The organism is Falsiroseomonas stagni DSM 19981, assembly GCF_900114315.1.
Taxonomy (GTDB): Bacteria; Pseudomonadota; Alphaproteobacteria; order Acetobacterales; family Acetobacteraceae; genus Falsiroseomonas; species Falsiroseomonas stagni.
The window spans coordinates 1,032,592-1,088,829 of sequence record NZ_FOSQ01000001.1 but is presented as its reverse complement, the minus strand read 5'-3'; the positions used below and the strand labels follow the sequence as shown (position 1 = coordinate 1,088,829).

Genomic DNA, 56,238 nt, shown 5'->3' with positions numbered 1-56,238 from the left:
ATCCTCGGCGACCTGGTGCGGGAGGTCGCGGGCAGCCAGGTGCGGCTGCGCACCATCGCGGGGCCGAATGTGGACGCGCACAGCTTCCAGCCCCGGCCGAGCGATGCGGAGGCGCTGCGCGGCGCGGCGCTGGTGGTGCGCAACGGCCTGGGCTTCGATGGCTGGATGGACCGCATGGTCCGCGCGGCGGGCTATCGCGGCGCGGTGGCGACGGCGACGGATGGCATCACGCCGCGGATGATGGCGGGCCATGCCCATAACCACAGCCATGGCGGCGGCGCGGAGCGGCGGCAGAACCACTCGGTGGGGTCTCGGCAGGTGCCGGACCCCCATGCCTGGCAGGACCTCCGGCACGGCATCCATTATGTCCGCGGCATCGCCGCCGCCCTGGCCGCCGCGCTGCCGGCGCAATCCGGCGCCATCCAGGCCGCGGCCGGCAGCTACGCCACGAGGCTGGAGGCGCTGGACGGCTGGGTGCGGGCGCAGATCGCCGCCGTGCCGGAAGCCCGGCGCAAGGTCATCACCAGCCATGACGCCTTCGGCTATTTCGGCGCGGCCTATGGCATCACCTTCCTGGCGCCGCAGGGCGTGTCCACCGAGGCGGAGCCGAGCGCCGGCGATGTGGCGCGGCTGATCCGCCAGGTGCGGTCCGAGGGCATCACCGCCGTCTTCCTGGAGAACATGGGCAACCCCGCCACGCTGGAACGCCTGGCGCGGGAGGCGGGGGTCACGGTGCGGGGCAGGCTCTATGCCGATGCGCTGAGCGAGCCGGGCGGACCGGCCGCAAGCTACGAGGCGATGTTCCGGCACAATGTCGGGCAGCTGGTGCCCGCGATGCGGGGTGGCGCGGCATGAGGGCGCTGCTGCTGGCGGCCACCGCCGCCCTGCTGCCTGGCATCGCGGCCGCGCAGGCGCCCGCCACGGGCTTCACGCCGCATGTCTCGACCGAGATCGACATCGGCTTCTACGGCGTCGGCACCACCAGCGCGACGGATCGCGCGCGGGGCGGCACCAGCGTCTACAGCTTCGGGGAGATCGCGGCGGGGCTGCACCTGACGCCGAACTTCTCCCTGCAAGGCGTGCTGACCTTCGAGCCGATCGGCGAGGGCGACAGCACCGGCGGATCGCCGGGCGGCAGCACCACCTTCTTCCGCCGGCAATCGGCCTTCCTCGAGGCGCTCTACGCCGAATGGAAGCCGGATGCCGACACCACGCTGCAGGCCGGGCGCTTCGTGGCGCCCTTCGGGCGCGGGCATCACGACTTCCCCGGCATCCTCGCCAGCGTCCGGGCGCATGAGGTCTATGCGATCACGGACAGCCTGGGCCTGGCCGCGACGCGTACCGCCTTCGTCGATCCCTGGTGGGGGGAACACGACATTTCCGCCGCCGTCTTCACGCTGGACCGGACGTTCCTGTCCTCCACGCTGATGACGCGGCGATCCTGCTGCGACGAACGGTATGAGCGCTTCAACCGGAACACGCGCCAGCAGGGCGGGCCGGGCAATACGGGCCAGTTCGACAACGCGACCATCGCGCTGGATGGCGACCGCTTCGGCCTGCTGCCAGGCTTCTCCTACCACCTCGGCGTGCTGACGCGCGGCGCGGGGGATGACGGGACGGCGCGCGAATGGGGCTATGCCGCCGCCGCGCGCTACCAGCTGGACTGGTCAGCCGACCAATCCACCCTGTTCTTCGCGGAAGGCGTGCAGTTCCGCAACGCCGCCGCGCGGCCGCGCACGGAGATCACGCTGCTCGGCGTCGATCCCGACACGGGCGACGAGGTCGAGACGGCGCTGGAGACGAGCATCCGCGAACGCCGCACCTTCACCACACTCGGCCTGCGGCACCGGATCGGCGAGTGGCGCGGCACCATCGCCTGGCAGCGGGACCAGCGGAAGCGCAGCGTGGAGGCGGTGCCGACCGAGAACTATGTGGAAGCCTCCGTCGGGCGGGACATCCTGCCGAACGTCTCCTTGGATGCCGGCTACCAGTATGCGCGCTATGCGCGGGAGGAGGCGGGCGGCCTCGGCACCGCCCATGCCGTGCTGTTCCGGCTGGGCTGGCGGGGGTTCTGAACGGGGCCTCGCCGCAACCATCCGTTCGCCAGGCTGTGCGATCCTGCCCCGTCGTGAGACGTTCAGCTATCCTGGACGTCACGCACGGGAAGGATTGGCTGGATGCGGCAACGGATGACCCGGCTGGCGATGGGGCTGCTGGCCCTCGGCGGGATGGCCCCGGTGGCTTGGACCCAGGCGGCCTGGGCGCAGGAGGCGCCGGCCCCGGAGGTCCGGCTTGGGGCCGGCTTCGTGCCGCATGTCAGCGGCGAGCTGGCGGTGGACCTCTACGGGGTCTCCACCTATCGCGCGCCGTCGCGGAATGATCGCTTCCGCGACCTCTACGCCAAGGCGGCGCTCAGCGCCGGGCTTCACCTGGCGGAGAACGTCGTCATCCAGGGCGTGCTGAAATTCGAACCGGTGGCGGGCGGCCCGACCGGGGGGCAGGACCGCGCCTTCCAGGACCAGGGCGCCTGGATCGATGCGCTGTATGCGGAATGGCGGGCCGATCCGCGCCTGACGCTGACGGCCGGGAAGTTCACCGCCCCCTTCGGCCGAGGCTGGGACAATCTGCCGGGCATCCGCCTGACCGACCAGGTCTCGATGTACGAGATCACGGAGAGCATCGGCGTCATGGCGCGGGCAACGGTGGTCGACGATGCCGATGGCTGGGGGGAACACCGGCTGTCGGCGGCGGTCTTCACCTTCGACACCACCTCCCTCTCCTCCACGGCGGTGACCCGCAAGCGCTTCGGGCGGGACGAGGCCGATCGCTATCGCCGCAACAGCCGCGGGCTGGGCGGGGCGGGCAATACCGGGAACCTCGACAATGCCGCGCTGGCGCTGGAGGGGGAGCGGATCGGCGCCCTGCCCGGCTTCACCTACCAGGTGGCGGTGCTGTCGCGCGGCGCCGGTTCGGATGGGCGCGCGCGGGAATGGGGCACGGCGATCGGCGCCAGCTGGGAGATCCCCTGGACGGAGGAGATCTCCACCACGCTCTTCGCGGAAGCCGTGCGCTTCCGCAACGCCGGCGGCCGGCCGGTGGAGGATGTGGATGGCGTGCCCACGCCGATCGCCGAACGCCGCACCGTCACGACGCTCGCGGCACAGACCACCTATGGCCCCTGGCGGGGATCGATCGGCTGGCAGGTGGAGGACCGGAACCGCAGCGCCAACGGGGTGGCGCGGTCCAGCTACCTGGAGGCGACGGTCGGGCGGGAACTCGGGCTGGGCTTCACCGCGGACATCGGCTGGTCCCGCACCCGCGCGGGCACGGAGGAAGGCGGGCGCGGCAGCACGGATGCCGCGCTGGTGCTGCTGGGGTGGCGGCAGGGCTTCTGACGCGCGCCAAGTAAGGGCGGGCTGGCGCGGGGACGCGGAAGGAATAGGCTCCGTCCACGTCCCGGAAGGAATCGCTGGCATGCCGCGCCGGATCATCGACCTGTCCCTCGCGCTCGAGAATGACGTGGCGGCGGACCCGCCGGGCCTCGGCCCGCAGATCGAATATCGGACGCACAAGGAGACGGTGAGCCAGCTGCTGGGCTTCTTCCCCGGCATCCGGCCGGACCAGTTGCCGGATGGGGAGGGCTGGGCGATCGAGATGATCCAGCTGACCACCCATAACGGCACCCACCTGGATGCACCCTGGCACTACGCCAGCACGATGGATGGCGGCGCGCCCGCGCTGACGATCGACCAGGTGCCCCTGGACTGGTGCATCGGCCCTGGCGTGAAGCTCGATTTCCGCGACATGCCGGATGGCCATGTGGTGAGTGCGGCGGAGGTGCAGGCCGCGCTGGCCGGGATCGGCCATGTGCTGCGGCCCGGCGACATCGTGCTGGCCAACACCGCGGCCGGCGCCTGCTATGGCCGCCCGGACTATGTCGCGCGGGGCTGCGGCTTCGGTCGGGAGGCGACGCTGTGGCTGACCGGCCAGGGCGTTCGGGTGGTCGGCACCGATGGCTGGTCCTGGGACGCGCCCTTCATCCACACCAAGGCGCGCGTGGCGGAGACCGGCGATGCCAGCCTGATCTGGGAAGGCCACAAGGCCGGGCGGGAAGCCGGCTACTGCCAGATCGAGAAGCTGACCAACCTCGACCTCTTGCCGGCCACGGGCTTCACCGTCTCCTGCCTCCCGGTGAAGATCAGGGCGGCCTCGGGCGGCTGGTGCCGGGCGGTCGCCATACTGGACGAGTGACGCGCGCAGGCCCGCCGGACCGGAGCGGCGGGCGGACGACCCGTGAACCGCGAGTGGCGCGGACCCGCCGGGCCCAAGATCCGGCGAAGCCCGCGCCCTTCGCCTATGCGCGGGGGCGGTGCAGGGGGCGGTCTTCGCGGGTCAAGCCGGGATCAGCCCCAGGCGCTTCGCGGCGACCACGCGGTACAGGCGGTCGCCGCGGAATTCCTCCTCGCACCGCGCGGAATAGGCCAGGGAGACGTCGTGTTCGTCATCCGACGCGCGGGCGGCGGCGGCGATCTCCTCCCACCCCGGCGCGGGCAGGGCGCGCATGGCCTCCGCCTCCGCGGCTGTCAGGGGGCGGGGGAAGCCCATCTTGGGACGGACGGAGGCGATGGCCTGCCAGAAGAAGCGGATGGCGCGCTTCTGGTCTTCCGTCTTCAGCAGGGGCAGCACCAGGCGCAGCCAATGCGTGCCGGTCACGGCGTGGATAGCGCAGAATTCCATGGTATGCGCCAGCACCAGCAGCGAATCGCGGGCGATGAGGTCGAGCGTGTCGTCCCGCACCTCCAGCCAGTCATGCACCGGGGAGAAGGCGGGCATCCGGGCCACCTTGCGCATGGCGTGCCAGAGCAGGCCGTCATCGAAAGTCAGGGCGGCGAGGGTCGGTTCCGCCGCCACGCGCGCCAGCACGCCGAGCGGTTCAGCCGTGACCGGCTTCTGGCCCACGCCCTCGCCCAGCGGCAGGTAGGTGGCGGCCCAGTAGCCGAGGCTTTCCGCCACTTCCTCCGCATCCCCGGCATCCCGCGCGTAGGCGAGCCGCATCAGCGCGTGCAGCGCGCTGGCGGCGAGGCCCGGCAGAAGGCGCGGCAGGTAGCGGCTGGCCAGGGCTTCGGCCGTGCCGAGGCGGGCGAGTTCGGCGCGGAAGAAGGCGCGGTAGGCGGCCTGGGCCGGGCGTTCACCGAGGCGGAGCGTCCAGTTGAGCTGGGTGATCGTGACGTCGGAGGGGGGCGTGGGGGCCAGGTGGTTCTGGCGCAGATACGCGTCGAGGAAGCGGCGGGCATCGGCTTCCGTGCCGCCGAGGCGCTTCTGGGCGTGCAGCACCATGGGGGTGTGGTTGGCGAAGGCCTCCCCGTATTCCGCGCTGAGGGATCGGGCCTCGGTCAGCGCGTCGCTCATCCCTGGCCTTCCGTGCTCGTCATGATGCAAGCATAGACTACCGGCGCGTGTAGGGGGAGGCGGCTGGCGATTGCCCTTGGGGGAAGACGGTTTCTCCAGGCCGCCCTGGTTCCGGCGCCGTGGCCCGCTGCGACCAGGCGGTTTCATAGCGGAATCAAGCGGATGGGCCCTGGCGGATGGGGTATGGGGAAGGCAGCGCCTTCCCCATGGCAGAAATCCCGCTCCGGCGGATTTTCGCCTCGCGGGGCAGTGCCCCGCGCCGCTACGCGGGCGGCGAAAATGGGCCCGGCAGGACTCGAACCTGCAACCAAGCCGTTATGAGCGGCCCGCTCTGACCATTGAGCTACGGGCCCGGAACCGCGGGCCTCCCCTGCATCGCAAGGGCGGCGCCCTCATGCAAGCCCGGCGAGGACCTTGGCCGTGGCACCGCTGATGTCGCCCAGCTTCTCGCCGGCCGCGCAGCGCGCCTGGACGGTCAGGCCGCGTTCCTGGCGGGCGATGGCCGCGCGGGCCTCGGCCTCGGCCTCCCCCGGCGGCAGGATCAGCACGCCGGATTCGTCGGCCAGCACGGCATCGCCGGGCATGACGACGACGCCGCCGATGGAGACGGGCACGTTCATCCGCCCGCCCAGGTCGTAGATGCGGGTCGTGATGGGGGCCAGGCCGCGGCACCACAGGGGGAAGTCGCTGGCCTCCACTTCCTCGATATCCGTGCAGGCGCCGTCCACGATGCCGGCCTTGGCGCCGGCGGCCTTGGCGGCGACCGTCACGCCGCCGCCCCAGCAGGCGTGGCGGTCATCGCCGAGCCGGTCCACCACCAGGATGTCCCCCGGCCGCAGCAGGCCGAGCGCGTGGTGCAGGATGGTCGAGTCGGGGCCGGGGATCTGGACCGTCACCGCCGTGCCGGCGACGCGGCGGCGCAGCAGGCCCTGGATCTTGCGGTCGCAGAAGCCCCAGTGGCGCCAATGGCCGACGGTCGCGGTCTCCGTCTTCTCCAGGAGTTCGACGACCTCCGCGCTGAGTTGCCCGGGCATGGGTTCGACGACGTAGCGGGCCATGGGTTCAGTTCCTTCCAACGGCGCGGGTGAAGCCGACCAGGCGTTCCACCAGCAGGACAACGGCAAGAGCGACGACGATCAGCGTCATCGCCAGCGCGGCGACGAGGGGATCGGTGCGGTTCTCCGCATAGCGGAACATCTCGACCGGCAGGGTGGAGAGGCGCGGGCCGACCAGGAACAGGCTGATCACCGTCTCGTCGAAGGAGACCAGGAAGCACAGCGCCCCGGCCGCGATGGCCCCGGGGGCGGCGAGCGGGAGGGTGACGCGCAGCGCGGCCTGGAAGGGCGTGGCGCCGAGCGTCCAGGCGGCTTCCTCCAGGTCCTGCGGCACGGCGCCGAAGGCGGTGGTCATGATGCGGACGGCGAAGGGGATCGCGACCATGGCATGGGCCAGCACCAGGCCGGGCCAGGTGGCGGCGAGTTTCACCGGTTGCAGCGCCAGCAGCAGCGCGAGGCCCAGCACCAGCGTCGGCAGCAGCAGCGGCGCCGCCAGGAAGGCGGCCATGGCGCTGCGCCCCGGGAATTCGAGCCGCGCGATGGCATAGGCCGCCGGCCCGCCAGCCAGCAGGGCTATGACGGCGACGAGCGCGGCGAGCACGGCGGAATTGCGCAAGGCCGCCATCAACTCGGCATTGGAGACCAGCGCGGCATACCAGCGGAAGGACAGGCCCGGCGGTGGGAAATTGAGAAAATCGCCGGCGGAGAAGGAAATGGCGCAGACCAGCACCGCCGGCGCCAGCAGCAGCCCGTAGCCGCAGATCGCAGCCAGGCGCAGCACCCAGCCCGGCCTCATCGCGGCACCCTCGCGACCACGGCGCGCAGTGCCATGGCCAGCGCCAGCGATCCCAGCAGCAGCATCGCCATGGCGGCCGCCGCGGGCCAGTCCACCGTCTCCAGCGCCAGGTCGAAGATTTCCGTCGCCACGACGAAGACGCGCCCGCCCCCCATCAGCCGCGGCGTGACGAAGGCGGAGACGCCGAGCACGAAGACGAGCAAGAAGGCCGCGGCCAGCGCAGGCGCCGCCAGGGGCAGCGTGACGCGCAGGAAGGTTCTTGTGCGAGTCGCCCCCAACGTCGCCGCGGCCTCCTCCAGCCGCGAATCCAGCCGCCCGAGGCCCGCGATCAGCACCAGGCAGGCATAGGGCATCAGGCTTTCCGTCAGCCCGATCCGCACGCCGGTCCAGTTGTTGATGAGCCTGACGGGATCGTCGGTGAGGCCGGCGAAGGCGAGCATCGCATTGATCATCCCCCGGTCGCCGAGGATCGCCATCCACCCCACGACGCGGGCGGTGGAGGAGACGAGCAGCGGCGCCACGGCCATCAAGGACAGCAGCCCCCTCCATTGCGGCGGCGCGCTGCGGATCAGCAGCGCGACGGGCAGCGCGAGCGCCACGGCGATGGCCCCACAGGTGGCCGACAGCGTCGCGGTGTTCCAGGCGAGTTCCCAGGTGAAGTCATCCTCCACCAGCTTCGCCATGGTCTCGAGGCTGAGTGCCTCCTCCATCGCGCCCATGTCGGTGGTGCGGTTCAGGCTGATGCGCGCCAGCAGCGCGACGGGCCAGACGAAGCCCACCCCCAGCACCAGCGCCGCCGGCAGGCAGAGCAGCAGCCCGATCACGCCGCGAAGACCCGGACATCGGCCGCCCGGAAGCCGAGGCGGAGCGTGTCCCCCACGCGCAGATCGGAACCCTGCGACCCGCCCGGCAGGTCCGCGATCAGGCGGCCGGCGGGGGTGGTGAAATCGAGCGTCACCAGATCCCCCGTATAGGTTCGGCGGGACAGCGTCGCGGGCAGCGTGTTCTCCGCGCTCTCCCCATCCCGCAGCGGGCGGACATGGTGGGGACGGATGAAGACCTCCGCGGCACCGGCGGCGGGCGTCTCGGCCGCGTGGAGTTCGGCATCGCCCACGCGCAGCAGGCCCGGCCGCACGACGGTCGCGGGCAGGCGCGCGGCGCGGCCGACGAAGGTGGCGACGAAGCGCGTCGCGGGACGTTCGAAAATCGCCTCCGGCGTGGCGAGTTGCTCGATCCGGCCTTCGTTCATCACGGCAACCAGGTCCGCCATGGCCAGCGCCTCCGTCTGGTCATGCGTGACGAAGACGGCGGTGGTGCCGAGGCGCTGCTGCAGGCCGCGGATCTCGTCCCGCACCTCCTCCCGCAGCTTGGCATCGAGGGCGCTGAGCGGTTCGTCCAGCAGCAGCAAATCGGGGCGCGGGGCCAGCGCGCGGGCCAGGGCGACGCGCTGCTGCTGGCCGCCGGAGAGCTGCCGCGGCTTCCGGGCCGCGAGCTTGCCGAGGCCGACGAGGTCCAGCGCCTCCTGCACCCGGGCTGGGCGGTCGGTGCGCGGGGTGCCGCGCATCTCCAGCCCGAAGGCCACGTTCTGCGCGGCGGTCATGTGCGGGAACAGCGCGTAGGACTGGAACACCACGCCCATGTTCCGCCGGTGCGGCGGCAGCGCCGTGACGTCGCGGCCCGCGACCCGGATGCGCCCGGCATCCGGCACCTCCAGCCCCGCAATCATGCGCAGCGTGGTGGTCTTGCCGCAGCCGGAGGGGCCAAGCAGCGCCAGCAGCGCGCCCTGCCCGAGTTCGAGGGAGACGCCATCCACGGCGGGGTGCGGCGCGCCGGGGAAGCGGCGCGTCAGGGCTTCGAGCGTGAGGTGGCTCATGCGACAGCGGGCGCCGGGCTCAGCGGCCGGACGCCGCGATCACCTCTCGCCGCCAGCGCTGGTTCCAGCCATCGCGCAACCGCACCATCTCGTTCCAGTCCAGCGGGATGACGCGGTTGCGGAATTCGGGGGCCAGCGCCGTGCGGGCCATGGCTTCCGGGGAGACCTGGGCGCGGCTGTTGGTGGGGCCGTAGAACATGCGTTCCGTGAAGGCCTTCTGGGCGTCGGCGGACAGCGCATGGGCGGCGAGTGCCAGCGCCTGGGCGCGGTTCCTGCTGTTGGCGACGATGTTGATGGTGTTGATCTGGAACACCGTCCCTTCCTCCGGCAGCACCACGCCGATGCGGCCCTGGGACTGGTCGCGGTAGAGCTGCGCGCGGGCGTTCCAGCCGGTGGCGAAGCGGACCTGGTCGTTCAGGATCAGCGTGTAGCCATCGGGGTTGGGATCGAAGGTCTGCACCGCCGGCGCGATCTCCCGCAGCCGCGGCATGGCGGCGTTGAGGTTCTGCCAGGACCCGCCATTGGCATGGGCGAGGATCGCCGTGATGGCCAGGCCCTGGATGTTGGGGGGGGAGGAAAGCGCGATGCGGCCGCGATGCGCGGGGTCCCACATCGCTGCCCAGCGCGTCGGCGCCGGCGTGACCGCGCGGGTGTCATAGACCATGACCAGGTGGTCATAGGTGACGGCCGGGCCGCAGGCGCCGCCGGAACTGCGGGCCTGGTCGTCCAGTTCCGCGATCACGGGCAGGGTCGCGGCGTCGATGCGCTCCACCAAGCCTTCCGCGCAGGCGATGGCGGCCGTGGTGACATCCATGATGACGACGTCGATCTGCGGATCGGCGCGCTGGGCGCGGAGCGTGCCGAGCATCTGCGCGCTGGTGCCGCCCTCGAAATACTGCACCGCCGTGCCGCTGGCGGTGGTGAAGGGGGCGAGCACGGTCTGGGTGTAGTTGTCCTTGAAGATGCCTGCATAGGCCTGGAGCGTCACGCGCCCCCCGCCCTGCGCCAGGGCGGGGCTGGCGGCAAGGAAGGCCGCGGCGGCGTAGGCGAGGATGCGCATCAGGGGGCTCCCGGCAGGTGGGTGCCGGGAGCATCGCCCCGAAGCGCGGGCGCTGCCAAGGGCAAAGCCCTGGCGCCCGCTGGATGGAAGAAAGCCTGCCGCCGCGCCGCCGCCCTTCCGTCCGGCGGAAGAAATCGGAACAACGCGGCCGGCCGCCGAAAATCAGTTCTGGAGAAAAGCCCGGATGCGGTCGGCCAGCGGCGCCATGCCGACCACGCCGTTGAGGTGGCCAAGCGGGCCCGTCACCTCCGCGAAATCGACCGGGCGGCCGAGGCGGCGGAGCAGGGCCACCATCTCCGTATTGTAGTCCAGCATGAAGACGCGGTCGGTGGGCGATGCCACGACGAACCAGCGCGCCTGGCTGCGGGACAGGGCGGCCTCGCTGCTGGCGTATTCATGCAGGAACAGCTGGTTGGCGCGGACGAGGTAGAGGAAGTGGTTGGCGTCGGAAACCCGGGCACGGGCCAGGGCGGCCTCGTCCAGGAAGCGTTCCACCTCGAACCGGTCGCCGATGCGGCGCAGCGGGTCCTGCCCTTCCGCGGCACGGCGGCCGAAGCGCGCCAGGGCGGGGCGGTCCTGCGCCTGGACCGTGACGATCTTCAGCGCCTCCGCCAGGCCGCGCGTGGGCGGTTCGCGGCCCTGCGCGTAGTAGTCGCCATTGTTGAAATTGGGGTCGAGCCGGATGGGGCTTTCCCAGATGTCGAGCCAGGCGATGGCCCAGGGATCGAACTCGGAACTGCCGATCACCGGCATCACGCGGTCGATCATCTGCGGATAGGCGGCGGCCCATTCGATGGCCTGCAGCGCGCCCATCGACGCCCCCGTCACCAGCGCCAGGCGCCGCACGCCCAGGCTGTCCAGCAGCCGCTTCTGCACCTCGATGAAGTCGCGCATGGCGATGACGGGGAAGTCGAGCGCCCAGGGCCGGCCGGTGGCGGGGTTCATGGAGACCGGGCCGGTGGTGACCGTGCGGCCATCCCGGACATTCAGGTTCACGAGGGTGTCGGAGGAGATGACGAAGTAGCGGTTGGTATCGATCGCCCGGCCGGGGCCGATGATGGCGTCCCAGTAGCCGGCGGGCTGGCCTTCCGCGTAGCGGCCGAAGGCATGGCTGTTGCCGGAGAAGAAATGCGTGACGATGACGGCATTGTCGCCGGCGGCGTTCAGCGTGCCGGCGGTCTGGTAGCCGATGCGGATGGTGGGGATCGTGGCGCCGCCGCGCGTCACATAGCCCGTGGTCTCGAAGACCTTCTTCTCCACGATCTCCGTCGCGGCGGGCTGGGCGATGGCCGGCGCCTGTGACAGGGCGGCCAGGGCCAGGGTGGCGGCAAGCAGCAGGCGACGCTTCATCGGACGGGTCCCTCCCCAAGGGTTGCCGGCATGGTGATCCCGCCCCGCGGGGTCGTGCAAGCGCCCGCTGCCGCGGAAGGGGCAAGGGTCCGCTACCGCGCCGGTTGGCCTTGCGCTACAAGGCCGGCACCAACAGCTCCCCGAAGGTCCCAGCCCCATGAACCTGGCCAAGATCCCGACCGGCAAGGCCCCGCCGCACGACGTGAATGTGGTGGTGGAGATCCCCCAGGGCAGCCAGGTGAAGTACGAGCTGGACAAGGACAGCGGCGCGGTGGTGGTGGACCGCTTCCTGTTCACCCCCATGGCCTATCCGGCTGCCTATGGCTTCATCCCCGGCACGCTGGCCGATGATGGCGACCCCGCCGATGCCCTGGTGCTGACCCCGGCCCCGGTCGTGCCGGGCTGCGTCATCCGCGCCCGCCCGATCGGCGTCCTGCACATGGAGGACGAGGCCGGGTCGGATGAGAAGCTGGTCTGTGTGCCGCACGACAAGGTGCACCCGATGTATTCGGGCATCACCAGCGCCGAGGAACTGCCCCAGATCACGCGCGCGACGATCGAGCACTTCTTCGCCACCTACAAGGACCTGGAGTCCGACAAGTGGGTGAAGGTGCGCGGCTGGGGCCCGGCCAGCGAGGCGGCGGAGATCATCCTGAAGTCCATGGCCGCCTACAAGGACGATTCGAAGGAATAAGACTCCTCCGCCCCTCCGGGGGCGTCCCCTTCCGGCTGGAATGACACCAACGGCTCGATGGAGTGACCTGCGGTCGGCGCAGTCGGCCGAGGCCGCGAACGCGGCCCGCCGCCAGTGCGGCGAGCCAAGCGCGCGGAGCGCGCGCCCGGCACCTGAGGGCACGAAAAAGATACCAACGAGTCGCTGAAAGCGGCCGTTGGAATGACGCCGTGGCGCGGCCGTGCGACTTTTTCTGTCGCGCGGCAACCATGCGGCGTTGCCAGGGCCCTGCGCCCCCGGCAAGCTTTCCCCAGCCCGGCTCCCGGGCCAAGGCAAGGGGCTTTCGCGCCCCCGCCCCGGCCCCCGGCCAGGCCATTCAGCAAACCCAGGAAACCTGGGAGCAGAGGGGGAGAGGCTGCCTTGATGACGCTATCGTTGTTGCTGATCATCGCGCTGGGCGGGTTAGCCATCGCCTACAGCGTGGTGACGGCAAAGGATATCCTGGGCCGGGATGCCGGCAATGCGCGGATGCAGGAGATCGCGGCGGCGATCAGCGAAGGCGCATCCGCCTACCTCAAGCGGCAATACACCACCATCGGCATCGTCGGCGCGGTGCTGTTCTTCGTCATCCTGGCGGCCTTCGGCTTCGGCGGGCACGCCTTCGCGGTGGGCATCGGCTTCCTGATCGGCGCGGTGCTGTCCGGCGCCGCAGGCTTCATCGGCATGAACGTGTCGGTGCGCGCCAATGTCCGCACGGCGCAGGCGGCGACGCAGTCCCTCGCCTCCGGCCTCGATGTCGCGTTCAAGTCGGGCGCCATCACCGGCATGCTGGTGGCGGGCCTCGCGCTGCTGGGTGTCGCCGTCTACTTCATGATCCTGGTGCCGATCGGCGGGCTCGCGGCCAATTCGCGCGTCGTCATCGATGCGCTGGTGGCGCTGGGCTTCGGCGCCTCCCTCATCTCCATCTTCGCCCGCCTCGGCGGCGGCATCTTCACCAAGGGCGCCGATGTGGGCGGCGACATGGTGGGGAAGGTCGAGGCCGGCATTCCCGAGGATGACCCCCGCAACCCCGCCACCATCGCGGACAATGTGGGCGACAATGTCGGCGACTGCGCCGGCATGGCGGCCGACCTGTTCGAGACCTATGCGGTGACCATGGTCGCCACCATGGTGCTGGCCGCCATCTCCTTCTCCGCCGAAGGCCGCATCGCGGCGATGGTCTTCCCGCTGGCGATCGGCGCGGTCTGCGTCGTCACCTCCATCATCGGCACCTACTTCGTGAAGCTGCCGGCGAACAACAACATCATGGGCGCGATGTACCGGGGCTTCATCGTCACCGGCATCCTGTCGCTGATCGTGCTGCTGCCGCTCTGCTACATCGCCTTCGGCACCGGGACGGTGACGGCGGGCGGAGTCAGCTTCGGCGCCTTCAGCCTGTTCCTCTGCGGCGCGGTCGGCCTGGCGGTGACGGCGGCGATCGTGGTGGTAACGGAATACTACACGGGCACGGATTTCCGCCCCGTGCGGTCCATCGCGGAGGCCAGCCAGACCGGCCACGGCACCAACGTGATCCGCGGCCTCGCGGTCTCGATGGAATCCACCGCGCTGCCGGCGCTGATCATCATCGCGGGCGTGCTCTCGGCCTATGGGCTCGCGGGCCTGTATGGCATCGCCATCGCGACGACGACGATGCTGGCCCTGGCCGGCATGGTGGTGGCGCTGGATGCCTTCGGCCCCGTGACGGACAATGCCGGCGGCATCGCGGAAATGGCGGGCCTGCCGAAGGAGGTCCGCGTCTCCACCGATGCGCTGGACGCCGTCGGCAACACGACCAAGGCGGTGACCAAGGGCTATGCGATCGGCTCCGCGGGCCTCGGCGCGCTGGTGCTCTTCGCGGCCTACACGCAGGATCTGAACTACTTCATCGCCAACCCCGCGACCTATCCCTACTTCGCGGGGATCGGGGCGATGACCTTCAGCCTGTCGGACCCCTATGTCGTGGTCGGGCTGCTGTTCGGCGGCCTGCTGCCGTACCTGTTTGGCGGCATGTCCATGACCGCCGTCGGCCGCGCCGCGACCGCGGTGGTGGAGGAAGTGCGCCGGCAGTTCCGCGAACACCCCGGCATCATGACGGGGGCGGAGAAGCCGGATTACGGCCGCGCGGTCGACATGCTCACCAAGGCCGCGATCAAGGAGATGATCATCCCCTCGCTCCTGCCGGTGCTGAGCCCGATCGTCGTCTTCGTGGTGATCCTGGCGATCGGCGGCAAGGCGGCAGCGTTCTCGGCACTCGGCGCCATGCTGCTCGGCGTCATCGTCACGGGCTTCTTCGTCGCGGTCAGCATGACCACGGGCGGCGGCGCCTGGGACAACGCCAAGAAGTACATCGAGGAAGGCCATTACGGCGGCAAGGGCAGCGACGCCCACAAGGCGGCCGTGACGGGCGACACCGTGGGCGATCCCTACAAGGATACCTCCGGCCCCGCGGTGAACCCGATGATCAAGATCACCAACATCGTGGCGCTGCTGCTGCTGGCGATCCTGGCGCATAGCTGAGCCACGACCGCTGAAACGAGGAAGGCCGGCGGAGCGATCCGCCGGCCTTCTTCATGCGGCCTGGCGAAGGGGCCAGGGCCGCCAAGGCTCACGCTTCGGCGGCATCCACGACTTTCTTGAGAGCCTTGAGCGCACCGACAACGGCGGCGGGATTCGGTGCGGCGACCGCCGCTGCCACGCTGGCGGCAAGGCCGAAGAGCGCCGTCGCGACCTTGATGGCTTTGCGGATATCATCAAGCGTGGCCATGAGTGCCGCGGCCCTGCGAGTGACGTCCTCAACAGCCTCCAGGCTCGTCCTCGCTTCGATCAGCAGCGCATCCACGGACGCTGTTCTGATCCGCATTGCATTGCCCATGGTATCCCAGAATGCGTCCTCAAGCGCCTTCCGCTGCACCGGTGAAAGACTATCCCAGTCCCGGTAGAGTCGCGCCTTGATTGCATCGGCGGCCGCATCCAATGCTTTCGCCAACTGGAATCCACTGTGGCTCGCGCTCATGCCTTATCTCCGGATCTGCGAACGGGTGCCGTCATGCGTTGCCAGCGCGATGCGCTGGGTTACAGCGCTCGGGCGACGAGGGGCTCGAGCACCTTGCCGAGCTCGCGCAGCGCCGCTTCCGCCGCGCGCAACTGGCGGATGGTGTCGCCCAGCGAAAGATCGTTCCGGCGGTCGAACAGGATCTGGTGGCCGTCCCTGACCTTGGCGAGCGCCGAGAGATACGCGGTGCGGGCGGCTTCCCGGCTCCGCACAGCCTCCTCCCTGACGATGCGCCATTCACCGAGCGCCGCCATGCCAGCCGGATCCCGCGACCGGCGGATCAGCAGGCTGTAGTGCGCGTCAATCGCGGATAGCGCCTGCGCGTCATCGGCCGCAGCGGCTTCGGTCACGAACTGGCGCAGCGCATCGGTCATTCGCACGAGATGCGGATGGACGTCGCCGATCAAGCGGCTTGTCTCCCGCTGACGCCAGGCCGATGACGCGGCACGCAGCAACAGGTCGCCCGCAGCCGTGACGACTCCAACTAGGTCAGGCGCGATGACGCCAACCTTGCTCGCCTGGCTGACAAGCGGATTCGTATTGAAGGACACGGTCTCGTCGGCAGCGAGCGAGCCCAGGGTTGTCATGTAGGTCCCGATCGCCTGCTGAAGGCCCTCCAGACCTGCCTTCTGATTCTGGCGAAGCCGCGACTGTTCTTCGAGCAGTGCCAGCCTGTCCGGCGGAAAGAACGCACGCATGCGGCTTGGATGCGCAACGTAGCCATCAATGACCGCCCGTGATTCAACGACCGCCGACGATGTCTTCGCGAAGTCGCGAACCGCGCTGAGATCCGTACAGGCGGCGATGAATAGCGGGAATGCGATCGCTGCAACGATGCTGGACAGCCGCTGCGACACCATGATCCACAACTCCCACCCTGCCATTCGCGGACCGGAAAAGCGGGATCCGCGCATCGGGTCGGTATTGCATCGTTCTTTTCGGGCAACCGTCAAGAAAATTTCTTGGCCGTTTCGTAGCCGCCCCTCGGGTCGATATCATTCGTCCTGAAGGCGACCGCTGTCGTGGGCTTTCAGGCGTCCGGCCACAACCGCGGGGCTGCCCAACGATGAGGCCTGGCGCGCCGGATCGACGACCGGGCGTGCCACCCCCGAGGACAGTCGGGGGGGCCTCCCTCAGACCTTCAGCCGGTCCGGGATCGCCAACCCCAGTCGCAGCGGCACCGGCCATACCTCCCGCACCGTGCGGATCACGCGGAAGCCGGCGGACTTGTAGTTGGGCAGGGCGCGGGGGTGGTCGGCGGTGCAGGTGTTCACCGTCAGTGCGCGGGCATGTTCGCCCCAGGCCTCGTCGATCGCGTGGCGCAGCAGCGCGCGGCCGGCGCCGAAGCCGATGGCATGCGGCATCAGGCCGAAATACGCCAGGTTCGTGCCATGCTCGCCGCGGCGTTCCAGCTCGTAGAACCCCGCGGGTTCGCCGCCGTGATACAGCACATGGATGCTGATCTCCGGCCGCGCCAGCAGGGACGCGATCTCGCTGTCCGGCACGGTGCGGCGCAGCCACCAGACATAGTCGTGCCCGACCGTGTCGTAGAGGTAGCGGTAGAAGGGCACGGAGCATTGCGCCACGCGCTGGACCACGCTGCCCCGCGGCAGGGCCGGGGGCGCATCCTCCGGCGGGCTGTCCATGCGCAGGAAGGTCACATCCACCGCGATGCGCTGGACCGGTTCGCGCGCCACGGCGATGGTGGACACGTCAGTTGTCCAGGAAGCTGCGCAGCTTGCGGCTGCGGCTGGGGTGCTTCAGCTTGCGGAGCGCCTTGGCCTCGATCTGGCGGATGCGTTCGCGCGTCACGTTGAACTGCTGGCCCACTTCTTCCAGCGTGTGGTCGGTGTTCATGCCGATGCCGAAGCGCATCCGCAGCACGCGTTCCTCGCGCGGCGTCAGCGACGACAGCACGCGGGTCGTGGCCTCACGCAGGTTGGACTGGATCGCGGCATCCAGCGGGATGATGGCGTTCTTGTCCTCGATGAAATCGCCGAGGTGGCTGTCCTCCTCGTCGCCGATCGGCGTCTCGAGGCTGATCGGCTCCTTCGCGATCTTGAGCACCTTCCGGACTTTCTCGAGTGGCATGCCGAGCTTCTCGGCAAGCTCCTCGGGCGTCGGCTCCCGGCCGATCTCGTGCAGCATCTGGCGGGACGTGCGGACCAGCTTGTTGATGGTCTCGATCATGTGGACCGGGATGCGGATGGTCCGCGCCTGGTCGGCGATGCTGCGGGTGATCGCCTGCCGGATCCACCACGTCGCATAGGTGCTGAACTTGTAGCCGCGGCGGTATTCGAACTTATCGACCGCCTTCATCAGGCCGATATTGCCTTCCTGGATCAGGTCCAGGAACTGCAGGCCGCGATTGGTGTATTTCTTGGCGATGGAGATGACGAGGCGAAGGTTCGCCTCGATCATCTCCTTCTTCGCCTGGGTCATGTCGCGTTCGCCGCGCGACACGGTGGCATAGACGCGCTTGAAGTCCGGCACCGGCAGGCCGGTATCGGCGGCGACCTTGGCGATCTCCGCGCGCACCGCTTCCGCGTCGTCCTTGGACCGCGCGACGAAGGCCTTCCAGCCCTTGCCTGGCAGCTTGGAGATGCGATCGAACCAGGCCGGGTCCAGCTCGCTGCCGCGCCACTGCTCGATGAACTCGTCGCGCTTGACCTTCTGCGCTTCCGCCAGGCGCAGCACCTGGCCTTCCAGCATGGTCTGGCGGCGGTTCAGGCCCTTGAGCTGGTCGACCAGCTCCTCGATCCGGTTGTTGTGGAGCTGCACCTTCTCCACCAGCGCCACCAGTTCCTGGCGCTGCTTCTCATAGGTCTTCTCGCTGCGGGCCGACTGCTCACCGCCCGAGGTGTAGGCGTCCATCCGCTTGGAGGTGAGCTTGTGGAGCTTGCTGTAGGCGGCCTCGATCTCCTCGAACGCCTTCAGCGCTTCCGGCTTCAGCTTCTCCTCCAGCGCGGAGAGGGAGAGGCCGACGCCTTCCGCGGCCTCGTCACCCTCCTCGTACTCCTCCTCCGGCGGGGGCGTGCCTTCAGGGGTGTTCGCGCCGGCGGTGGCTTCCAGGTCGATGACGTCGCGCAGCAGCATGCGGCCATTGTTGACGGCGTCATGCCAGGCAACGATGGCCTTGAAGGTCAGCGGGCTTTCGCACAGCCCGCCGATCATCATGTCCCGGCCGGCCTCGATCCGCTTGGCGATGGCGATCTCGCCCTCGCGCGACAGCAGCTCGACCGAGCCCATTTCCCGGAGGTACATGCGGACGGGGTCGTCGGTGCGGCCAAGATTGGCCTCATCGACATTGCCACCGCTCTCTTCCTCATCCTTGTCGTCGTCGTCGGCCTTGGCGGCGGGCTTGTCGACCGCGGCCTCGCCATCCTCCGATTCCTCGGATTCCACCACGTTGATGCCGATCTCGCTCAGCATCGCCATGGTGTCCTCGATCATCTCGGAGGACACTTGTTCGGAGGGCAGCGCCGCATTCAGCTCGTCATAGGTGACGTAGCCGCGTTCCTTGCCGCGGGCGACCAGCTTCTTGACCGCGGCGGTCAGGGTATCGAGCAGCACGCCCTCAACCGCCTCGTCACGGCCTTCTGCCGTTTCGGCGCCACCTGCGACCTTGCTCGCCATGCCTTCATCCGCTCCGTCAACGGCGCAACGACAGGCCGCGGGGTTTTGCCCGTGGCAGGCGGAAGCGCGTTAAGACCCTCAATGCCTACTGCCGGCGGCCGCGTCGCCCGCGGCCTCGGCTCCATCCATTTCCGCCCACTCGCCGCGCCGTATGGCAGCCAGGGTTTGCGACAGCCGGATCAGGCGCTGCTGCGCCCTGGCCTGCACCGCTGGATCGCTGGCCGCGTCCCAGTCGCGCTGTGCCGCCACCCGGTCCTCCTCCAGCTCCGCCTCGCCCCGCAGCAACCCGAAGAAGTGCCACCAGGCGTCGAGCGCGTCCTTCGGCTGGGCGTCGGGGCTGGCTGCCTCCGGCAGGCCCGGGTCCCGCAGCAAGGCCGATACCAGCTCCCCCCACCCGTCCCGGGCGAGTTGGTCCATCAGGCCGATGGAGTCAAGTTCATGGCCGCCGGCGAACCACCGCAGCGTGCAGGCCCGGCAATCCGCCAGCTGCGGGTCCCCCAGGTCGAGCCCCGCGAAGACCTCCTCCACCTCCGGCAGCAGCCAGGGGTGGCGGAGCGTGATGGCCAGCAGGGCGCGGGACTGGGCGATGCGGGCGCGGCCCGGCGTGATGGCGGGGCGCGTCCGCGCCACCGCCACCTTGCGGACCCCGGGGCGCCCGCCTCCGCCGCCGCCGCCGCCGAAGGCGGGCTTCTGCGCCCGGGTGCTTTCGAAGAACCGGTCCAGCAGGGCGCGGCGATATTCGGCGGCCAGCGACTTGTCGGCGATCTGGTTCGCCACCTCGACCAGCCGGTTGCGCAGCCCCGCGCGCTGTTCGGGGGTCGCCGCCGGCCGGCCTTCCGTCAGCAGGCCATAGAGCGCTTCCGACAGCGGCCGCGCGCCATCCAGCACCGCCTGGAAACCGGCCTGCCCGCGGCGGGAGACGAGGGTGTCCGGGTCCTCCCCCGCCGGCAGGGTCGCCAGCCGCAGGCTGCGCTCCGTGGTCAGCAGCGGCAGCGCGGCTTCCGCCGCCCGGGCCGCCGCGCGGGCGCCGGCGCCATCGCCATCGAAGCACAGCACGGGTTCGGGGCTGAGGCGCCACAGCTCCTCCATCTGTTCCGGCGTCAGGGCCGTGCCGAGCGGCGCCACCGCACCGCCGAAGCCCGCCTGGTGCAGGGCGATCACGTCCATGTAGCCCTCCACCGCCACCACCGCCGCGCCCCGGAAGGCGGCTTCCCGCGCCATGTCCACGCCATACAGGTTGCGGCGCTTGGAAAAGACCGCCGTTTCCGGCCCGTTCACGTATTTCGGCTGGCCATCCCCCAGGATGCGCCCGCCGAAGGACACGACGCGCCCGCGCCGGTCCCGGATGGGGAAGATGACCCGGTTGAAGTAAAGGTCTGAATAACCCTCGCCGCTTTCGCGTTCGCGGATCAGCCCGGCTTCCGCCAGCTGTTCCTGGGTGATGCCGTCCGACTTCAGGTCGGCGGCGATGGCGCCGCGGCCGCCACCGGACCAGCCGAGGCCGAAGCGCGCGATCGTCTCCTCGGTCAGCCCGCGGCGGCGGAGATAGGCCAGGCCCTCCGCCCCTTCCGGCAGGCGCAGCCGCCGCTGGAAGGCCTGGGCGGCGGCTTCCAGCACGCCATAGAGGTCCCGCGCCGCGCGTTCCCGCGCCGCGGCTTCGGGGGTGGCTTTCGGAACTTCCAGCCCCGCTTCCTGCGCCAGGCGTTCCACCGCCTCCGGGAAGCCCTGGCCTTCCGCCTTCATGACGAAGGTGATGGCATCCCCATGCGCGCCGCAGCCGAAGCAGTGGAAATGGTCGTCATAGACGTAGAAGCTTGGCGTCTTCTCCCCGTGGAAGGGGCAGCAGCCCTTCCAGTTCCGGCCTGACTTGGTCAGCCTGGTCTTGCGCTGGATCAGCGGCGCCAGCGGCGTCCGGGCGCGAAGCTCGTCCAGGAATTGCGGGGGCAGGGCCATGGCCCTGGCCCCTTAGCACGCCGCGCGCGGGGACGAGGAAGGGCGTAGCGAATTCTTCAGGGCTTCTGGCCCATGCAGGGGGCGCGTGACCCATGCCCCCTCCCCACCCCCGCCCCGCCATGGCAGCAGTTGGCGAGAGGCCTTGGCGATCGACTACCACCCCGTTTCCCCGGCGGAGATCGCGGCCGCGCTGGCCCTTCATGCCCGCCACCTGCGTGGGGAACGCGGCGGCAAGCGGGCTGCCTTCAAGTTTGCCGACCTCGCCCATGCCGATCTCCGCGGCGCGGTGCTCGCCGGCGCGGACCTGACCGGCGCCAGGCTGGAGGGCGCGATGCTGGCGGAGGCGGATCTGCGCGACGCCTGCCTGTTCGGCGCCAATCTCCGCAAGGCGGAGTTGACGCGGGCGAGGTTGAACAAGGCGGATTTGCGCGGCGCCTCGCTGCTCGGCGCCCGGCTGGTGCGCGCCGACATGACGGGCGCCGATTTGCGGGACGGCCATCTGGTGCGCAGCAAGGGCGGCGAACTGGTGCCGGCCACCGCCATGGGCGGGCGCGGCGAATTGTCGGAGGCATCGGCCGCCAATGCGAATCTGACCCGCGCCAAGCTCTCCAACGCCTTCATCGTGCAGACCGACCTGCGTGATTCCAACCTGCGGGAGGCGGTCTTCGTGCGGGCCGATCTCAGCCGCACCGACCTCAGCGGCTGCAACCTGGAAGGGGCCGACCTGTCGGAGGCGAATCTGGAAGGCGCGGTGCTGGAGGGGGCGATCCTCAGCCGGGTGCTGCTGCGCGCCACCAACCTGTCCGGCGCCAACCTGCTGGGCGCGCTGCTGGACGAGGTGGATCTGGGCTCCGCCATCCTGGATGGCGCGGCGATGACGCGCCGGCTGGAGAATCTGGAGGATGCGGTGAGCCAGGCCGTGGCGCTCCACCAGGACTGGATCCGCACGAATGGGCGGGCGGGGCAGCGCGCCGACCTCTCGGCCTGCGACCTGACCGGGCTGGACCTGTCCGGGGTGAATCTGGCGGCGGCGGTGCTGAAGCATGCCGTGCTGCGCGGCTGCGACCTGACCGGCACGGTGCTGGCCATGGCGGATCTGAACACCGCCGACCTCCGCGGGGCGAAGATGGCGCGGGTCAACCTGCGCGGCGCGAGCCTGGTCAGGGCATCGCTGAACGAGGCCGACCTGACGCGGGCCGCAGCCGGCCCGATGGCGCTGAAGCACGGCCAGACCTGGCCCACCAACCTGACCAGCGCCCGGCTGGTGCGGGCGAAGCTGGTGGGAGCGGAACTGGCCGAGGCCCGCCTGGCCGATGCCGACCTGACGCAGGCCGATCTGCGGGAAGCGGGGCTGGCGGGCGCCGACCTGACCGACGCCACGCTGACCATGGCGGATTTGCGCCGCGCCGACCTGCGCGGCGCCGTGCTGGTGGGCGCCGAGGGCCTGGTGCTGCCGGGGCGGGAGGGCTAGCCCCACCAGCGTGCTGGTGGGCGCCGAGGGCCTGGTGCTGCCGGGGCGGGAGGGCTAGCCCCCCAGCTTGGCCTTCACCAGCGGCCCGGCCTTGGCCATGTCCAGCACCGCGCCGTGCTTCGCGCGCAGCACTGCCATGACCTTGCCCATCTCCTTCACCGAGGTCGCGCCGGATTCCGCAACGGCATCGGCGACGGCCGCCTCCATGGCGGCGGCGTCCATCTGCGACGGGAGGAAGGATTCGATCGTCGCGATCTCGAACTCCTCCTTCTCCGCCAGTTCCGGGCGGCCGCCCTGGCGATACATGGTGGCGCTCTCCGCCCGGGACTTCACCATGCCGCGCAGCATGGCGACGATCTGGTCGTCCGGCACCTTGTCCACGCCCGATGGGCGGGCGGCGATGTCGATGTCCTTGAGCTTGGCCGTGATCATGCGGATGGCAGAGGTCTTCGGCGCATCCTTGCCGATCATGGCGGCCTTGAGAGCCTCGGTGAAACGGCTGCGGAGATCGTCGGCCATGGGAAATCCTCCTTGATCGGATGGCTGTAGCATGGGGGAGCGATTGGGAAAAATCTTCCCAGAGGCAGACTCAGGTTGCGGGCGGAAGTTTTTTCCCACATAGGACGGCCCATGCGCACGGTCGATGACGTCATCACCCTGCTGGGCGGCGCGGAAGCGGCGGCCCAGCGCCTCGGCATCGGGACGGAGGCCGTGCGCAAGTGGCGCCAGGCCCGCGCCATCCCGGCCAAGCATTGGTCCGCCATCCTGGGCGCCACGGGATTGTCCCTGGCCGACCTGCCGCAACCCACCGATGCAACCGCCGCCCGCAAACCCCGCATGGAGACCGCCCCGGTGACCCAGACGACCACGACCCCCGAGGGCGCCACTGCGGCGCTGGTGCTGGCCGACGGGTCCGTCTTCTGGGGCCGCGGCTTCGGCGCCCATGCGACGACCGTGGCGGAGATCTGCTTCAACACCTCCATGACCGGGTACCAGGAGGTGCTGACCGATCCCTCCTATGCCGGGCAGACCATCTGCTTCACCTTCCCCCATATCGGCAATGTCGGCGCCAATGCCGAGGATATCGAGGCCGTGACGCCGGCCGCGCGCGGCCTGATCGTGAAGCAGGAATTGACGGAGGCGTCCAACTACCGCGCCACCAGGCACCTGGATGACTGGCTGAAGTCGCACGGCATCCCCGGGATCGCGGGCATCGACACCCGCGCGCTGACCGCCCGCATCCGCGATGGCGGCGCGCCGAATGGGGTGCTGGCCCACCCGGCCGATGGCGTCTTCGATATTCCCGTGCTGGTGGCGCAGGCCAAGGCCTGGCCGGGGCTGGAGGGGATGGACCTGGCGAAGCAGGTGTCCACCCGCCAGACCTATGGCTGGGACGAGGCCGAATGGGCCTGGGGCCAGGGCTACGCCACCCAGACGGCGCCGAAGCACAAGGTGGTGGCCGTGGATTACGGCGCCAAGCGCAACATCCTGCGCTGCCTGGCGGCGGCGGGCTGCGCCGTCACGGTGGTGCCCGCGACGGCGACGGCGGAGGAGATCCTCGGCCACAACCCCGATGGCGTGTTCCTGTCCAACGGCCCCGGCGACCCCGCGGCGACGGGCTCCTATGCCGTGCCGGCGATCCAGGGCGTGCTGGCGAAGGGCGTGCCGGTCTTCGGCATCTGCCTCGGCCACCAGCTGCTGGCCCTGTCGCTCGGCGCCACGACCTACAAGCTGGACCGCGGCCATCGCGGCGCGAACCAGCCGGTGAAGGACCTGGTCACGGGCAAGGTGGAGATCACGTCCCAGAACCACGGCTTCGCGGTGGATGAGAAGACGTTGCCCGACGGCGTGACGGTGACGCATCGCAGCCTGTTCGACGGAACGAACGAAGGCATCGCGAGCACGAAGTACCCGGCGTTTTCCGTGCAGTACCACCCGGAGGCGAGCCCCGGCCCGACCGATAGCCACCATCTGTTTCGTCGCTTCGTCGGCATGATCGAGACGCACAAGGCGGGCTGAGGCGGGCCATGCCCTCCGCCGACACCATCCTCGTCTTCGCGCTGCTGTCGCTCGGCCTGGCGGTCACGCCGGGGCCGAACATGCTCTACCTCGTCTCGCGTTCGCTGGCGCAGGGGACGGGGGCGGGGATGGTGTCGCTGGCGGGGTGCCAGGCGGGATCGCTGACCATCATGGTCTGCGCCGCGGCCGGCATCACGGCGGCGCTGCTGGCGGTGCCCTATGCCTGGGACGTGCTGCGGCTGGGTGGCGCGGCCTATCTGATGTTCATGGCCTGGCAATGTGTGCGGCCCGGCGGGCAGCCCCTGTTCAGCCCGCGGCCGATGCCGCGCGAACCGGCGGCGCGCCTGTTCATCGTGGGCTTCGCGACGGCCGCGCTGAACCCGAAGGTGGCGCTGTTCTACATGGCGGTGCTGCCGCCCTTCCTCGACCCCGATCGCGGCAGCCTGTTCATGCAGGCGGCGATGCTCGGCCTGGTGCAGATCCTGGTCTGCACCTTGTGGGATGCGGTGCTGGTCTGGGGTGCGGCGGGCACGGCGCGGTTCCTGTCCACCAAGCCCTTCTGGATGGCGGTGCAGCGCTGGGTGCTGGGCGGCGCGCTGGCGCTGCTGGCGGTGAAACTCGCGACGGAGAGCAAGGCATGATGGACATCGCGCTTGGCATCTTCGCGCTGGCCTATTCGGGGCTGGTGCTGTTCACCGTCGCCTCCTCGCTCCGCCGGCTGTTCCCGCCGGTGCGCGCCGCCGTCTCCGCCTTCGCGCTCTCCGTCACCGTGCATGGCGCGACGACGCTGATGATGGGCGATGCCGCCACCCTCGCCTTCTTCTTCTGGGCCGTGCCCCACGCCCTGATCCTGCCGCTGCTGCTGATGAGCGCGCGGCGCCAAGCAAAATCGACCGGAGCCTGACATGCCGAAGCGCACCGACATCAAGTCCATCCTCATCATCGGCGCGGGCCCGATCGTCATCGGCCAGGCCTGTGAGTTCGACTATTCCGGCGCGCAGGCCTGCAAGGCGCTGCGGGCGGAGGGCTATCGCGTCATCCTGGTCAACAGCAATCCCGCGACCATCATGACCGATCCGGGGCTCGCGGATGCGACCTATATCGAGCCGATCACGCCCGAGATCGTCGAGAAGATCATCGCCAAGGAACGGCCGGACGCGCTGCTGCCGACCATGGGCGGGCAGACCGCGCTGAACACCGCCCTCAAGCTCGATGCCTCCGGCGCGCTGAAGAAGTACAATTGCGAGCTGATCGGCGCCAAGGCCGAGGTGATCGACAAGGCGGAGGATCGCCTCAAGTTCCGCGATGCCATGAGCAAGATCGGCATCGAGAGCCCCCGCTCCGCCATCGCCCATTCCATGGAGGAAGCGCGCGCGGGGCTCGAACTCGTGGGCCTGCCCTGCGTCATCCGCCCCTCCTTCACCCTCGGCGGCACCGGCGGCGGCATCGCCTATAACCGGGAGGAGTTCGAGCAGATCGTCGCCTCCGGCCTCGATGCCTCCATGACCACCGAGGTGCTGGTCGAGGAAAGCGTGCTGGGCTGGAAGGAGTATGAGATGGAGGTGGTCCGCGACAGCGCGGACAACTGCATCATCATCTGCTCCATCGAGAACCTCGATCCGATGGGCGTCCATACCGGCGACAGCGTGACGATCGCGCCGGCGCTGACGCTGACGGACAAGGAATACCAGCGGATGCGCGATGCCAGCATCGCCTGCCTGCGGGAGATCGGCGTCGATACCGGTGGCTCGAACGTCCAGTTCGGCATCAACCCCGTTGATGGCCGCATGGTGGTCATCGAGATGAACCCGCGCGTCTCCCGCTCCTCCGCCTTGGCGTCGAAGGCCACGGGCTTCCCCATCGCCAAGGTCGCCGCGAAGCTGGCGGTCGGCTACACGCTGGACGAGTTGTCGAACGACATCACCAAGGTCACGCCCGCTTCCTTCGAGCCCACCATCGACTATGTCGTGGTGAAGATTCCCCGCTTCACCTTCGAAAAGTTCCCCGGCACGCCGGCGACCTTGACGACCTCCATGAAGTCGGTGGGCGAGACGATGGCCATCGGCCGGTCCTTCGCCGAGGCCCTGCAGAAGGGCCTGCGGGGGCTGGAGACGGGTCTCTCCGGCCTCGATGAGATCGAGCTGCCGGGCGATGGATCGCATGCCGCCATCCGCACCTCGCTGGCCACGCCGAAGCCCGATCGCGCGCTGGTCGTGGCGCAGGCGCTGCGGTCGGGGATGAGCGTGGAGGAGATCCACGAGGCCTGCCGCTTCGATCCCTGGTTCATCCGCGAGATTTCCCGAATTGTGGATGCCGAGGCCAAGGTGAAGGCCGAGGGTTTGCCGAAGACGGCACATGCGTTCCGCGCGCTGAAGGCGCTGGGCTTCAGCGACAAGCGGCTGGCGAAGCTGGCGGGCATGACGGAAGCCGCGGTCTTCGCGGCGCGCGACAAGCTCGGCGTCCATGCCGTGTTCAAGCGCATCGATACCTGCGCCGCCGAATTCGCCTCCGACACGCCCTACATGTACTCGACCTATGAAGGCGGCTTCGGCACGCCGGAATGCGAAAGCCGGCCGACGACGCGCCAGAAGGTCATCATCCTTGGCGGCGGGCCGAACCGGATCGGCCAGGGCATCGAGTTCGACTATTGCTGCGTCCATGCCTGCTACGCCCTGCGCGATGCCGGCTACGAGACCATCATGGTGAACTGCAACCCGGAGACGGTCTCGACCGACTACGACACCAGCGACCGCCTGTATTTCGAGCCGCTGACGGGCGAGGACGTCATCGCCATCATCCGCAAGGAACAGGAGAGCGGGGAACTGCTGGGCTGCATCGTGCAGTATGGCGGGCAGACGCCGCTCAAGCTGTCCCAGGCGCTGCACAAGGCGGGCATTCCCATCCTGGGCACCTCCGCCGAGGCGATCGACATCGCGGAGGATCGCGAACGCTTCCAGCTGTTGCTCAAGCAGCTTGGCCTGAAGCAGCCGCAGAACGGGATCGCGCGCGATCTCGACGAAGCCCTCGTCGAGGCGGAGCGCATCGGCTACCCCGTGGTCGTGCGGCCTTCCTACGTGCTCGGCGGCCGGGCGATGGAGATCGCCTACAACAAGGAACAGCTCCGCCGCTTCGGCGCGGAAGCCGTGAAGGTCTCCGGCGAGAACCCGATCCTGATCGACCAGTACCTGGCCGATGCCATCGAAGTGGATGTGGACTGCATCTGCGACGAAACGGGCGATGTCTATGTCGCCGGCGTGATGGAGCATATCGAGGAAGCCGGCATCCATTCCGGCGACAGCGCCTGCTCCCTGCCCCCCTATTCCCTGCCGCCCGCCATCGTGACGGAGCTGAAGGCGGAGACGGAGGCGATGGCCAAGGCCCTCAAGGTCAAGGGCCTGATGAATGTCCAGTACGCCGTGAAGGACGGGGAGATCTTCGTCCTGGAAGTGAACCCCCGCGCCAGCCGCACCGTGCCCTTCGTGGCGAAGGCGACCGGCGTGGCGGTGGCCAAGATCGGCGCGCTGGTCATGGCGGGCGCGCGGCTCAAGGCCTTCGGGCTGGATGACACGGCGGTGTCGCGCCATGTCGCGGTGAAGGAAGCGGTCTTCCCCTTCAACCGCTTCCCGAATGTCGATGTGATCCTCGGGCCGGAGATGAAGTCGACCGGGGAGGTGATGGGCCTCGACCTGTCCTTCGAACGCGCCTTCCTGAAGTCCCAGCTCGGCGCGGGCGTGAAGCTGCCGGAATCCGGCACCGCCTTCCTGTCCGTGAAGGACAGCGACAAGGCCGGCGCCGTGACCATGGCGCGGCGCCTGGTGGAGATGGGCTTCAAGGTGATGGCGACGCGCGGCACCGCGGCCCGGCTGCGGGAAGTCGGCATCGAATGTTCCGTCGTCAACAAGGTGGCCGAGGGCCGGCCGCATTGCGTGGACGCCATGAAGTCGGACGCCATCCAGCTGGTGATCAACACCGCGAGTGGCGGGCAATCCGTGACGGACAGCTTCGACATCCGCCGCAGCGCGCTGACGCATGGCATCCCGCACTACACCACCCTGGCCGGTGCCCGGGCCGCGGTGCATGCCATCGCGGCGCTGAAGGGCGGAACCCTTGATGTGGCGCCCCTCCAGTCCTATTTTGCGCGTTCATTCTGAACGGGTTCGCCCGTTCATGCTGACCGGGCGGGGCGGGGGTGACAGCCCCCGCCCCGCCTTGCCTGTTCCAGCCCCGATCAGAACATGCTTGCATGGTGCCGGCCCCCTTCCCCGGGCGCGGCGCCGCCGGCGGGATCGGTGCCGGGCCGGGTGGGGTCCGCTGGTCTGTCACCGCTTTCGTTTGCCTGGAGGATAGACGCGACGTGCAGAAGTTCCCCATGACCGCCGAAGGTCTCGCCCGGCTGGAGGAGGAACTCCGTCAGCTCAAGGCCGAAGAGCGCCCCGCCGTCATCCGCGCCATCGCGGAAGCGCGGGCGCATGGCGACCTGTCGGAGAATGCGGAGTACCACGCGGCGCGCGAGAAGCAGTCCTTCATCGAAGGCCGCATCGCCGAACTGGAATCCGTGATTCCCTCCGCGGAAGTCATCGATACCTCGAAGCTCACCGGCAACCAGGTGCGTTTCGGCGCGCATGTGACGGTGGTGGATGAGGAGACGGACGGGGAGAAGACCTACCGGATCGTCGGCCAGCATGAGGCCGACATGAAGAAGGGCACCATCTCCATCTCCTCGCCGCTCGCCAAGGCGCTGATCGGCAAGAAGGTCGGTGACAGCGTGGAAGTCCCGGCCCCCGGCGGCGCCCGGGTGTATGAGATCGCGAGCGTCCGCTTCGTCTGAGGGTCTTCGCATGTCGCCCGTCCGCGCGCTCGCCCCGGTGATGGAAGCCGCTCCCTCCCCCTCCATCACCCTGGCGGATGTGCGGGCGGCGGCGGCGCGGATCGCCGGCGCGGTCATCCGCACGCCAACGATCCGCTGCGACGCGCTGTCGCGCGCCACCGGCGCGACCATCCACCTGAAGCTCGACAATCTCCAGGCCACGGGCGCCTTCAAGGAACGGGGCGCGGCCAACCGCATCGCGCTGCTGACGGCGCGGGAGAGGGCGGCGGGTGTCATCGCCATGTCCGCCGGCAACCATGCCCAGGCCGTGGCGCGCCATGCCTCGCTCGCCGGCATCAACGCCACCATCGTCATGCCGCGCTTCACGCCGGCCACGAAGGTGACGCGGACGGAAGGCTGGGGCGCCAAGGTGGTCCTGCATGGGGAGACGCTGGCGGAAGCCGCGGCCCATGCGCATGAACTGGCGCTGCGCGATGGCCTGACCTTCGTCCACCCCTATGACGATCCCGGCGTGATCGCCGGCCAGGGCACCGCGGCGCTGGAGATGCTGGAGGATTTTCCCCAGCTGGACACCCTGGCCATCCCGGTCGGCGGTGGTGGCCTGCTGGCGGGCTGCGCCACCGCCGCGCTGGAACTGAAGCCCGGCATCCGGGTCTTCGGCGTGGAGGTCGAGGGCTATCCCGCCATGGCGCAGCGCCTGGCGGGCCAGCCCGTGGCGGTGGGCGGGCCGACCGTCGCGGAAGGCATCGCCGTGCGTGATGTCGGCGAAGTGCCCTATGCCATGCTGAAGCGCCTGGGCACCGAAATGCTGGTGGTGCCGGAACGCGCCGTCGAACAGGCCATCGCCATGCTGGCGGAAGGTGCCAAGCTGGTGGCGGAAGGTGCCGGCGCCGCGGGCCTCGCCGCCGTGCTGGCCTATCCCGAGCGTTTCGCGGGCAAGGCCGTCGGCATTCCCGTCTGCGGCGGCAACATCGATGCGCGGGCGCTGTCCAACGTCCTGCTGCGGCAGCTGCTGCGGGATGGCCGCATCCTGCGCCTGCATTTCGACATCCCGGACCGGCCAGGCATGCTGGCGGATATCGCGGCGCGCATCTCGGCCCTTGGCGGCAACGTCATCGAGGTGAACCACCAGCAGCTCTTCGGCGCGCCGACGGTGCAGTCCACGGAGCTCTACCTGATGGTGGAGGTGCGCGACGGCGCGCAGGGCAACGCCATCATCGCGGCGCTGCAGGCCGCCTCCTACGTCGTGCGGCGGGGCTGACGCGATGCGCGGGCACTGCACCTGCAGCCGCATCCGCTACGAGATCACGTCGAAGCCGCTTTTCGTGAATTGCTGCCATTGCCGCTGGTGCCAGCGGGAGACGGGGTCGGCCTTCGCCATCAACGCGATGATCGAGACCGACCGCATCGTCCTGACCGCCGATGCGCCGGAGCTGGTCGATACGCCATCGAACAGCGGTCGCGGCCAGAAGGTGATGCGCTGCCCGACCTGCCGCGTGGCGCTGTGGAGCCACTATCCCGGCGCCGGGCAGCGCTTCGCCTTCCTGCGGGTCGGCACGCTGGAAGACCCGGACGCCTGCCCGCCGGACATCCACATTTTCACCGATTCGAAGCAGCCCTGGGTGGTGCTGCCGGAAGGCGTGCCGGCGGTGCCCGAATACTACGACCGGGATCAGTACTGGCCGGCGGAGAGCCTGGCCCGGCGGCAGGCGGTGCTCGACGCGGCCTCCCTCAACGGGGGTTGACCCGCGACTCCCAGCTCGGCGGCGTGTAGCCGGACAGTACCCGGCATTCGCCGGCATAGCGGCTGCGCAGCGCCTCGCAGCGGCCCCGCACCTCGCCCGGCGTTGGGCGGCGGCGGGTCTCCGCCCAATCGGCCAGCGCCGCCAGGGCGGCCGGGTAGAGCGCGGCGGAGAGCTTGTTGTGCTCCCCGTCATCAACGAAGACCTGCGCCAGCAGATGCGCGGTGCCCGCGGCCTCCAGCGTGGCGCGGTAGGCCGCCGCATGTTCCACGAAGACGGTGCTGTCCGCGATGCCATGCAGGGTCAGCACGGGGATGGCGATGGCCCCGGTGGGGTCGCCATCCCGCGCCAGCTTCGCCCGCGCATCGGGGTCGGGCGTGATGCGCGGCACGCGGGCGTTGAAGGCCGCGTCGTCGCTGGTGCCGCTGTAGCGCACCCCCGCATTCCCGAAGGCGCTGCGCCCCTCCATCATCCGCCAGGCGATATCGGCGAAGACCGTGGTGGCCCAGGCCAGATGCCCCGGGATGGCCCATTCGGTGATGCGGCTGGCCGCCACCAGGTCGCCCAGCGCCTGGCGCTGCGCCGGCGTCCGCGCCTCCGGCGCCAGGTCGGCGCCGGTGCAGGCGAGGTAGCGGGCCATCAGCGCCTCGCGCTCCATCACCTGGCCCCGCGCCAGGCCGAGCGTCACGGGGTATTGCGGCTCCTCCGGCGCGGGATGGGTGCCGCAGACCGCCTGGAAGGCGGCGCGGAGGTCCACCCGCATGTCATAGGCCCGTGTCGGCCCGGCCAGCACGGCGGAGGTGAGCAGCGCCGCCTGCCAGGGGCGGCGGCCTTCCGCGTCAGGCTCGTTCAGCGTCTCGATCGCGCGGGCCGCCACGGCCCCGCCCCAGGACTGGCCATGCAGCACGGACAGGCGCGGACGGCCGAAGGCGGCTTCCGCCGCGCGGGTGGCGGCCAGCGTGTCCTCCCCCGCGCGGCGCAGGCCGAAACCCTCCCGACGGCGGCTGGTGGAGGCCCAGGCCCAGCCCTCCGCCAGGAATTCCTGGTAGCGGATCAGGTCCTCATCCGTCGTGTCGCGGGCGGGCGGCGCCATGCGGGGGCCGCCGAAGATGTGGGTGACAAGCCCGCCATGCCAGTTGGCGGGGCGGGCCAGCAGCAGCCAGGCGCCATTGGCGTCCCGGCCGCGCAGGCAGGTGGTGCCGGCGGGCAGGCCTGGCGGGCAGTCGGCGGGGCTGACCTCCGCCGCCGCGAACCCGGGCAGCAGCAGCGCGAGCGCGACAGACGCGCGGCGCAGCCAGGTCACCCGGCGGCGCCTTCCCGGTCGATCGGCACGCCGGTCACGTCCTTGGCCGTGTGGATGGTCTGCAGGGTCTGCACCCGCAGCACATTGGGCGCGCCGGTCAGGCGGGAGGTCAGCTGGTTCTCATGCGCCGTGTCGCGGGCCACGAGTCGCAGCATGAAGTCGCCGCCGCCGCGGATCATGTGGCATTCGCGCACCTCCGGCCATTCGCAGACCATCGCCTCGAAGGCCTGGAGCACGGCCTGCTTCTGCGTCTCCAGCCCCACCAGGGCGAAGAAGGTGATCTCCCACCCCAGCACATGCGGGTCGAGGTCCGCGTGGTAGCCGCGGATCACGCCCTGTTCCTCCAGCCGCCGCACGCGGCGAAGGCAGGGGGGGGCGGAAAGGCCGACGCGCCGCGCCAGTTCCACATTGGTCATCCGGCCATCGCCTTGCAGTTCCGCCAGGATGTGGCGGTCGACCTGGTCGATGTCCTGGGCAGCGGAGTCCGGCATGGTGGGGCGGAATGTCCTGTTTCGGGCTGTCGGCGCAATATCCTTGCGGGAAACCGTGTCGGCAAGATGGCTGATGAGGGGGAGGTTGAGCATTCGGTCGCGGGCGCCGATATCCCTGCCCCGAGACCCCCGACCGCAACGGATTCCCTGCCCGTGTCCCAGACCATCAAGACCCGCCTGCTGATCCTCGGCGCAGGCCCCGCCGGCTACACCGCCGCGATCTATGCCGCCCGCGCCGGGCTGGAGCCGCTGGTGGTCGCCGGGATGCAGCCGGGCGGGCAGCTGACCATCACGACGGATGTCGAGAATTTTCCTGGGTTTGCCGGCCCCATCCAGGGGCCATGGCTGATGGAGCAGATGCAGGCGCAGGCGCTGCATGTCGGCGCCCGGATCGAGCAGGACGTGATCGTCTCCGTCGACCTCTCCCGCCGCCCCTTCCGCTGCATCGGCGACAGCGGCGTGACCTATGTGGCGGAGGCGCTGGTGATCGCGACCGGCGCGCAGGCCCGCTGGCTCGGCATCCCCGGGGAGAAGGAGCTGTCGGGCTTCGGCGTCTCCGCCTGCGCCACCTGCGACGGCTTCTTCTACCGCGGCAAGGATGTGGCCGTGGTGGGCGGCGGCAATTCGGCGACGGAGGAGGCGCTCTACCTCTCCAACCTCGCCCGGCACGTGACGCTGATCCACCGCCGCGACTCGCTGCGCAGCGAGAAGATCCTGCAGCAGCGTCTCTTCGCCAAGGCGAACATCACCTGCGTCTGGGACACGGCGGTGGAGAGCGTGCTGGCCGATCCGTCCGGCCGCGTGCCCGTCGCGCGCGGATTGGCGCTGCGGAACCTGAAGACCGGGGCGACGTCGGAGTTGGCGGTGCACGGCGTCTTCGTCGCGATCGGGCATGACCCCGCGACCGCGCTGTTCAAGGGCCAGCTCGGCATGGACCAGGATGGCTACATCGTCACGAAGCCCGGGACCACGCAGACCAGCATCGCCGGCATCTTCGCGGCCGGGGATGTGCAGGACCGCATCTACCGCCAGGCCGTCACCGCGGCCGGCACGGGCTGCATGGCGGCGCTGGAGGCGGAGAAGTTCCTGGCCCATGTGCCGGCCGATGCGCCTGCCCTCGCCGCCTGGGATTGAGGCGGCCCTGGCCGCCGGGGATTGAAGGGCGGCCCTGGCCGCCGGGGATTGAGGCCCGCTTTCGCCCGATCTGACGGCTGGATGGAAAAAACCTGTCGCGGAAGTCAGGCTGAGCCTACTCAAGCGCCATCATTGCATGGCAGCCTGCCCACCGAATCGAGAGCTTGGGAGAACGCGCGGGCATGCCGCTGGACTGGGACAAGCTGCGGGTCTTCCACGCCGTCGCCGAGGCCGGGTCCTTCACCCATGCCGGCGAGACGCTGAACCTCTCGCAATCCGCCGTCTCGCGCCAGATCCAGGCGCTGGAGGAGGCCCTGCAGGTCCCGCTGTTCCATCGCCACGCGCGGGGCCTGATCCTGACCGAGCAGGGGGAGACCCTGAACCGCGCGGTGCGGGAGGTCTTCGCCAAGCTGGCGATGACCGAGGCGCTGCTGACCGAGAGCCGGGAACGGCCGACCGGGCGCCTCAAGGTCACGACCACGACGGGCTTCGGCAGCGTGTGGCTGGCGCCGCGGCTGCGGCGCTTCATGGCCATGCACCCGGACGTGACGCTGACGGTGCTGCTGGACGATGCGGACCTCGACCTCGCGATGCGGGAAGCCGATGTCGCCATCCGCATGCACCCGCCGCGGCAGCCGGACCTGATCCAGCGGAACCTCGGCACCTTCGGCTGGCGGGTCTGCGGCGCGCCGGACTACCTGAAGACGGCCGGGATGCCGCAACGGGCCGAGGACCTGGATGCCCATCGCATGATCGTCTATGGCGACTACCGCCCGCCGGTGGAGAGCGTGAACTGGCTGAGCGAGGCGGGGCGCCGCCCAGGCTCCTCCCGCCGTGCGGTGCTGGAGATGAACTCCCTGCCCGGCATCCTGGCCGCGGTGCGCAGCGGCCTCGGCCTGGCCGCCCTGCCCGACTACATGGGGGAGGAGCTGGACGGGCTGGTCCATGTGCTGCCGGAGCTGAAGGCACCGCGGATCGAGGCCTACTTCGTCTATCCGGAGGAGCTGCGCCATTCCAAGCGCGTCGCGGTGTTCCGCGACTTCCTGGTGGCGGAGCTCGCTTCCCCATCCCGGATCAACGGCGCGGCCTGAGCCTTTCCGCCGCATGGGACGGGGGCGCCATGGCGGAGAAAAATTCCGCGGACTGAGATAACTCATCGGTATTTTTCCAATCGCGCAGGCCTCCCGCTTACCCATGCGTCCTGCGCATGTCGGCTACCGCCAATTCATCAATCCTCCATACCGCAGCGCAGCACTATGTTCCGGGTGTGCCGGCGGCGACGCTGGCTCAGGGTCACTCGGGACACTTTCCCGAACCCCTTCGTCTCCCAGACGTGAAGCCTCCCTGTTTGACTAGGCCGCTACCCCCAGGGGTTGGCGGCCTTTTTTTTGGCCCACCGCCCGGCTTGGTCCGGGCCCGTGCCGGGGATAGGCTTCCCCCAATCAATCGTTGAGGAAGCCGCCATGACGCCGCCCGATCGCCTGCGCGCCCTGCTCGCCAAGCCAGGCCTGCTCACCATGCCCGCGGTGTGGGACGGGATTTCCGCGCGCCTCGCCTCCGAAGCCGGGTTCGAGACGGCCTTCCTCTCGGGTTCCTGCGTCGCCGCCAGCCGGCTCGGCGGCCCGGACCTCGACCTCATCTCCTTCGGGGAGATGTTCGACAGCTTCACCATGGTCCGCAACGCGGCGCCGAAGACGCTGATCCTGGCCGATGGCGACCATGGCTACGGCAACGCCATGAACGTGCAGCGCACCGTCAGCGCCTATGGCCGCGCCGGCGCCGCCGCCGTGCTGATCGAGGACAAGGTGACGCCCCGCGCCCTGACCGCCGCCGGCAAGCCCTGCATCCCGCGGGAGGAAGCGCGCATGAAGATCCGCGCCGCCGTCCAGGCCGCGAAGGAAAGCGGCATCCTGATCTGCGCCCGCACGGATTGCCGCCCGACGCGCGGCATCGACGAAGCCGTGGCGCGGATCGAGATGTATGTGGAGGAAGGCGCCGACATCCTCTTCCTCGACAGCCCGGCGGATGAGACCGAGATCCGTCGTGCGGTGGAGGCATCGAAGGGCCGGCCGCATTTCGCCGTGCTCTCGCCCGGCGGCACGCGGATCATCCCGGACCGCAACCTGGCGGAGCAGCTCGGCCTGAAGATCGGCACCTACCCGACCGCGATGCTGTCCCCCGCCATCGCCGGCATCCAGTCGGGCCTGGCCGCCCTCAAGGCCGGCAAGGCCGCGAGCGACCTGGCCCTGCCGCCGGCCGTGCACAACGCGACGCTGGGCTACGGCACCTATGACGAGGCCGCGAAGCCCTTCATCGTTCCGGCATAGGGTCGAGCAGCGGCAGCGCCGGGGCCACGCCCTGGCGCCGCCGCGCATGGCCGCGGCGGGCGGCGGCGGCGCGCAGCCGGAGCAATTCGTCGAGCATCCGGTCCATGGTCCGCCACAGCGGTTCGTCGCCGCGGCGTTCCGCCATGACCAGGCGATGCGCGTCCAGCGTCACGTTCAGCGTGCCGCGCGTCGTCTCCGGCCGGGGCGATCGCATCTGCACCAGCGCCTTCTCCACCTCCTCCAGCTTCACGCCGAAGCGGGCGGCGATGGCCTCGGGCGCCATGCCCTGGCGGCGGAGCGACCGCGCCCGCGTCGCGGCGGCGGGGTCGAGTGCGATGGCGGGGCGCAGCGCCGCCGTGCGGTGCGACATCTCCCCCGATCCGGACCCCGGCGGCTTCCCCTTGAACGCCATGGCGCGCCTCACGCGGTGTTGCGGGGCAAGACGCGGCGGCCCGCCGCGGGTTCCCCCAGCCGGCCTTCGGCCGGGTTCCCCCAGCCGGCCTTCGGCCGGGTTCCCCCAGCCGGCCTTCGGCCGGGTTCCCTCAGCCGGCCTTCGGCCTTTGGCGGCCATCGGGGTTGCGCACGCGCGCCCACAGCCCCCGCAGCGCCACGCCCAGGCGCCCGGCGCGGGCGATGTTGTCGGGCGCGCGGGAGAAGAGCAGCGCGATGATGCGCAGGCGCGCCACCGGATCGACCTGCCAGGTGATGCCGACCACGCCGGGCGCGCCCTGCCGCACCACCACCCCGCGCACCGGCCCGGCTTCGGGCAGCACGAGGTCCACGACGGCGCCGGCGGCGGGGGCCGCGGCAGGGTCGCCATAGCGCAGCCGCGCGCCGCTCACGGAACAATCCTCGACCACCAGGCCCGGCAGGCGCCAGAAGACGTCGAAGCGCTCCTCCCCCCGCGGCCGCGGCAATTCGCAGCAGACGAGGAGGCACACAAGCGCCAGCACGATGGCGATGGAAGCCCAGACGATGTTCATCACATCCTCCGCCGCCACCTCCACCGGGTTGTCGGGCCCGATCAGGGACCAGGCGATGCCGGCGAGGTTGGCGGCCAGGATGGCGCCGAAGCCCAGCGCGAAGCCACGGTTGAAGGTCATCGCCGTGCGGGACCTGCCCTTGGCCGTGACCTTGAAGGGCCGCCCGAAGGGACGGAGCGCGGCGGCCACCAGCGACATCGTCACCGGCAGCGCGGCGACCGCGTGGGAGACCTCCGTGAACAGGGGCAGCGAACGGCCGCCGGAGATCCAGGCGCTGTGGACCCAGAAGCAGGCGAGCGCCGGCACCCCGTAGGTGACGAAGTCCACATGGTCCGCCTGGAAGGCCGGCACGCCGAAGACCCAGTAGATGGCCGGGCCGATCAGCAGCAGCAGCAGGAAGGGCTTGGACAGCCAGTGCAGCAGGCCGTGCAGGTAGTGCAGCCGCTGGCCCAGCGTGTAGCCGCGCCCGACGAAGGGCCCGTCCCGCAGCAGCGCCACCTGGATGGTGCCGAGGCACCATCGCGCGCGCTGGGTGCAGTATTCCGCCATGTCCTCCGCCGACAGGCCGATCGACAGGCGTTCGTTCAGCCAGCGGGTCTCGAAACCCCGGCGGAGCAGCGAATAGGTGAGGTAGATGTCCTCGCTGACCGCGCCTTCGGGAAAGCCGCCCATGCGGTCGAGCAGGTCGCGCCGCACGATGAAGCCGGTGCCGACGCAGAAGGCGCAGCCCCAGGCATCCTTGGCCGGCTGGAACAGGTCGAAGAAGACGCGCTGGTCATCCACCCAGGACCCGGCGATGCCGAGGTTGTGCTGGATGGGATCCGGGTTGAAGTAGAATTGCGGCGTCTGCACCACGCCGACCTTGGGATCGAGGAACAGCCCCACCATCCGCTTCAGCATCTGCCGCTGCGGCGCGAAATCCGCGTCCAGCACCAGGATCAGCGGCGCCTTCGTGGTCGCCGCCGTCTGCCGGTAGCCGCTGTTGAGGTTGCCGGCCTTGGCGCCCTTGTTGTCGGGCCGCGTCAGGTAGCTGGCGCCCACTTCCTCGCAGTATTCGCGCAGCCAGGCGCGGCGGGTATCGTCCAGCACCCAGACGGTGAAGCGGTCGCGCGGGTAGTCGAGGGCCAGGGCGGAGACGATCGCCTTCTCCAGCACCTCCAGCTTCTCATTGTAGGTGCAGATGAAGATGTCGACGGCCGGCCAGTCGCCGCGCGCTTCCAGCAGCGCCTCCGCCGCATTGGCCTGGGCGCGGACACGCTCGGCGGAGCAGCGCGTCATGATCAGCGCGGCGCCCAGCGTATAGGCGATGGAGATGGTCTCGAAGACCAGGAAGAACCGCGCCCAGAGCGGTTCGAATGCGATGTCGAAGGCGGGCAGCGTCTGGGTGATGCGCCAATGCAGATAGATCAGGATGGGCAGCATGGCGCAGCCCGTGAACAGCAGGCGGTCGAAGGGCCGGGCGCGGTTCAGCAGCAGCGCCAGCAGCAGCGCCGCCAGGGCAAAGCCGGCACCCCAGGACAGCGCGGCCTGCAGGTCCCAGGGCGCGCCGCCGATCAACGGGTTGAGGCGTCCTGCGCCGGCGATGCTTCCGCGCGGCCGAAGATCATCGCCACCAGGCCGCGCGTCCAGCGCCAGGCGGTGGAGGTGGCGTCGCTGAAGAAGCTGCCATCCACCTCCACGCTGACCCAGCGGCCGATGTCGCAGGGAACGGTGGGCGCAAGCCGGCTTTCATAGCCGCGCGACCAGCGCCGCGGCGACCGGTCGTCGAATTCGACCAGGACGTACATCTCCCGCCGCTCCATCGGCGGGAAGGGAACCGCGTAGCCGGTATCCACGCGGTCCGTGGTGCGCGGCAGCACCTGCACCACGACGCCGTGGCGCGTCTCCTGCCAGCCATCGGCCTCGATCCGCACACGGGTGCCGAGGCCGAGCCGATGCGCCTGGCGGACGGAGAAGATGGCGACGACGAAGGCGCGGCCGCATTCGACGGTGCCCGCGATGGTGTCGCCCGCCGCCAGGCGCTGGCCAGGGCTGGCGAAGGCCCGGAGGATGTGGCCGCCATTGGAGGAGACGGCCTGCGCGGCGCGCTGCTGGTTGAAGCGCTCCTCCTCCACCCGCGTCTGCGCTTCCAGGCTGGCCAGGCTGCTGGCGAGCTGCTGGCGTTCCACCTTCATGCGGTTGATCTCGAGGATGGTGTCCCGCCGCCTTTCCACCAGCGCGCCCAGCGCGCCCTGGCCGTCCCCGACATAGCTGCCGGTCTCCACCGCGATATGCTCGGCGACGCGGCGCGCCAGCGTGGCCTCGGCGGCGATCAGTTCCTCCCGCGCGCCACGCTCCCGCATCTGGGCGATGCGGAAGACGGTTTCCGTGACCACGCCCCGCTCGAACAGGATGCGCTGGCGGTTGGCCAGCGCCGCCTGCTCCGCGGCGGCGGCGGCGGCGGCGGCGACCTTGGCGCGGGCCTCGCGCTCCCCCTCCTGCGCCATGCGGAGGGCATGGGCGCGGTGGGTGGACAGGGCGGCTTCCAGCGTCACCACCCAGGATTCCGCGATGGCCAGCCGCTGCTCCAGCCCCGACAGCGCGACGCGCGTGCCGGCGGTCTGGTTCTGCAGGCCGATCAGGGTGGAGCGGTCGAGCCGTTCGTTGCGCAGATGCGCCAGCACCTGGCCGGGCCCCACGGCTTCCCCCGGCTGGGCCAGCAGGCGGTCGAGTTCGCCATCGATCGGCGCCGTGACCAGGGCGATGGGCGCGTTGACTACGGCGCGGGTGGAGGTGTCGGACAGGATCGGCGGCAGGGTGGCCAGCAGCAGGCTGCCCGCCAGCATGATGGCGCCGGAATAGGTGACGGCGCGCAGCGTCCAGGCCGGCCAATGGGCCCGCAATTCGGCCAGGCTCGGCGGATCGAGCCGATGCAGCAGCGCCTCCGCGGCATCGCGCCAGGGGCGGGGATGGGGGGCGGGCGGTTCCGGCGCGGGCGGGGCGGCGGCCGGTCCGTGCAGGGCGGTGTCCGGCGACCCGGCATCCGGGCGGGGCGGCGCATCGCCGAAGCCGGGGGTGGCGGCCTCATCCAGGAAGATGGGCTGCGGCGCAGCGGGACTCGGCCGGGGCGCGACCGGTTCATGCCGGCGGCCGGGCCCGGGCCGGTCGCCAGCCGGCGCGGCGGTCTCCCAGGGAAAGCGTGCGGCGGCGGCGGCGGAGCCAGGACGTGTCGGATCACGCCCCGGCGCGGCATCACCCGCGGCCGACGTGACGTCCGTGCCTGCCGGCCGCGCGGCTTTGCGCGGGTAGCCCCACATCCGCATGCGGGGTTTGGCCCCCTCGGCGCGCCAGGACCCCGTGCCATCACGGCGGCCCCCGAACGCGGCATAAATTTTGAGACAGCGCCTAGCGAATTGGCGCACCCCTTCGTACTAAATTCACATCCGCGTCAAAACAAGCGATCTGCGGTTGCAGAGACCCGGCGATCTACTCGCCTCGCAACGCAGCGCCCGCCGCGATCGGCGCCAGGGGGGCCGCCAGGGCCAGCAGGGCGCCCAGCAGCAGCAGGTAGGGGCGTGCGGCCATGTCGGCGGCGGCGGCCTCGATGGCGGCGGCGCCGAAGATGACGGCGGGGATGGACAGCGGCAGGACGAGAAGGGGCAGCAGCACGCCCCCCCGCCGGGCGCCGAGCGTCAGCGCCGCGCCGGCCACGCCGAAGAGGGACAGGATGGCGGTGGCCAGCCCCAGCGCCACCATGGCCGTGCCCCAGGCCTCCACCGGCAGGTTCAGCATGGCGGCCGCCACCGGCGTCGCCGCCAGCAGGGGCAGGCCCGTCACCACCCAATGCCCCGCCGCCTTGGCCGCGGCCAGCAGCGCCGGCGGCAGGCCGGACAGCAGCAGTTGGTCGAGCGACCCGTCCTCCGCCTCCGCCCCGAACAGCCGGTCAAGCGGCAGCAGCGCGGCGAGCAGCGCCGCCGCCAGCAGGGCGCCGGGCGCGATGCGGGCCAGGATCTGCGGCTCCGGCCCGATGCCGAAGGGGAAGAGCGCGCAGACCAGGACGAAGAACAGCACCGCCGCCAGCGCATCCCCGGGGTGGCGCAGCGCCAGGCGCACCTCCCGCCCCAGCACGGCCATGAAGCCCTTCACAGGCGCAGCTCCTGCGCGCCGGGCAGGGGCAGCGGCAGATGCGTCGCCGCCAGCACCGCGCCGCCGGCCGCGCGATGGGCCGCCAGCAGCACGCCCAGCCTTTCGACGGAGGCCGTATCGAGCCCGACCGTCGGTTCGTCCAGCAGCCACAAGGCCGCCGGCGCCAGCGCGAGCCTGGCCAGGGCGAGGCGTCGCTTCTGGCCGGAGGACAGCACCCGCGCCGGCAGTTCCGCCAGCTCCGCCAGCCCCACCGCCTCCAGCGCCGCCTCCACATCGCCGCCCCAGAGCCGGGCAAAGAAGGACAGATTCTCCCGCGCGCTGAGGGAGGGCTTCAGCGCGTCCTGGTGGCTGAGGTAGCGGAGCCTGGCGGCATGGGCGACGCGATCCGCCAGCGCATCCTGCCCCTGCCAGAGCAGCTCGCCCTCCGCGAGAGGCACGAGACCCGCGAGCAACCGGAGGAGGGATGACTTGCCCGCGCCATTGGCGCCCACCAGCAGCAGCGCGCCGCCAGGGGGCAGCGTGAAGGACAGGCCGGCGAAGACCGCGCGTTCCCCCCGCCAGCAGGCGAGGTCCCGACCTTCCAGCATTCACCCCCCTCGAACCGGGTCCATAAGCCCGCCCGACCGGATGGACCGGCCCCCTTCCCTGTGGTTTAAGCCCAATGCTGCGGTCGCGAAAGCGCCGCGGGCGAAACCGCGCCTGGGTCGGCGGAAGGCGCCCCGTTTCCGGGGTCGCACCGGTCCCGGTGCCACGACGGGGATAACCGGACCATGCGGATGATCGGGCAGGACAGCCTGAAGACCCGCCGTACCCTCACGGTGGACGGCAAGGACTACAACTACTTCAGCCTGCCCGAGGCGGCGGCCAAGATCGGCGACGTCACGCGCCTTCCCTACAGCCTCAAGGTGCTGCTGGAGAACGTGCTGCGCTTCGAGGATGGCCGCAGCTACACGGTGGATGACGCCAAGGCCGTCGCCGGCTGGCTTGAGAAGGGCAGCTCCACCAAGGAGGTCCCCTTCCGCCCGGCGCGCATCCTGCTGCAGGATTTCACCGGCGTGCCGGCGGTGGTGGACCTCGCCGCGATGCGCGATGCGCTCAGCACCCTCGGCGGCGATCCGCGCAAGGTTAACCCGCTGGTACCGGTCGATCTCGTCATTGACCATTCCGTCATGGTCGACGTCTCCGGCACCAAGGATTCTCTCCAGAAGAACGTGGACATCGAGTTCGAGCGGAACGGGGAGCGCTACGAATTCCTCCGCTGGGGCCAGTCCGCCTTCGCGAATTTCCGCGTGGTGCCGCCGGGCACCGGCATCTGCCACCAGGTGAACCTGGAATACCTGGCGCAGGTGGTCTGGACGTCGCAGGACGGGCCGGACACCTACGCCTTCCCGGATAGCTGCTACGGCACCGACAGCCACACGACGATGGTCAACGGCCTCGGCGTGCTCGGCTGGGGCGTCGGCGGGATCGAGGCCGAGGCCGCGATGCTCGGCCAGCCCATCGCCATGCTCATCCCCGATGTCATCGGCTTCAAGCTGGTCGGTGAATTGAAGGAAGGCATCACCGCCACCGACCTGGTGCTGACGGTGACGCAGATGCTCCGCAAGAAGGGCGTCGTCGGCAAGTTCGTGGAGTTCTACGGCTCGGGCCTCGATGTCCTGCCGCTGGCCGACCGCGCGACGATCGGCAACATGGCCCCGGAATACGGCGCCACCTGCGGCTTCTTCCCGGTGGACAAGACCACCATCGACTACCTGCGCATCTCCGGCCGCGACGAACACCGCATCGCGCTGACCGAGGCGTACGCGAAGGCACAGGGCATGTGGCGCGACGCCACGACGCCCGACCCGGTCTTCACGGATACGATGGAACTCGACCTGTCGACGGTCGAACCCTCCATGGCCGGCCCGAAGCGGCCGCAGGACCGCGTGGCGCTGTCCAACATCGCCTCCTCCTTCTCCAAGGACCTGGCGGCGGGCACGATGGGCGTGCCGGGCGACAAGGCCGATCTGCGCGTTCCGGTGGAAGGCAGCAACTATGACCTCGGCCACGGCGATGTCGTGATCGCGGCCATCACGAGCTGCACCAACACCTCCAACCCCTATGTCCTCGTCGCCGCCGGCCTCGTGGCCCGCAAGGCGCGGGCCAAGGGCCTGAAGCCGAAGCCCTGGGTGAAGACCTCGCTGGCGCCCGGCTCCCAGGTGGTGACGGAGTATCTGGACAAGGCCGGCCTCTCCGCCGACCTCGATGCGCTCGGCTTCCAGACGGTCGGCTATGGCTGCACGACCTGCATCGGCAATTCCGGCCCGCTGGCGGAGCCGATCGTGGATGCGGTGGAGAACAACAAGCTGGTGGTCGCCAGCGTGCTGTCCGGCAACCGCAACTTCGAAGGTCGCGTGCATGCCAATGTCCGCGCCAACTACCTGGCCTCGCCCCCGCTGGTCGTGGCCTATGCGCTGGCCGGCACGGTGAAGCTGAACCTGACGACCGACCCGATCGGCACCGGCAGCGACGGCCAGCCCGTGTTCCTGAAGGACATCTGGCCGACGACGCAGGAGGTGAACGACACCGTCCACGCCGTCGTCACCCGCAAGATGTTCATGGAACGCTACGGCGACGTCTTCAAGGGACCGGCGCAGTGGCAGGCCATCCGCGTCGATGCGGACAGCGACACCTACCGTTGGAACAGCGGGTCTACCTACGTCCAGAACCCGCCCTACTTCACGGGCATGACGATGGATGTGGCGGACATCAAGTCCGTGCACGGCGCGCGCATCCTGGCGAGCCTGGGTGACAGCATCACCACCGACCACATCTCCCCGGCCGGCTCCATCAAGAAGGCGTCCCCCGCGGGCGACTACCTGCTGGAACACCAGGTCCGCCAGGCCGACTTCAACAGCTACGGCGCCCGCCGCGGCAACCATGAAGTCATGATGCGCGGCACCTTCGCCAATATCCGCATCAAGAACGAACTGGCGCCGGGCACCGAGGGTGGCGTGACCAAGCACCACCCCTCGGGCGAGGTGATGCCGATCTACGACGCCGCCATGAAGTACCAGAAGGAAGGCGTGCCGCTGGTTATCTTCGGCGGCAAGGAATACGGCACGGGTTCGTCCCGCGACTGGGCGGCCAAGGGCACCTTCCTGCTGGGCGCCAAGGCCGTGATCGCGGAGAGCTTCGAGCGCATCCACCGCTCCAACCTGGTCGGCATGGGCGTGCTGCCGCTGGTCTTCAAGAATGGCGAGGACCGCAAGTCCCTCGGCATCACCGGCGCGGAGACGATCGACCTGCTGGGGATCGAGGCCCTGTCGCCGCGCATGGACGTGACGATGGTGATCCATCGCCCGGACGGCACGACGCACAGCACGACGCTGATGTGCCGCGTCGATACGGCGGATGAGGTCGAGTACTACAAGAACGGCGGCATCCTGCACTACGTGCTGCGCGGCATGGCCAAGGCGGCCTGATTCCCCGCGGCGACGCCTTCGGCGTTGCCGTGGGGGCCCCGGTTTGGCGCTGATCCTCGACGGTCGGCGCCGCCTGCCGCGGCAAAGCCGCGGCAGGGCATCGGGGGGCTCCCAGGGGTCAGGGCACAGGCAGGGTTCGCCGGTGCCACGAAGCTGGAAGGGGCGCGGTCCGCAAGGGCCACGCCCCTTTCGCGTCCGGCGGCACATCGCCATCTGCGTTGACACCGCCAGCCCGGCTTCGGGACAGTGGCGGCGGAGGAGGGCGCGATGCCGAGCCTGACCGTGGAATTGACCGAACCCCTCGCCCGCTTCGTCGAGGAAGCGGTGGCGCGGGGCGACTATCCCGACGCCAGCGCCGCCTTGCGCGACGCCCTCTTCGTCCTGCGCCAGGAGAACCAGGTGCATGGGGAGAAGCTGGCGATCCTGCGCCGGGAAGTCCGGCGTGGCGCCATCGAGGCTGATGCGGGGCAGTTCTCCGACCTCACGGTCGAGGACATCGCCCGGCAGGTCCGCGCGGAAGCCGAACGCATCGCGTGACCGTGCCCGGCTACCGGCTTGCCCCGGGGGCGGCCGAGGATCTGCGCGCCATCCTGGCCCATACCCTGCGCCACTTCGGCACCATCCAGCACGACAGCCATGCCGCCCTGATCCACCGGGCCGCTCTTCTGGTCGCAGCGGAGCCTGACCGGATCGGCAGCGTCGATCGCCGTGACATCGCCGAGGGGCTCCGCGCCTACCCCCTCTGGATCGCCGCCCGCCGGCGCGGCGCCTCCCCCCACATCCTGTTCTACACGCGGGAGGGCGACGGCATCGCGATCCTCCGCATCCTCCACGCCGGCATGGACCCCACGCAGCACCTTCCGTCCTGACTGGGCGAACCAAACCCTGCGGCATCCGTTCCGGCCGTCATGCGCATCGCCGTCGTGATCAACTCCGCCTCCGGCTCCGCCCTCGGCCGCGACCAGATCGCGGCCGAGGTGGCCGGCCATCTGGAGGCCGCGGGCCTCGACGCCGTCCTCATCCCCGATCATCCGGAGGGGCTGCTCGCCCGCCTTGATGATGCCGTCTCCCGCGGGGCCGATGCCGTGGTCGTCGGTGGCGGCGACGGCACCATCGCGGCCGCCGCGGCGCGACTCATGGGCGGGCCGGCCGCGCTCGGCATCCTGCCGCTCGGCACCATGAACATGCTCGCCAAGGACCTCGGCATCCCCATGGACCTCGGCCAGGCGGCGGCGGCGCTGGCGCAGGGCACGATCCGCAGGATCGATGTCGCGGCGGTGAACGGGCATGTCTTCCTCTGCTCCTCCGTCATCGGTTCGCCGTCCTGGCTCGGCCGGCATCGGGAGAAGCACCGGGGCCGCGCCTCGCTCCGCACGCGGGTCGCCTTCGCGCTGGCCGCGCTGCGGTCCGGCTGGCACCACCGGCCGATGCGGCTCAGCGTCTCGCTGGATGGCGGGCGCGGCGTGCGGTTGTGGACCCGGGCGCTTTCGGTGGCGAACAACCGCTACGCCGAGGGCTTCGGCCAGGTGATGGCGAAGCCGCGGCTGGATGCGGGGGAACTCGGCCTCTATGTCGCGCGGCGCTACGGCGCCTGGTGGTGGGTGCGGCTGACGCTGGGCATGGCGCTCGGCACCTGGCGCGGCGACAGGCTGGTGCATGAACGCGCCGCCCGCGAAGTCACCATCCACACGCCCCGCACCGCGCTCCGGGTGATGAATGACGGGGAGGCCGTGCTGCTGCCACCCCCGCTGATCTACCGCACCCATCCCGGCGCGCTGCGCGTCATCGCGCCGCGGCCCGCCCCCGCCACCGTCGATGCGCCCGTGGCCGACGCCGTGCCCCCCGGCGCCGCGCTCGCCTGACCATGGCCCGCTGCATCGCCCATCTCTCCGACCTGCATTTCGGGGCGGAGGACCCCGCCGTGGTCGCCGCGCTGGCGGCCGACCTGTCGCTGAACCCGCCGGACCTGCTGGCGATTTCCGGCGACCTGACGCAGCAGGCGCGGCATCGGGAGTTCATCGCGGCGATGACCTTCCTCCGCGCCATCCCCGTGCCGATGCTGGCCGTGCCCGGCAACCACGACATGACACCATACGACATCATCGAGCGCTTCACCGACCCCTATGGCCGCTGGCGCCGCCATGTCGCGCCGGAGACGGAGCCGGTCTTCACCGACGCGGAGATCGCGGTGGTGGGGCTGAACACCGCGCGGCGCGGCGGCCTCTCCCTCAACTGGGCGCGCGGGCGCGTCTCCCGCTCCCGCCTCGCGCGGGCGGAGGCGAAGCTGGCGGCGCTGCCCGACGGGCTGTTCCGCATCGTCGTCGCGCACCACCCCTTCGTCGCCCCGGCCCTGGCACCGGCGGCGCGCCTGGTCGGCAATGCGGCGCCGGCGCTGGAGGCCTTCGCGCGGCAGGGCGTGGGGCTGGTGCTGACGGGGCACCTTCACCTCGGCGACATCCGGCCGATGGCGGAAGGCGGCATGCTGCTGGTGCAGGCGGCGACGGCGACCTCCACGCGCCTGCGCGGCACGCCGAACGCCTATAACCGCATCATCGTGGAGGATGGCCGGGCGCGGGTCCTCATCCGGGCCTGGGATGGCAGCGCCTGGCGGGACTCGCCCGCCCCCCTCACCGCCTGAGCGCGCGGCCGAGCGCGAGGGAGGCCGGGATGGCCGCCAGGCTGAGCGCCGCCATGCCCCAGAAGCCCAGCCCCCCCAGCGCCGCATAGGCCGGGCCGCAGGCCAGGGTGACGAGCATCATCCACAGCCCGACGCCCAGCGCCGCATGCAGCGTCTGCGCCGTCGCGGCCTCCGCCGGCGGCACCACCCGCGCCAGCACGGCCATGGCGGCCAGGTGCTGCATGCCGAAGGTGGCGGCATGCAGCATTTGGGCGGGAAAGAGGAACAGCGGGTCCACCGTGGCGGCCGTGATGGCCCAGCGCAGCACGCCGGCGCCGGCGGCGACGAGGGACAGGCCGGTCGGCCCCAGCCGCGCGACGATGCCGCGGCCCCAGAGGAACAGCGCGACCTCCGCCACCACCCCGGTGGCCCAGAGCGCGCCGATCAGCCCGGGCCCCAGCCCCGCCGCCTGCCAGTGCAGCGTGCCGAAGGCGTAGTACATCGCGTGGCTGGCCTGGATCAGGGCGGAGACCGCGAGCAGCCGCCGGAAGGCCCGGATGCGCAGCGGCGCCAGGAACCCCGCCCAGCCCCGCGCGGCGCGGGACGCCCCGGCCGGTGGCCGCGGCAGCAGCAGCGCCGCCACGGCGGTGCCGGCCAGGCACAGCACCAGCACCACCACCGCGCCCTGAATCCCCGCCAGCGCCACCGCCTGCCCGCCCGCCAGCGCGGCCAGGATGAAGGCGATGCTGCCGGCGGCGCGGACACGGGCGTAGTCGAAGCCCGGCTTCCCGCGCGCCGCGGTGACCGCCACGGCATCCGTCAGCGGCACGATCGGCGCGATGGCCGCGCTGTGCACGGCCTGCACCAGGAGCAGGGCGAGAAATCCCGCCGGCAGCAGGAACCCGCAGGCCGCCAGCGCGGAGATCGCCGCCGAGGCCGCCAGCACCGCCGGCGCATTGCCGATGGCATCCGCGATCCGTCCGCCGAGCGGCCCCGCCACCAGCCGCACGGCAGACCCCACGGCCAGCACCACCGCCACCTGTTCCGCCGACAGCCCATGCCCGGCCAGCACCGCCGGCAGGAAGGGCAGGATGACGCCCACCGCGGCGAATTGCGTGGCGAAGACCAGGGCATGGCGGGCGGCGAGGGTCACGGCGCGCACCCTGACCGCTGCGCGTCAGCGGCGGAAGAGGGCTGGCGCGAAAGGGGGTCAGGCCGCTTCCCGCAGGGTGACAACCTGCGGCCGTCGCGCCGGCGTTGCCGGCAGGGGCCGCCGGGGCGCGACAGGCGGCTCCAGGCTGGATTCCAGGGCGAAGGCGGCGATGCCGGCCAGGATCGCCAGCGCCGCGACCGCCACGGCCAGCATGGTCAGCGCCAGGCGTTCGGCTTCGGCCATCGGGGCTGGGTCGGGCAAGTCCGACGGCATGATGCCGGCGGCAACCCAGGCGATGGCCAGCGACAGCGCGCCGACGGCCAGGCCGATGAGCCACGGAATCCGCCGCGGCAGGGCTGCCGGGCTTCGCGGGTCGGACATGCAGGGCCTCCTGCCCCAGCTGGCACGGCGGGGGGACCGGCCAGGCCCCCACCCTCCCGCAGGAAGATTGACGCTTCGTTGCCAACCCCGCCGGAGCCCCTACCTCGGCCCAATCCGGCCCCAAAGGTTGCCAAGCCCGCGGCGGCGTGCCACCCGTCACCTCCCCCACGGACCATGCCGACCAACCAGATGTCCGATACCACAAGGTCACACGGCCAGATGTTCGCTCCCCGGGTTCGCGCCGTGCTCGGCCCCACCAATACCGGCAAGACCCACCTCGCCATCACGCGATTGCTGGCGCATGCCTCCGGCATCATCGGATTCCCGCTGCGCCTGCTGGCGCGCGAGAATTACGACCGCATGGTCGCCGCGAAGGGGGAGAAATACGTCGCCCTCATCACGGGGGAGGAGAAGATCGTCCCCCCGGAGGCCCGCTGGTTCGCCTGCACGGTGGAGGCCATGCCGCTCGACCGCCGCGCGGAATTCGTGGCGGTGGACGAGATCCAGCTCTGCGCCGATGCCGATCGCGGCCACATCTTCACCGACCGCCTGCTGCATGCCCGCGGCCTGGTCGAGACGATGTTCCTGGGCGCGGAGACCATCCGCCCCCTGCTGCAGCGCCTGGTCCCCCAGGCCGAGATCGAGACGCGCCCGCGCCTCTCGCAGCTCACCCACGCCGGTCAGGCCAAGCTGACGAAGCTGCCGCCGCGTTCCGCCATCGTCGCCTTCAGCGCGACGGAGGTCTACGCGATCGCGGAAGCCGTGCGCCGTCGCCGGGGCGGTTGCGCCGTGGTGATGGGGCGCCTGTCGCCGCGCACGCGGAATGCGCAGGTCGCGCTGTACCAGAATCGTGAAGTCGATTTCCTGGTGGCGACGGATGCCATCGGCATGGGCCTGAACATGGATGTGGACCATGTCGCCTTCGCCGATCTGAAAAAATTCGATGGCCACACCCTGCGCGCCCTGAACGCGCAGGAAGCGGCGCAGATCGCCGGCCGCGCCGGCCGCGGCATGCGCGACGGCACCTTCGGCACGACAGCCGAATGCCCGCCCCTGCCCGACGAACTCGCCCACCAGATCGAGGGCCATCACTTCGAGGCCCTGTCCCAGATCGCCTGGCGGAACAGCGACCTCGATTTCGGCAGCATCGACGGGCTGCTGGACAGCCTGGCCGCCCCGCCGCCCCAGCCGGGCCTCGCCAAGGGCAATGACGCGGTCGACCACATCACGCTGAACGCGCTGTCGCGGGAAGCGGAGACGCGCGGCCTGGCGCAGGGCCGCGCCCGCGTGCGGCTGCTGTGGGAAGCCTGCCAGGTGCCCGATTTCCGCAAGATGTCGGATGACAGCCACACGAGGCTCTGCGGCAAGATCTTCACGCATCTCGCGCAGGAAGGCCGCCTGCCGACGGATTGGGTGGCGGGCAACATCGCCGCACTCGGCAATGTGGAGGGTGACCTCGACACGCTGATGGCGCGCCTCGCCCATATCCGCATCTGGGCCTACATCGCCGCCCGTGGCGACTGGCTGGCGGACGCCGAGACGCAGCAGGCCGAGGCCCGCCGCGCCGAGGAAGCGGTCAGCGACGCGCTGCATGAACGCCTGATCGCCCGCTTCGTGGACCGCCGCGCCGCCCACCTGATCCGCAGCCTGGACGATACGGAGAAGGAACTGCTCTCCGCCGTCACCCGCCAGGGCGACGTGCTGGTGGAAGGCCATTCCGTCGGCAAGGTGCAGGGCTTCCACTTCCACCCCGACCCGGATGCGACGAAGGAGGAGGAGAAGCGCCTCGTCCTGCGGGCCGCCCGCCGTGCGCTGCGGGAGGAGATGCCGAGGCGCCTCGCCGCGCTGGAGATGGCGAAGGACGAATCCTTCACCCTGACGCCGCAGCACCGCGTGATGTGGGACAATGCGGAGGTCGCGCGGCTGCGCCCGGGGCCGGAACCGCTGAAGCCCCATGTGGACGTCATCGCCACCGAATTCCTCGACAACACCCAGCGGGAGAGGGTGCGGGCCAAGCTCGCCCTCTGGCTCGATGCACTGGTGAAGAAGGAACTCGGCGGGCTGGAGGCCATGGAGGCCAAGGCCGCCGAGGACAACACGCTGCGCGGCCCCGCCTTCCGGCTGCGGGAGAATATGGGCCTTGCCCCTGGTGCGACGGACCGGGAGGTGCCGGCCGATCTCCGGGCGCGCCTCAAGGCCATCGGCATCCGGGCGGGGCGCTATGCGCTCTACATGCCCGATGTGCTGAAGCCGCGGGCGATGCAGCTGCGCGCCCAGCTCTGGGCGCTCCGCCGCAACATCCCGACGCCGCTGCTGCCCAATCCCGGCCTGGTGGCGGTGACGCTGCCGGAAGTGCCGCTGCCGGCGCCGGCCGATCCCAACACGCCGCGCGGGCCGGAAGGCTGGCCGCCCGGCTTCGCCATCATGGCGGGCTGGCTGCCGGCGGGACGCGTGCTGCTGCGCCTCGACGTCGCGGAGCGCATCGCGGGCGAGCTCGGCTACCTGACCCGCCGCGCCCCCGCGCCGGTGCCGGAAGGGCTGGCCTCGCGCCTCGGCGTGAAGGGCGACACGCTGCCCATGGCGCTGGAGGCGATGGGCTTCCGGCTGATCCCGGGCGGCGAGCTGGAGGAGGGCCAGTTCGGCCCGCCGGCGCCGCCCCGAATCAGCGTCCACCGGCCCGAACGCCAGGGGCAGCGCGGGCCGCGCCGTCCGGAAGGCCGGCCAGAGGGACGTCATGAGGGACGTCATGAGGGGCGTCAGGAGGGGCGTCCCGAGCAGGCGCGCGGTCCCCGTCGCGATGATCGGCGCGATGACCGCCCCCGCGGCCCCCGCCCGGACGCCACGCCGGATGGCGCGCCGCGCCCCGTCTATTTCGGCCCGCCCATCCCGCCGGAGCTGCGCCAGCCACGGCCGGATCGCGGCCCGCGCCGGGATGGCCCCCCGCGGGAGGGTCAGCGCCGGGACGGCCCGCCGAGGGACGGCCAGCGCCGCGATTCCGGTCCGCGCCGCGACTCCGGCCCGCGCCCGCCCCGGGATGCCGCGCCTTCCGGCGACCAGCCGCCAGCGCCCCAGGCGGACCGCCCGCAGGGCGATCGTCCGCGCCAGGACCGGCCCCAGGGTGATCGGCCGCGCTTCGACGGCCCCCGCCCGGACCGCCGCCCCGATGGGCCGCGCCCGGATCGGCCCCAGGGCGACCGCCCGCGCGGTGACCGCCCCCGCTTCGATGGCCCGCGCCCCGATCGCGGTGGCGACCGGGGCGGCGACCGCTTCGGCCCGCGCGACCGGCCGCGGGAGGTGATCGCGGCGCCGAAGCCCGATTCGCCCTTCGCCGTCCTGGCGCAGCTCAAGCTGAAGAAGGACTGATCGCGGCATGGAGGCAGGGGAAGGGCGCGATTTCCAGCGTCTCGACCTCTGGCTCTGGTGCGCGCGCCTGGCCAAGACGCGGGGGGAATGCGCTCGGCAGGTTTCGGCCGGCCGGGTGCGCATCAACCGCCTGCCGACCGACAAGCCCCATGCGAAGCTGCGCGTCGGCGATGTGCTGACGCTGACGATCGGCGACCGCGTGCGCGTCTGGCGGGTGCTGGCACTGGCGGAGCGCCGCGGCCCGGCGACCGAGGCGCGGGGCCTCTACGACGACCTGTCCGATCCCGCCTGATCACTGCCGGGACGGCGTGGCATGACGCGCTGCGGCATACCCCGCTTGCCTTGCGTCGCGCGCCGGGCCATGTCGTCATCTCCGCGCCCTTGGCATGGCGCGGCTGACCGCCGCCGCTGGGGCGCGGCACGCATCTCCGCCGGAGGCGCAGTTGACCTACGTCGTCACCGAGAACTGCATCAAGTGCAAGTACATGGACTGCGTGGAGGTCTGTCCGGTGGACTGCTTCTACGTGGGCGAGAACATGCTCGTCATCCATCCCGACGAATGCATCGATTGCGGCGTCTGCGAACCGGAATGCCCCGCGGAGGCCATCCTGCCCGACAGCGATGACAAGGCGACGCCCTGGGTCGAGCTGAACCGCACCTATTCCACGCAATGGCCGAACATCACCCGCAAGGGACAGGCGCCGGCCGATGCGGATGAATGGAAGGACAAGCCGGGGAAGAAGGAGCTTTTCGACCCCAATCCCGGCTCGCCCTGACACCGGATCGCCGCGGGCCGCGGAAAGGCACGCCCCTTCGCCCCCCGGCGGGGCGGGGGTGGAAACGCGCGCCGCTTTGTGTTATGTTATCAATGAGATCGGGAAAACGGCACGGCCTGCCGCGCGTTTCCCCCTCATCGGGTTCATGACAAGCCCGCGACCGGGCCTCGCCCGCGGTGCCCTTCCCCGGCGGGGAAGGCCGCGTGCCAGGTTGTGCCGGATGCGGCATGGAAAGCGGGTGGCGTGATGAAGCAAACCGCCCAGGCCAAGACGGGCGCCGCCAAGGCCGGCGCCCTGACGAAGGCCGCTCCCAGGGCCCAGGCCGCCGCCGTGGCGAAGCAGCCCGGCAAGGCGGGCGCCAAGGCGGCCGCAGCGCCGCCCGCCGCCAGGTCCCAGGCAGCCTCCCCGGCGAAGCCGGCAGCGCCCACCCCGAAGACCCCTGACAGCAAGGCCCCGACCATCAAGACCCCAGCCCCGACGGCGCCGGAGGCCAAGGCCCCGGCTGCGAAAGCCCCGACCAGCAAGGCCGCCGCGGGCAAGGCCCCGGCCGGCAAATCCGCCGCCGCCAAGGCGCCCGCCGCCGATGCCCCCGCGGCCAAGGCCGCCCCGGCCGAAGCCAAGGCAGCCGCCCCGCCGCCCGTCCGCGCGCCCGATCCCGCACCGCGCCCGGCACCCCCGATGCAGAACCGCAGCACGCCACCCCGCCCCGCCGCCGCCGCCGCCGCCTCGGCGCGCCCGCCGGTCTATCCCCCCCGTCCCGCGCCCCGCCAGCCGGTGGTGGAGGAAGGGGATGACGCTTCCTCCCCGCCCCCGCCGCCGAAGCCCAAGGGCCCGCCGGTGGAGTTCAAGGCCGGCGACCATGTCGTCTACCCCACCCATGGCGTCGGCCAGGTCCAGGGGATCGAGGAAATGCCGGTGGCCGGCATGTCCCTCAAGGTCATCATCGTGACCTTCGAGGAGAACCGGATGACGCTGCGCGTTCCGGTCAACAAGGCCGCCTCCTCCGGCCTCCGCAAGCTCGCCAGCGCGGAGATGATGAACGAGGCGCTGGAAGTGCTGCGCGGCCGCGCCCGCATCAAGCGCACCATGTGGTCCCGCCGCGCCCAGGAATACGAAGCGAAGATCAACTCCGGCGACCCGCTGGCCATCGCGGAAGTGGTGCGCGACCTGCACCGCAATGCCGGCCAGCCGGACCAGTCCTTCTCCGAGCGCCAGATCTACGAACAGGCGCTGGATCGCCTGTCGGCTGAACTCGCCGCCATCGACCGCACGGACAAGAACGCCGCGGCCGACAAGCTGCAGACGTTTCTCAAGACCGTCACCTGACGGCGACGTCGGGTCTCAAGACCGTAACCTGAGGCCCCGCCCCGGGGGCGCCACCGCGCCCCCGGGCCCTTCACCGGAGCCTGAGCCCATGGCCGACGCCCAACCCAGCCGATTGTCGCCCCATCTCCGGCGCCTGGAAGCCGAGGGCATCGCCATCATCCGCGAAACCGCGGCCAGCTTCCGCAATCCCGTCCTGCTCTACTCCATCGGCAAGGACAGCAGCGTCGTCCTGCACATGGCGATGAAGGCCTTCGCGCCCGGCAAGCCGCCCTTCCCCCTGCTGCACATCGCGACGGGCTGGGATTTCAAGGCGATGCTGGAATTCCGGGACCGGCGCGTGGCGGAACTCGGCCTGCATTGCATCGTCCACACCAACCCCGACGGCCTGGCGCGCGGCATCGGCCCCCTCACCCACGGCTCCCAGCTCCATATGAACGTCATGGGGACGGAGGCGCTGAAGCAGGCGCTGGACGCGCATGGCTTCGACGCCGCCCTGGGCGGCGCGCGGAGGGACGAGGAGAAGGCACGGGCCAAGGAACGCGTCTTCAGCCACCGCACCGCCGGCCATGCCTGGGAGCCCCGGAACCAGCGGCCGGAACTCTGGGGCCTCTACAACACGCGGCTCAACGCCGGGGAGGGCATGCGCGTCTTCCCCCTCTCCAACTGGACCGAATTCGACGTCTGGGACTACATCGCGGCGGAGGAGATCCCCGTGGTACCCCTCTATTTCGCGGCCCTGCGCCCGATGGTCCGCCGCTCCGGCGCCCTCATCATGCGCGACGACGACCGGATGCCCCTGGAGCACGGGGAGAGCGTGGAGCCGATGTGGGTCCGCTTCCGCACCATGGGCGACTGGCCCCTGACCGGCGCCCATGAAAGCCGGGCGGAGACGATCGGGCAGGTCCTGGCCGAAATCCGCGAAAGCCGGAAGAGCGAACGCGAGGGCCGCCTGATCGACAGCGACCAGGAGGCGTCGATGGAACGCAAGAAACGCGAAGGGTATTTTTGACAGGCTGCCGCAGGCGGGTTGCGAAGCGGGCCGCCCGGGCCCCGCGACGCGCACCAGCCGTTGTCGATCACGCCAACTCGTATTCCACCTCCGGCACGTAATGCGCGGCCTCCTTCCCGAGGAAGGAGGAGAAGAGAGTAAAATGCTCCACCGTCACGGGGGGCGTGCGGAACAGGCTGTGGGCCTGGACGAAGCCGATCAGCTTGTGCGTCTCCGCCCGGTCCGTCCGCGCCAGCGTCACATGGGGGGCGAAGCGCTTGCGCTCCGGCTCCAGCCCGATGCGCTGCATGGCGGTTTCCACCTTGTTCTGCAGGCGGGTCAGGGCGTCCGACCGCTCCGCCGTCACATGCAGGGACTGGATGCGCCCCGCCTTCTCGAAGGTGCCGACGCCGGCCAGGACCAGGTCGAAGCGCGGGCAACGGATGGCGGCCAGCGCCGCGTCCACCTCCTCCGCCTGCCAGCCCTGCACCTCCCCGATGAAACGGAGGGTGAGGTGGTAGTTCTCCGGCGGCACCCAACGGGCACCCGGTATGCCCCCGGACAGGGCCGAGATCTGGGCCTTGACCAGGGGGGGGAGGGAGAGGGCGACAAACAGGCGCAGCATCGGCAGGCGCTCCGAATCCGGGGCAGCCCCAGCGGACTACAAAGGCCGCACCCGGTCCAGTAGCGTTTCGATGGCAGGAAGGATGCGCTCCGCCAGCAATTGTGCGCCCCGTGCGGTGGGGTGGATGCGGTCCGGCTGGTTGAGAGCGGGGTCGCCGGCGATGCCTTCCAGCAGGAAAGGGTAGAACACGATATCGGGACGGTCCCGCGCCAGGTCGCTGAAC

The 56,238-nt window shown here is 70.6% G+C and carries 51 protein-coding genes and 1 tRNA gene (2 of these 52 cut by a window edge); 27 read left to right on the top strand and 25 right to left on the bottom strand.

The features are described 5' to 3' along the window. The 4 genes from BM041_RS05050 to BM041_RS05035 form a co-directional block, all read left to right on the top strand. A protein-coding gene (locus tag BM041_RS05050) for a metal ABC transporter solute-binding protein, Zn/Mn family (protein ID WP_092956322.1) crosses the window boundary here: on the top strand, positions 1-855 show its 3' portion. The gene continues 105 nt to the left of window position 1, outside the view; only the last 855 of its 960 coding nucleotides appear in the window; its start codon lies beyond the left edge, outside the window; the stop codon is at positions 853-855. Next, positions 852-2,075, top strand: a complete 1,224-nt coding sequence (locus BM041_RS05045; RefSeq protein ID WP_092956319.1) for a hypothetical protein — start codon at positions 852-854, stop codon at positions 2,073-2,075. The genes BM041_RS05050 and BM041_RS05045 overlap by 4 nt, the downstream gene beginning before the upstream one ends. 102 nt (positions 2,076-2,177) lie before the next feature. Then, complete coding sequence (locus tag BM041_RS05040; RefSeq protein ID WP_139225959.1) at positions 2,178-3,395, top strand: hypothetical protein; 1,218 nt, start codon at positions 2,178-2,180, stop codon at positions 3,393-3,395. A 79-nt stretch (positions 3,396-3,474) separates the two neighbouring features. Beyond that, complete coding sequence (locus tag BM041_RS05035) at positions 3,475-4,251, top strand: cyclase family protein (protein ID WP_092956313.1); 777 nt, start codon at positions 3,475-3,477, stop codon at positions 4,249-4,251. 141 nt (positions 4,252-4,392) lie between these two features. Here BM041_RS05035 and BM041_RS05030 read toward each other — a convergent pair whose 3' ends face one another. From BM041_RS05030 to BM041_RS04995, 8 genes are all read right to left on the bottom strand, one after another. Next, on the bottom strand, positions 4,393-5,409 hold the full coding sequence (locus BM041_RS05030) for a questin oxidase family protein (RefSeq protein WP_175533744.1): 1,017 nt from the start codon (positions 5,407-5,409) through the stop codon (positions 4,393-4,395). A 280-nt stretch (positions 5,410-5,689) separates the two neighbouring features. Beyond that, a tRNA-Ile gene (locus BM041_RS05025) sits at positions 5,690-5,762 on the bottom strand. Positions 5,763-5,801: 39 nt separating this feature from the next. Then, the gene (locus BM041_RS05020; RefSeq protein ID WP_092956307.1) at positions 5,802-6,467 is read right to left on the bottom strand and encodes an RraA family protein; all 666 of its coding nucleotides are present in this window, start codon (positions 6,465-6,467) and stop codon (positions 5,802-5,804) included. Positions 6,468-6,471: 4 nt separating this feature from the next. Next, positions 6,472-7,260 carry an ABC transporter permease gene (locus tag BM041_RS05015; protein WP_092956304.1) on the bottom strand — a complete coding sequence of 263 codons (789 nt, stop codon included), beginning with the start codon at positions 7,258-7,260 and terminating at the stop codon, positions 6,472-6,474. Next, positions 7,257-8,084, bottom strand: coding sequence for an ABC transporter permease (locus tag BM041_RS05010; RefSeq protein ID WP_092956301.1), 828 nt, complete (start codon positions 8,082-8,084; stop codon positions 7,257-7,259). The genes BM041_RS05015 and BM041_RS05010 overlap by 4 nt, the downstream gene beginning before the upstream one ends. After that, on the bottom strand, positions 8,081-9,133 hold the full coding sequence (locus BM041_RS05005; RefSeq protein ID WP_092956298.1) for an ABC transporter ATP-binding protein: 1,053 nt from the start codon (positions 9,131-9,133) through the stop codon (positions 8,081-8,083). Before BM041_RS05005 ends, BM041_RS05010 begins: the two co-directional genes overlap by 4 nt. 19 nt (positions 9,134-9,152) lie before the next feature. Beyond that, positions 9,153-10,193, bottom strand: coding sequence for an extracellular solute-binding protein (locus BM041_RS05000; protein WP_092956295.1), 1,041 nt, complete (start codon positions 10,191-10,193; stop codon positions 9,153-9,155). A 162-nt stretch (positions 10,194-10,355) separates the two neighbouring features. Further along, on the bottom strand, positions 10,356-11,543 hold the full coding sequence (locus BM041_RS04995; protein WP_092956292.1) for an E22 family MetX-like putative esterase: 1,188 nt from the start codon (positions 11,541-11,543) through the stop codon (positions 10,356-10,358). A 157-nt stretch (positions 11,544-11,700) separates the two neighbouring features. On the opposite strand from BM041_RS04995, the gene ppa reads away from it, so the two are divergent. Beyond that, complete coding sequence (gene ppa / locus BM041_RS04990; protein ID WP_092956289.1) at positions 11,701-12,237, top strand: inorganic diphosphatase; 537 nt, start codon at positions 11,701-11,703, stop codon at positions 12,235-12,237. Between the two features lie 402 nt (positions 12,238-12,639). Further along, positions 12,640-14,772 (top strand): sodium-translocating pyrophosphatase, encoded by a 2,133-nt coding sequence (locus BM041_RS04985; RefSeq protein WP_092956286.1) that lies wholly within the window; start codon positions 12,640-12,642, stop codon positions 14,770-14,772. Between the two features lie 88 nt (positions 14,773-14,860). On the opposite strand, the gene BM041_RS04980 is transcribed toward BM041_RS04985, so the two are convergent. From BM041_RS04980 to dnaG, 5 genes are all read right to left on the bottom strand, one after another. Beyond that, complete coding sequence (locus BM041_RS04980) at positions 14,861-15,268, bottom strand: hypothetical protein (protein ID WP_139225958.1); 408 nt, start codon at positions 15,266-15,268, stop codon at positions 14,861-14,863. 59 nt (positions 15,269-15,327) lie between these two features. Further along, complete coding sequence (locus tag BM041_RS04975) at positions 15,328-16,221, bottom strand: hypothetical protein (protein ID WP_175533743.1); 894 nt, start codon at positions 16,219-16,221, stop codon at positions 15,328-15,330. Positions 16,222-16,440: 219 nt separating this feature from the next. After that, positions 16,441-17,019 carry a GNAT family N-acetyltransferase gene (locus BM041_RS04970; protein WP_408735393.1) on the bottom strand — a complete coding sequence of 193 codons (579 nt, stop codon included), beginning with the start codon at positions 17,017-17,019 and terminating at the stop codon, positions 16,441-16,443. 1 nt (position 17,020) lies between these two features. Further along, complete coding sequence (gene rpoD, locus BM041_RS04965) at positions 17,021-18,943, bottom strand: RNA polymerase sigma factor RpoD (protein ID WP_092956277.1); 1,923 nt, start codon at positions 18,941-18,943, stop codon at positions 17,021-17,023. A gap of 78 nt (positions 18,944-19,021) precedes the next feature. After that, complete coding sequence (gene dnaG, locus BM041_RS04960; RefSeq protein WP_092956274.1) at positions 19,022-20,896, bottom strand: DNA primase; 1,875 nt, start codon at positions 20,894-20,896, stop codon at positions 19,022-19,024. Positions 20,897-20,981: 85 nt separating this feature from the next. On the opposite strand from dnaG, the gene BM041_RS04955 reads away from it, so the two are divergent. Then, entirely contained in the window at positions 20,982-22,367 is a 1,386-nt protein-coding gene (locus BM041_RS04955) for a pentapeptide repeat-containing protein (protein WP_092956271.1), read from the top strand. A gap of 54 nt (positions 22,368-22,421) precedes the next feature. Here the strand turns inward: BM041_RS04955 and BM041_RS04950 are convergent, their stop codons facing one another. Continuing rightward, on the bottom strand, positions 22,422-22,886 hold the full coding sequence (locus tag BM041_RS04950) for a GatB/YqeY domain-containing protein (RefSeq protein ID WP_092956268.1): 465 nt from the start codon (positions 22,884-22,886) through the stop codon (positions 22,422-22,424). Between the two features lie 111 nt (positions 22,887-22,997). On the opposite strand from BM041_RS04950, the gene carA reads away from it, so the two are divergent. From carA to BM041_RS04915, 7 genes are all read left to right on the top strand, one after another. Beyond that, the gene (carA, locus tag BM041_RS04945) at positions 22,998-24,386 is read left to right on the top strand and encodes a glutamine-hydrolyzing carbamoyl-phosphate synthase small subunit (RefSeq protein ID WP_092956265.1); all 1,389 of its coding nucleotides are present in this window, start codon (positions 22,998-23,000) and stop codon (positions 24,384-24,386) included. A gap of 8 nt (positions 24,387-24,394) precedes the next feature. Continuing rightward, positions 24,395-25,027, top strand: coding sequence for a LysE family translocator (locus BM041_RS04940; protein ID WP_092956262.1), 633 nt, complete (start codon positions 24,395-24,397; stop codon positions 25,025-25,027). Further along, positions 25,024-25,290 carry a hypothetical protein gene (locus BM041_RS04935; protein ID WP_139225956.1) on the top strand — a complete coding sequence of 89 codons (267 nt, stop codon included), beginning with the start codon at positions 25,024-25,026 and terminating at the stop codon, positions 25,288-25,290. The genes BM041_RS04940 and BM041_RS04935 overlap by 4 nt, the downstream gene beginning before the upstream one ends. 1 nt (position 25,291) lies before the next feature. Next, a complete protein-coding gene (gene carB, locus BM041_RS04930) occupies positions 25,292-28,537 on the top strand; it encodes a carbamoyl-phosphate synthase large subunit (RefSeq protein WP_092956256.1) in 3,246 nt (1,081 codons plus the stop codon). A gap of 203 nt (positions 28,538-28,740) precedes the next feature. Further along, a complete protein-coding gene (greA, locus tag BM041_RS04925; RefSeq protein WP_092956253.1) occupies positions 28,741-29,214 on the top strand; it encodes a transcription elongation factor GreA in 474 nt (157 codons plus the stop codon). 10 nt (positions 29,215-29,224) lie between these two features. Next, positions 29,225-30,475, top strand: coding sequence for a threonine ammonia-lyase (locus BM041_RS04920; RefSeq protein WP_245761928.1), 1,251 nt, complete (start codon positions 29,225-29,227; stop codon positions 30,473-30,475). 4 nt (positions 30,476-30,479) lie between these two features. Beyond that, positions 30,480-30,959, top strand: a complete 480-nt coding sequence (locus BM041_RS04915) for a GFA family protein (RefSeq protein ID WP_092956250.1) — start codon at positions 30,480-30,482, stop codon at positions 30,957-30,959. Here the strand turns inward: BM041_RS04915 and BM041_RS04910 are convergent. Next, positions 30,946-32,259 carry a hypothetical protein gene (locus tag BM041_RS04910; RefSeq protein WP_092956247.1) on the bottom strand — a complete coding sequence of 438 codons (1,314 nt, stop codon included), beginning with the start codon at positions 32,257-32,259 and terminating at the stop codon, positions 30,946-30,948. The two genes, BM041_RS04915 and BM041_RS04910, sit on opposite strands and share 14 nt — an antisense overlap. After that, a complete protein-coding gene (locus tag BM041_RS04905; RefSeq protein ID WP_092956244.1) occupies positions 32,256-32,750 on the bottom strand; it encodes an Lrp/AsnC family transcriptional regulator in 495 nt (164 codons plus the stop codon). Before BM041_RS04905 ends, BM041_RS04910 begins: the two co-directional genes overlap by 4 nt. A 153-nt stretch (positions 32,751-32,903) precedes the next feature. Between BM041_RS04905 and trxB the strand changes: the two genes are divergently transcribed. The 3 genes from trxB to BM041_RS04890 all read left to right on the top strand — a co-directional run bounded on the left by trxB (position 32,904) and on the right by BM041_RS04890 (position 36,211). Continuing rightward, entirely contained in the window at positions 32,904-33,884 is a 981-nt protein-coding gene (gene trxB / locus BM041_RS04900; RefSeq protein ID WP_245761927.1) for a thioredoxin-disulfide reductase, read from the top strand. Positions 33,885-34,066: 182 nt separating this feature from the next. Beyond that, the gene (locus tag BM041_RS04895; protein ID WP_175533742.1) at positions 34,067-34,975 is read left to right on the top strand and encodes a LysR family transcriptional regulator; all 909 of its coding nucleotides are present in this window, start codon (positions 34,067-34,069) and stop codon (positions 34,973-34,975) included. Between the two features lie 372 nt (positions 34,976-35,347). Beyond that, positions 35,348-36,211, top strand: coding sequence for an isocitrate lyase/PEP mutase family protein (locus BM041_RS04890; protein ID WP_092956239.1), 864 nt, complete (start codon positions 35,348-35,350; stop codon positions 36,209-36,211). Here the strand turns inward: BM041_RS04890 and BM041_RS04885 are convergent. From BM041_RS04885 to ccmA, 5 genes are all read right to left on the bottom strand, one after another. After that, positions 36,195-36,581 carry a hypothetical protein gene (locus tag BM041_RS04885; RefSeq protein ID WP_092956236.1) on the bottom strand — a complete coding sequence of 129 codons (387 nt, stop codon included), beginning with the start codon at positions 36,579-36,581 and terminating at the stop codon, positions 36,195-36,197. The genes BM041_RS04890 and BM041_RS04885 overlap by 17 nt on opposite strands. Positions 36,582-36,753: 172 nt before the next feature. After that, entirely contained in the window at positions 36,754-38,751 is a 1,998-nt protein-coding gene (locus BM041_RS04880; RefSeq protein ID WP_217648612.1) for a glycosyltransferase family 2 protein, read from the bottom strand. Further along, positions 38,748-40,496, bottom strand: a complete 1,749-nt coding sequence (locus tag BM041_RS04875) for an HlyD family efflux transporter periplasmic adaptor subunit (protein ID WP_139225955.1) — start codon at positions 40,494-40,496, stop codon at positions 38,748-38,750. The genes BM041_RS04880 and BM041_RS04875 overlap by 4 nt, the downstream gene beginning before the upstream one ends. A gap of 163 nt (positions 40,497-40,659) precedes the next feature. Beyond that, complete coding sequence (ccmB, locus tag BM041_RS04870; protein ID WP_092957500.1) at positions 40,660-41,307, bottom strand: heme exporter protein CcmB; 648 nt, start codon at positions 41,305-41,307, stop codon at positions 40,660-40,662. A gap of 8 nt (positions 41,308-41,315) precedes the next feature. Next, positions 41,316-41,906, bottom strand: coding sequence for a heme ABC exporter ATP-binding protein CcmA (gene ccmA, locus BM041_RS04865; protein ID WP_092956230.1), 591 nt, complete (start codon positions 41,904-41,906; stop codon positions 41,316-41,318). A gap of 183 nt (positions 41,907-42,089) precedes the next feature. Between ccmA and acnA the strand changes: the two genes are divergently transcribed. From acnA to BM041_RS04840, 5 genes are all read left to right on the top strand, one after another. Beyond that, positions 42,090-44,786, top strand: coding sequence for an aconitate hydratase AcnA (gene acnA, locus BM041_RS04860; protein WP_092956227.1), 2,697 nt, complete (start codon positions 42,090-42,092; stop codon positions 44,784-44,786). A 267-nt stretch (positions 44,787-45,053) separates the two neighbouring features. Beyond that, positions 45,054-45,323, top strand: a complete 270-nt coding sequence (locus tag BM041_RS04855; protein WP_092956224.1) for a ribbon-helix-helix domain-containing protein — start codon at positions 45,054-45,056, stop codon at positions 45,321-45,323. Then, complete coding sequence (locus BM041_RS04850) at positions 45,320-45,655, top strand: type II toxin-antitoxin system RelE/ParE family toxin (protein ID WP_092956221.1); 336 nt, start codon at positions 45,320-45,322, stop codon at positions 45,653-45,655. Before BM041_RS04855 ends, BM041_RS04850 begins: the two co-directional genes overlap by 4 nt. 39 nt (positions 45,656-45,694) lie before the next feature. Then, complete coding sequence (locus BM041_RS04845; RefSeq protein ID WP_092956218.1) at positions 45,695-46,648, top strand: diacylglycerol/lipid kinase family protein; 954 nt, start codon at positions 45,695-45,697, stop codon at positions 46,646-46,648. A 2-nt stretch (positions 46,649-46,650) separates the two neighbouring features. Then, the gene (locus BM041_RS04840; protein ID WP_245761926.1) at positions 46,651-47,424 is read left to right on the top strand and encodes a metallophosphoesterase family protein; all 774 of its coding nucleotides are present in this window, start codon (positions 46,651-46,653) and stop codon (positions 47,422-47,424) included. On the opposite strand, the gene BM041_RS04835 is transcribed toward BM041_RS04840, so the two are convergent. Both BM041_RS04835 and BM041_RS04830 read right to left on the bottom strand, forming a co-directional pair. Beyond that, a complete protein-coding gene (locus BM041_RS04835) occupies positions 47,414-48,556 on the bottom strand; it encodes an MFS transporter (protein ID WP_175533741.1) in 1,143 nt (380 codons plus the stop codon). The two genes, BM041_RS04840 and BM041_RS04835, sit on opposite strands and share 11 nt — an antisense overlap. Before the next feature lie 57 nt (positions 48,557-48,613). Next, complete coding sequence (locus tag BM041_RS04830) at positions 48,614-48,937, bottom strand: hypothetical protein (RefSeq protein WP_092956209.1); 324 nt, start codon at positions 48,935-48,937, stop codon at positions 48,614-48,616. Between the two features lie 219 nt (positions 48,938-49,156). On the opposite strand from BM041_RS04830, the gene BM041_RS04825 reads away from it, so the two are divergent. The 5 genes from BM041_RS04825 (at position 49,157) to cysD (ending at position 55,411) form a co-directional block, all read left to right on the top strand. Further along, positions 49,157-52,300 (top strand): helicase-related protein, encoded by a 3,144-nt coding sequence (locus BM041_RS04825; RefSeq protein ID WP_092956206.1) that lies wholly within the window; start codon positions 49,157-49,159, stop codon positions 52,298-52,300. A 7-nt stretch (positions 52,301-52,307) separates the two neighbouring features. Next, the gene (locus BM041_RS04820) at positions 52,308-52,592 is read left to right on the top strand and encodes an RNA-binding S4 domain-containing protein (RefSeq protein WP_092956203.1); all 285 of its coding nucleotides are present in this window, start codon (positions 52,308-52,310) and stop codon (positions 52,590-52,592) included. 151 nt (positions 52,593-52,743) lie between these two features. After that, on the top strand, positions 52,744-53,076 hold the full coding sequence (gene fdxA, locus BM041_RS04815) for a ferredoxin FdxA (RefSeq protein ID WP_092956200.1): 333 nt from the start codon (positions 52,744-52,746) through the stop codon (positions 53,074-53,076). A gap of 246 nt (positions 53,077-53,322) precedes the next feature. After that, entirely contained in the window at positions 53,323-54,402 is a 1,080-nt protein-coding gene (locus tag BM041_RS31750) for a CarD family transcriptional regulator (RefSeq protein ID WP_281244498.1), read from the top strand. 88 nt (positions 54,403-54,490) lie between these two features. Next, entirely contained in the window at positions 54,491-55,411 is a 921-nt protein-coding gene (gene cysD / locus BM041_RS04805) for a sulfate adenylyltransferase subunit CysD (protein WP_092956197.1), read from the top strand. A gap of 67 nt (positions 55,412-55,478) precedes the next feature. Here the strand turns inward: cysD and thpR are convergent, their stop codons facing one another. Then, positions 55,479-56,015, bottom strand: a complete 537-nt coding sequence (gene thpR, locus BM041_RS04800; protein ID WP_175533740.1) for an RNA 2',3'-cyclic phosphodiesterase — start codon at positions 56,013-56,015, stop codon at positions 55,479-55,481. A 36-nt stretch (positions 56,016-56,051) separates the two neighbouring features. Further along, on the bottom strand, positions 56,052-56,238 hold the final stretch of the coding sequence (locus BM041_RS04795) for an arylesterase (RefSeq protein WP_245761925.1). The gene runs 362 nt beyond the window's last position; only the last 187 of its 549 coding nucleotides appear in the window; its start codon lies off the right edge, out of view; the stop codon is at positions 56,052-56,054.

What these genes read in the sequence shown, in the direction of transcription:
- BM041_RS05045 (WP_092956319.1), top strand. Translation starts at nt 852, where the DNA reads ATGAGGGCGCTGCTGCTGGCGGCCACCGCCGCCCTGCTGCCTGGCATC.
- BM041_RS05040 (WP_139225959.1), top strand. Translation starts at nt 2,178, where the DNA reads ATGCGGCAACGGATGACCCGGCTGGCGATGGGGCTGCTGGCCCTCGGC.
- BM041_RS05035 (WP_092956313.1), top strand. Translation starts at nt 3,475, where the DNA reads ATGCCGCGCCGGATCATCGACCTGTCCCTCGCGCTCGAGAATGACGTG.
- BM041_RS05030 (WP_175533744.1), bottom strand. Translation starts at nt 5,409, where the DNA reads ATGAGCGACGCGCTGACCGAGGCCCGATCCCTCAGCGCGGAATACGGG.
- BM041_RS05020 (WP_092956307.1), bottom strand. Translation starts at nt 6,467, where the DNA reads ATGGCCCGCTACGTCGTCGAACCCATGCCCGGGCAACTCAGCGCGGAG.
- BM041_RS05015 (WP_092956304.1), bottom strand. Translation starts at nt 7,260, where the DNA reads ATGAGGCCGGGCTGGGTGCTGCGCCTGGCTGCGATCTGCGGCTACGGG.
- BM041_RS05005 (WP_092956298.1), bottom strand. Translation starts at nt 9,133, where the DNA reads ATGAGCCACCTCACGCTCGAAGCCCTGACGCGCCGCTTCCCCGGCGCG.
- BM041_RS05000 (WP_092956295.1), bottom strand. Translation starts at nt 10,193, where the DNA reads ATGCGCATCCTCGCCTACGCCGCCGCGGCCTTCCTTGCCGCCAGCCCC.
- BM041_RS04995 (WP_092956292.1), bottom strand. Translation starts at nt 11,543, where the DNA reads ATGAAGCGTCGCCTGCTGCTTGCCGCCACCCTGGCCCTGGCCGCCCTG.
- ppa (WP_092956289.1), top strand. Translation starts at nt 11,701, where the DNA reads ATGAACCTGGCCAAGATCCCGACCGGCAAGGCCCCGCCGCACGACGTG.
- BM041_RS04985 (WP_092956286.1), top strand. Translation starts at nt 12,640, where the DNA reads ATGACGCTATCGTTGTTGCTGATCATCGCGCTGGGCGGGTTAGCCATC.
- BM041_RS04980 (WP_139225958.1), bottom strand. Translation starts at nt 15,268, where the DNA reads ATGAGCGCGAGCCACAGTGGATTCCAGTTGGCGAAAGCATTGGATGCG.
- BM041_RS04975 (WP_175533743.1), bottom strand. Translation starts at nt 16,221, where the DNA reads ATGCGCGGATCCCGCTTTTCCGGTCCGCGAATGGCAGGGTGGGAGTTG.
- rpoD (WP_092956277.1), bottom strand. Translation starts at nt 18,943, where the DNA reads ATGGCGAGCAAGGTCGCAGGTGGCGCCGAAACGGCAGAAGGCCGTGAC.
- dnaG (WP_092956274.1), bottom strand. Translation starts at nt 20,896, where the DNA reads ATGGCCCTGCCCCCGCAATTCCTGGACGAGCTTCGCGCCCGGACGCCG.
- BM041_RS04950 (WP_092956268.1), bottom strand. Translation starts at nt 22,886, where the DNA reads ATGGCCGACGATCTCCGCAGCCGTTTCACCGAGGCTCTCAAGGCCGCC.
- carA (WP_092956265.1), top strand. Translation starts at nt 22,998, where the DNA reads ATGCGCACGGTCGATGACGTCATCACCCTGCTGGGCGGCGCGGAAGCG.
- BM041_RS04940 (WP_092956262.1), top strand. Translation starts at nt 24,395, where the DNA reads ATGCCCTCCGCCGACACCATCCTCGTCTTCGCGCTGCTGTCGCTCGGC.
- BM041_RS04935 (WP_139225956.1), top strand. Translation starts at nt 25,024, where the DNA reads ATGATGGACATCGCGCTTGGCATCTTCGCGCTGGCCTATTCGGGGCTG.
- carB (WP_092956256.1), top strand. Translation starts at nt 25,292, where the DNA reads ATGCCGAAGCGCACCGACATCAAGTCCATCCTCATCATCGGCGCGGGC.
- BM041_RS04920 (WP_245761928.1), top strand. Translation starts at nt 29,225, where the DNA reads ATGTCGCCCGTCCGCGCGCTCGCCCCGGTGATGGAAGCCGCTCCCTCC.
- BM041_RS04915 (WP_092956250.1), top strand. Translation starts at nt 30,480, where the DNA reads ATGCGCGGGCACTGCACCTGCAGCCGCATCCGCTACGAGATCACGTCG.
- BM041_RS04905 (WP_092956244.1), bottom strand. Translation starts at nt 32,750, where the DNA reads ATGCCGGACTCCGCTGCCCAGGACATCGACCAGGTCGACCGCCACATC.
- BM041_RS04895 (WP_175533742.1), top strand. Translation starts at nt 34,067, where the DNA reads ATGCCGCTGGACTGGGACAAGCTGCGGGTCTTCCACGCCGTCGCCGAG.
- BM041_RS04890 (WP_092956239.1), top strand. Translation starts at nt 35,348, where the DNA reads ATGACGCCGCCCGATCGCCTGCGCGCCCTGCTCGCCAAGCCAGGCCTG.
- BM041_RS04885 (WP_092956236.1), bottom strand. Translation starts at nt 36,581, where the DNA reads ATGTCGCACCGCACGGCGGCGCTGCGCCCCGCCATCGCACTCGACCCC.
- BM041_RS04875 (WP_139225955.1), bottom strand. Translation starts at nt 40,496, where the DNA reads ATGCGGATGTGGGGCTACCCGCGCAAAGCCGCGCGGCCGGCAGGCACG.
- ccmB (WP_092957500.1), bottom strand. Translation starts at nt 41,307, where the DNA reads ATGGCCGTGCTGGGGCGGGAGGTGCGCCTGGCGCTGCGCCACCCCGGG.
- ccmA (WP_092956230.1), bottom strand. Translation starts at nt 41,906, where the DNA reads ATGCTGGAAGGTCGGGACCTCGCCTGCTGGCGGGGGGAACGCGCGGTC.
- acnA (WP_092956227.1), top strand. Translation starts at nt 42,090, where the DNA reads ATGCGGATGATCGGGCAGGACAGCCTGAAGACCCGCCGTACCCTCACG.
- BM041_RS04855 (WP_092956224.1), top strand. Translation starts at nt 45,054, where the DNA reads ATGCCGAGCCTGACCGTGGAATTGACCGAACCCCTCGCCCGCTTCGTC.
- BM041_RS04845 (WP_092956218.1), top strand. Translation starts at nt 45,695, where the DNA reads ATGCGCATCGCCGTCGTGATCAACTCCGCCTCCGGCTCCGCCCTCGGC.
- BM041_RS04840 (WP_245761926.1), top strand. Translation starts at nt 46,651, where the DNA reads ATGGCCCGCTGCATCGCCCATCTCTCCGACCTGCATTTCGGGGCGGAG.
- BM041_RS04830 (WP_092956209.1), bottom strand. Translation starts at nt 48,937, where the DNA reads ATGTCCGACCCGCGAAGCCCGGCAGCCCTGCCGCGGCGGATTCCGTGG.
- BM041_RS04825 (WP_092956206.1), top strand. Translation starts at nt 49,157, where the DNA reads ATGTTCGCTCCCCGGGTTCGCGCCGTGCTCGGCCCCACCAATACCGGC.
- BM041_RS04820 (WP_092956203.1), top strand. Translation starts at nt 52,308, where the DNA reads ATGGAGGCAGGGGAAGGGCGCGATTTCCAGCGTCTCGACCTCTGGCTC.
- BM041_RS31750 (WP_281244498.1), top strand. Translation starts at nt 53,323, where the DNA reads ATGAAGCAAACCGCCCAGGCCAAGACGGGCGCCGCCAAGGCCGGCGCC.
- cysD (WP_092956197.1), top strand. Translation starts at nt 54,491, where the DNA reads ATGGCCGACGCCCAACCCAGCCGATTGTCGCCCCATCTCCGGCGCCTG.
- thpR (WP_175533740.1), bottom strand. Translation starts at nt 56,015, where the DNA reads ATGCTGCGCCTGTTTGTCGCCCTCTCCCTCCCCCCCCTGGTCAAGGCC.